The 55651-nt window shown below is 62.1% G+C and carries 54 protein-coding genes and 2 pseudogenes (2 of these 56 only partly in view); 27 read left to right on the top strand and 29 right to left on the bottom strand.

The features are described 5' to 3' along the window. The 7 genes in view from hpaH to AC1D3B_RS21710 are tightly spaced (at most 59 nt apart) and all read right to left on the bottom strand, a layout consistent with a single transcriptional unit that may run on beyond the window. On the bottom strand, nt 1–616 hold the 5' portion of the coding sequence (hpaH, locus tag AC1D3B_RS21740; protein WP_478192746.1) for a 2-oxo-hept-4-ene-1,7-dioate hydratase. The gene continues 188 nt to the left of window position 1, outside the view; 616 of the gene's 804 nt are visible here — the first part of the coding sequence; its start codon is at nt 614–616; its stop codon lies off the left edge, out of view. Between the two features lie 59 nt (nt 617–675). After that, a complete protein-coding gene (locus tag AC1D3B_RS21735; RefSeq protein ID WP_478192745.1) occupies nt 676–1494 on the bottom strand; it encodes a DODA-type extradiol aromatic ring-opening family dioxygenase in 819 nt (272 codons plus the stop codon). Beyond that, the gene (locus AC1D3B_RS21730) at nt 1491–1802 is read right to left on the bottom strand and encodes an aromatic ring-opening dioxygenase subunit LigA (protein WP_478192744.1); all 312 of its coding nucleotides are present in this window, start codon (nt 1800–1802) and stop codon (nt 1491–1493) included. Before AC1D3B_RS21730 ends, AC1D3B_RS21735 begins: the two co-directional genes overlap by 4 nt. A gap of 39 nt (nt 1803–1841) precedes the next feature. Next, on the bottom strand, nt 1842–3299 hold the full coding sequence (gene hpaE, locus AC1D3B_RS21725) for a 5-carboxymethyl-2-hydroxymuconate semialdehyde dehydrogenase (RefSeq protein WP_478192743.1): 1458 nt from the start codon (nt 3297–3299) through the stop codon (nt 1842–1844). Nucleotides 3300–3311: 12 nt separating this feature from the next. Continuing rightward, on the bottom strand, nt 3312–4079 hold the full coding sequence (locus AC1D3B_RS21720) for a fumarylacetoacetate hydrolase family protein (RefSeq protein ID WP_478192742.1): 768 nt from the start codon (nt 4077–4079) through the stop codon (nt 3312–3314). Further along, nucleotides 4076–4744: a fumarylacetoacetate hydrolase family protein gene (locus tag AC1D3B_RS21715; protein ID WP_478192741.1), complete on the bottom strand. Its 669-nt coding sequence runs from the start codon at nt 4742–4744 to the stop codon at nt 4076–4078. Before AC1D3B_RS21715 ends, AC1D3B_RS21720 begins: the two co-directional genes overlap by 4 nt. Nucleotides 4745–4793: 49 nt before the next feature. Continuing rightward, complete coding sequence (locus AC1D3B_RS21710; protein WP_478192740.1) at nt 4794–5759, bottom strand: PDR/VanB family oxidoreductase; 966 nt, start codon at nt 5757–5759, stop codon at nt 4794–4796. A gap of 91 nt (nt 5760–5850) precedes the next feature. Here AC1D3B_RS21710 and AC1D3B_RS21705 point away from each other — a divergent pair, with 91 nt between their 5' ends. Then, nucleotides 5851–6795 carry a LysR family transcriptional regulator gene (locus tag AC1D3B_RS21705; RefSeq protein WP_478192739.1) on the top strand — a complete coding sequence of 315 codons (945 nt, stop codon included), beginning with the start codon at nt 5851–5853 and terminating at the stop codon, nt 6793–6795. Between the two features lie 82 nt (nt 6796–6877). On the opposite strand, the gene AC1D3B_RS21700 is transcribed toward AC1D3B_RS21705, so the two are convergent. The 9 genes from AC1D3B_RS21700 to AC1D3B_RS21660 form a co-directional block, all read right to left on the bottom strand. Next, nucleotides 6878–7612, bottom strand: a complete 735-nt coding sequence (locus AC1D3B_RS21700) for an ABC transporter ATP-binding protein (protein WP_478192794.1) — start codon at nt 7610–7612, stop codon at nt 6878–6880. A 5-nt stretch (nt 7613–7617) separates the two neighbouring features. Further along, nucleotides 7618–9465 (bottom strand): branched-chain amino acid ABC transporter ATP-binding protein/permease, encoded by a 1848-nt coding sequence (locus tag AC1D3B_RS21695; protein ID WP_478192738.1) that lies wholly within the window; start codon nt 9463–9465, stop codon nt 7618–7620. Continuing rightward, on the bottom strand, nt 9462–10508 hold the full coding sequence (locus AC1D3B_RS21690; protein WP_478192793.1) for a branched-chain amino acid ABC transporter permease: 1047 nt from the start codon (nt 10506–10508) through the stop codon (nt 9462–9464). The genes AC1D3B_RS21695 and AC1D3B_RS21690 overlap by 4 nt, the downstream gene beginning before the upstream one ends. Nucleotides 10509–11105: 597 nt before the next feature. Then, entirely contained in the window at nt 11106–11948 is an 843-nt protein-coding gene (locus AC1D3B_RS21685; RefSeq protein ID WP_478192737.1) for a Bug family tripartite tricarboxylate transporter substrate binding protein, read from the bottom strand. Between the two features lie 148 nt (nt 11949–12096). Beyond that, nucleotides 12097–12300, bottom strand: coding sequence for a DUF2783 domain-containing protein (locus tag AC1D3B_RS21680; protein ID WP_478192736.1), 204 nt, complete (start codon nt 12298–12300; stop codon nt 12097–12099). An 11-nt stretch (nt 12301–12311) separates the two neighbouring features. Continuing rightward, a complete protein-coding gene (locus AC1D3B_RS21675; RefSeq protein ID WP_478192735.1) occupies nt 12312–13985 on the bottom strand; it encodes an FAD-dependent oxidoreductase in 1674 nt (557 codons plus the stop codon). An 18-nt stretch (nt 13986–14003) separates the two neighbouring features. Then, nucleotides 14004–14957, bottom strand: coding sequence for an MBL fold metallo-hydrolase (locus AC1D3B_RS21670; RefSeq protein ID WP_478192734.1), 954 nt, complete (start codon nt 14955–14957; stop codon nt 14004–14006). Between the two features lie 229 nt (nt 14958–15186). Further along, a complete protein-coding gene (locus tag AC1D3B_RS21665) occupies nt 15187–16131 on the bottom strand; it encodes a PDR/VanB family oxidoreductase (protein ID WP_478192733.1) in 945 nt (314 codons plus the stop codon). Nucleotides 16132–16133: 2 nt separating this feature from the next. Continuing rightward, nucleotides 16134–17213: an aromatic ring-hydroxylating dioxygenase subunit alpha gene (locus tag AC1D3B_RS21660; RefSeq protein ID WP_478192732.1), complete on the bottom strand. Its 1080-nt coding sequence runs from the start codon at nt 17211–17213 to the stop codon at nt 16134–16136. Between the two features lie 76 nt (nt 17214–17289). On the opposite strand from AC1D3B_RS21660, the gene AC1D3B_RS21655 reads away from it, so the two are divergent. After that, nucleotides 17290–18297 (top strand): LysR family transcriptional regulator, encoded by a 1008-nt coding sequence (locus AC1D3B_RS21655; protein ID WP_478192731.1) that lies wholly within the window; start codon nt 17290–17292, stop codon nt 18295–18297. 37 nt (nt 18298–18334) lie between these two features. Here the strand turns inward: AC1D3B_RS21655 and AC1D3B_RS21650 are convergent, their stop codons facing one another. Both AC1D3B_RS21650 and AC1D3B_RS21645 read right to left on the bottom strand, forming a co-directional pair. After that, nucleotides 18335–18802: a PaaI family thioesterase gene (locus AC1D3B_RS21650; protein ID WP_478192730.1), complete on the bottom strand. Its 468-nt coding sequence runs from the start codon at nt 18800–18802 to the stop codon at nt 18335–18337. Nucleotides 18803–18819: 17 nt separating this feature from the next. Continuing rightward, a complete protein-coding gene (locus AC1D3B_RS21645; protein WP_478192729.1) occupies nt 18820–19704 on the bottom strand; it encodes a beta-keto acid cleavage family enzyme in 885 nt (294 codons plus the stop codon). Between the two features lie 228 nt (nt 19705–19932). On the opposite strand from AC1D3B_RS21645, the gene AC1D3B_RS21640 reads away from it, so the two are divergent. The 5 genes from AC1D3B_RS21640 to AC1D3B_RS21620 all read left to right on the top strand — a co-directional run bounded on the left by AC1D3B_RS21640 (nt 19933) and on the right by AC1D3B_RS21620 (nt 24351). Continuing rightward, nucleotides 19933–20931, top strand: coding sequence for a fumarylacetoacetate hydrolase family protein (locus AC1D3B_RS21640; protein WP_478192728.1), 999 nt, complete (start codon nt 19933–19935; stop codon nt 20929–20931). Between the two features lie 82 nt (nt 20932–21013). Beyond that, a complete protein-coding gene (locus tag AC1D3B_RS21635) occupies nt 21014–21949 on the top strand; it encodes a fumarylacetoacetate hydrolase family protein (protein ID WP_478192727.1) in 936 nt (311 codons plus the stop codon). 53 nt (nt 21950–22002) lie between these two features. Next, nucleotides 22003–22578: a cupin domain-containing protein gene (locus tag AC1D3B_RS21630; RefSeq protein ID WP_478192726.1), complete on the top strand. Its 576-nt coding sequence runs from the start codon at nt 22003–22005 to the stop codon at nt 22576–22578. Continuing rightward, complete coding sequence (locus tag AC1D3B_RS21625) at nt 22575–23522, top strand: MBL fold metallo-hydrolase (protein WP_478192725.1); 948 nt, start codon at nt 22575–22577, stop codon at nt 23520–23522. The genes AC1D3B_RS21630 and AC1D3B_RS21625 overlap by 4 nt, the downstream gene beginning before the upstream one ends. A gap of 247 nt (nt 23523–23769) precedes the next feature. Beyond that, nucleotides 23770–24351: a TetR/AcrR family transcriptional regulator gene (locus tag AC1D3B_RS21620; RefSeq protein WP_478192724.1), complete on the top strand. Its 582-nt coding sequence runs from the start codon at nt 23770–23772 to the stop codon at nt 24349–24351. 165 nt (nt 24352–24516) lie between these two features. Here the strand turns inward: AC1D3B_RS21620 and AC1D3B_RS21615 are convergent, their stop codons facing one another. The 7 genes from AC1D3B_RS21615 to AC1D3B_RS21585 form a co-directional block, all read right to left on the bottom strand. After that, the gene (locus AC1D3B_RS21615; RefSeq protein ID WP_478192723.1) at nt 24517–25560 is read right to left on the bottom strand and encodes a Bug family tripartite tricarboxylate transporter substrate binding protein; all 1044 of its coding nucleotides are present in this window, start codon (nt 25558–25560) and stop codon (nt 24517–24519) included. 48 nt (nt 25561–25608) lie between these two features. Beyond that, nucleotides 25609–26766: an alpha/beta hydrolase family protein gene (locus AC1D3B_RS21610; protein WP_478192722.1), complete on the bottom strand. Its 1158-nt coding sequence runs from the start codon at nt 26764–26766 to the stop codon at nt 25609–25611. 18 nt (nt 26767–26784) lie between these two features. Continuing rightward, nucleotides 26785–27786, bottom strand: coding sequence for a Bug family tripartite tricarboxylate transporter substrate binding protein (locus tag AC1D3B_RS21605; protein ID WP_478192721.1), 1002 nt, complete (start codon nt 27784–27786; stop codon nt 26785–26787). A gap of 29 nt (nt 27787–27815) precedes the next feature. Beyond that, the gene (locus AC1D3B_RS21600; protein WP_478192720.1) at nt 27816–29501 is read right to left on the bottom strand and encodes a GMC family oxidoreductase; all 1686 of its coding nucleotides are present in this window, start codon (nt 29499–29501) and stop codon (nt 27816–27818) included. A gap of 127 nt (nt 29502–29628) precedes the next feature. Then, on the bottom strand, nt 29629–30582 hold the full coding sequence (locus tag AC1D3B_RS21595) for a LysR family transcriptional regulator (RefSeq protein ID WP_478192719.1): 954 nt from the start codon (nt 30580–30582) through the stop codon (nt 29629–29631). Nucleotides 30583–30619: 37 nt separating this feature from the next. Further along, nucleotides 30620–31402, bottom strand: coding sequence for an ABC transporter substrate-binding protein (locus AC1D3B_RS21590; protein ID WP_478192718.1), 783 nt, complete (start codon nt 31400–31402; stop codon nt 30620–30622). Between the two features lie 83 nt (nt 31403–31485). Continuing rightward, nucleotides 31486–32466, bottom strand: a complete 981-nt coding sequence (locus tag AC1D3B_RS21585) for a Bug family tripartite tricarboxylate transporter substrate binding protein (RefSeq protein WP_478192717.1) — start codon at nt 32464–32466, stop codon at nt 31486–31488. A gap of 287 nt (nt 32467–32753) precedes the next feature. Here AC1D3B_RS21585 and AC1D3B_RS21580 point away from each other — a divergent pair, with 287 nt between their 5' ends. From AC1D3B_RS21580 to AC1D3B_RS21535, 10 genes are all read left to right on the top strand, one after another. Then, nucleotides 32754–33701, top strand: coding sequence for a VOC family protein (locus AC1D3B_RS21580; RefSeq protein ID WP_478192716.1), 948 nt, complete (start codon nt 32754–32756; stop codon nt 33699–33701). A gap of 10 nt (nt 33702–33711) precedes the next feature. Next, a complete protein-coding gene (locus AC1D3B_RS21575; protein ID WP_478192715.1) occupies nt 33712–34089 on the top strand; it encodes a Rieske (2Fe-2S) protein in 378 nt (125 codons plus the stop codon). Next, a complete protein-coding gene (locus AC1D3B_RS21570) occupies nt 34086–35267 on the top strand; it encodes an MFS transporter (protein ID WP_478192714.1) in 1182 nt (393 codons plus the stop codon). Before AC1D3B_RS21575 ends, AC1D3B_RS21570 begins: the two co-directional genes overlap by 4 nt. 14 nt (nt 35268–35281) lie before the next feature. Beyond that, nucleotides 35282–36394 (top strand): FAD-dependent monooxygenase, encoded by a 1113-nt coding sequence (locus AC1D3B_RS21565; protein ID WP_478192713.1) that lies wholly within the window; start codon nt 35282–35284, stop codon nt 36392–36394. A gap of 74 nt (nt 36395–36468) precedes the next feature. After that, nucleotides 36469–37380, top strand: coding sequence for a LysR family transcriptional regulator (locus AC1D3B_RS21560; RefSeq protein WP_478192712.1), 912 nt, complete (start codon nt 36469–36471; stop codon nt 37378–37380). Between the two features lie 132 nt (nt 37381–37512). Then, nucleotides 37513–38532 carry a dihydrodipicolinate synthase family protein gene (locus AC1D3B_RS21555; RefSeq protein ID WP_478192711.1) on the top strand — a complete coding sequence of 340 codons (1020 nt, stop codon included), beginning with the start codon at nt 37513–37515 and terminating at the stop codon, nt 38530–38532. Between the two features lie 11 nt (nt 38533–38543). Next, entirely contained in the window at nt 38544–39491 is a 948-nt protein-coding gene (locus AC1D3B_RS21550) for a Bug family tripartite tricarboxylate transporter substrate binding protein (protein ID WP_478192710.1), read from the top strand. Continuing rightward, nucleotides 39488–40525: an ornithine cyclodeaminase family protein gene (locus AC1D3B_RS21545; RefSeq protein ID WP_478192709.1), complete on the top strand. Its 1038-nt coding sequence runs from the start codon at nt 39488–39490 to the stop codon at nt 40523–40525. Before AC1D3B_RS21550 ends, AC1D3B_RS21545 begins: the two co-directional genes overlap by 4 nt. A gap of 11 nt (nt 40526–40536) precedes the next feature. After that, entirely contained in the window at nt 40537–42012 is a 1476-nt protein-coding gene (locus tag AC1D3B_RS21540; RefSeq protein ID WP_478192708.1) for an NAD-dependent succinate-semialdehyde dehydrogenase, read from the top strand. A 46-nt stretch (nt 42013–42058) separates the two neighbouring features. Next, nucleotides 42059–42955: a LysR family transcriptional regulator gene (locus tag AC1D3B_RS21535; protein WP_478192707.1), complete on the top strand. Its 897-nt coding sequence runs from the start codon at nt 42059–42061 to the stop codon at nt 42953–42955. A gap of 101 nt (nt 42956–43056) precedes the next feature. On the opposite strand, the gene AC1D3B_RS21530 is transcribed toward AC1D3B_RS21535, so the two are convergent. The 3 genes and pseudogenes from AC1D3B_RS21530 to AC1D3B_RS21520 form a co-directional block, all read right to left on the bottom strand. Further along, nucleotides 43057–43431 (bottom strand): NAD-binding protein, encoded by a 375-nt coding sequence (locus tag AC1D3B_RS21530; protein ID WP_478192792.1) that lies wholly within the window; start codon nt 43429–43431, stop codon nt 43057–43059. Nucleotides 43432–43452: 21 nt separating this feature from the next. After that, nucleotides 43453–44582 (bottom strand): annotated as a pseudogene (locus AC1D3B_RS21525) (CaiB/BaiF CoA transferase family protein); the annotation flags it as partial. Nucleotides 44583–44602: 20 nt separating this feature from the next. Beyond that, nucleotides 44603–45445: pseudogene (locus AC1D3B_RS21520) on the bottom strand (hydroxymethylglutaryl-CoA lyase). A gap of 190 nt (nt 45446–45635) precedes the next feature. Here AC1D3B_RS21520 and AC1D3B_RS21515 point away from each other — a divergent pair. The 9 genes from AC1D3B_RS21515 to AC1D3B_RS21475 are packed head-to-tail and all read left to right on the top strand — an operon-like array spanning nt 45636 to nt 53738. After that, entirely contained in the window at nt 45636–46613 is a 978-nt protein-coding gene (locus AC1D3B_RS21515) for a Bug family tripartite tricarboxylate transporter substrate binding protein (RefSeq protein ID WP_478192706.1), read from the top strand. Nucleotides 46614–46622: 9 nt separating this feature from the next. Further along, on the top strand, nt 46623–47123 hold the full coding sequence (locus AC1D3B_RS21510) for a MaoC family dehydratase (protein WP_478192705.1): 501 nt from the start codon (nt 46623–46625) through the stop codon (nt 47121–47123). A gap of 12 nt (nt 47124–47135) precedes the next feature. After that, nucleotides 47136–48296: an acyl-CoA dehydrogenase family protein gene (locus tag AC1D3B_RS21505; protein WP_478192791.1), complete on the top strand. Its 1161-nt coding sequence runs from the start codon at nt 47136–47138 to the stop codon at nt 48294–48296. After that, nucleotides 48293–48781 (top strand): MaoC family dehydratase, encoded by a 489-nt coding sequence (locus AC1D3B_RS21500; protein ID WP_478192704.1) that lies wholly within the window; start codon nt 48293–48295, stop codon nt 48779–48781. The genes AC1D3B_RS21505 and AC1D3B_RS21500 overlap by 4 nt, the downstream gene beginning before the upstream one ends. Next, on the top strand, nt 48778–49995 hold the full coding sequence (locus AC1D3B_RS21495) for a CaiB/BaiF CoA transferase family protein (RefSeq protein ID WP_478192703.1): 1218 nt from the start codon (nt 48778–48780) through the stop codon (nt 49993–49995). The genes AC1D3B_RS21500 and AC1D3B_RS21495 overlap by 4 nt, the downstream gene beginning before the upstream one ends. After that, entirely contained in the window at nt 49992–50900 is a 909-nt protein-coding gene (locus AC1D3B_RS21490) for an HpcH/HpaI aldolase/citrate lyase family protein (protein ID WP_478192702.1), read from the top strand. The genes AC1D3B_RS21495 and AC1D3B_RS21490 overlap by 4 nt, the downstream gene beginning before the upstream one ends. A gap of 21 nt (nt 50901–50921) precedes the next feature. Further along, the gene (locus tag AC1D3B_RS21485) at nt 50922–51914 is read left to right on the top strand and encodes a D-2-hydroxyacid dehydrogenase family protein (RefSeq protein ID WP_478192701.1); all 993 of its coding nucleotides are present in this window, start codon (nt 50922–50924) and stop codon (nt 51912–51914) included. 12 nt (nt 51915–51926) lie between these two features. Then, a complete protein-coding gene (locus AC1D3B_RS21480) occupies nt 51927–53297 on the top strand; it encodes an MmgE/PrpD family protein (RefSeq protein ID WP_478192700.1) in 1371 nt (456 codons plus the stop codon). Between the two features lie 15 nt (nt 53298–53312). Continuing rightward, nucleotides 53313–53738, top strand: coding sequence for a PaaI family thioesterase (locus tag AC1D3B_RS21475; protein ID WP_478192699.1), 426 nt, complete (start codon nt 53313–53315; stop codon nt 53736–53738). On the opposite strand, the gene AC1D3B_RS21470 is transcribed toward AC1D3B_RS21475, so the two are convergent. After that, a complete protein-coding gene (locus AC1D3B_RS21470) occupies nt 53713–54699 on the bottom strand; it encodes a Bug family tripartite tricarboxylate transporter substrate binding protein (protein ID WP_478192698.1) in 987 nt (328 codons plus the stop codon). The genes AC1D3B_RS21475 and AC1D3B_RS21470 overlap by 26 nt on opposite strands. A gap of 421 nt (nt 54700–55120) precedes the next feature. On the opposite strand from AC1D3B_RS21470, the gene AC1D3B_RS21465 reads away from it, so the two are divergent. Then, nucleotides 55121–55651: the 5' portion of a LysR family transcriptional regulator gene (locus tag AC1D3B_RS21465; protein ID WP_478192697.1), read on the top strand. The gene runs 399 nt beyond the window's last position; 531 of the gene's 930 nt are visible here — the first part of the coding sequence; the start codon lies at nt 55121–55123; its stop codon lies off the right edge, out of view.

Raw genomic sequence — 55651 nt, 5'->3', positions numbered from 1 at the left:
CTGCCGCCAGGCCGGTTTCCTCGATGACGCCGTTCTTGAACAACATGGCGCCAACCCAACGCAGATCCACCGCGTCAGGGCGCACCGGACGGCCGCCCAGCATGATGCCCGCGTTGGCGGCGAAGTCCGAGATGGTGTCGAAGACCTTGCGCATGCCTTTGTCCTCGCGATCGAACTGCTCGATGCGGGCATCGATGATCTCGAGTGCAGGCGACACGTATTCCGTCGCAGCGAGGACGTCAAAAATGCTGACAAGGGGCCCCCTTAGGGGCCTGCCGAGGATGAATGCGAGTTCGACCTCGATGCGGGGTGCGATGAAGCGCGCGATCGGAACATCTGTCCCTTGCGTGAAGAACATGTCGTCCATCAGTGGCGCATAGTCGGGCTCGTCGATCTGGCTCGACTGCTGCATGGCACGCGACGTGAGGCCGATCTTTCGTCCCCTGACGACGCGCCCGTCGGCCTCTTCGAGTCTGACCCATTCGCGCTGTATGGCGTATCCGTCCTCGATCGTCATTTCGGGATATCGACGCGAGAAGTGACGGACCTGTACGCGCCTCTTGCGGGCATCATAGAGTTCGCGGGCAAGGGTCAGGGTTGTGTCGCTGGGCAGCATATCGGTGAAGGTTTGATGAACAAGTGGTTCGTCTAGGGGCTAAAGCCCTGGTGATGGCATCAAGCAATCTCCATCACGGCGATGGTCGCGCTGACCGAGAAGATGGGGATCGGTTGCAGGTGGCGCACCGTGCCGCGACCGCCTGCCGCAGCTGCCAAGGCGATGAAGGTCCGAATTTCGAAGCCCCCCTGGCCCGCTTCACGATAGATGTCGGCATCTTTGTAGGCGAGCAGTTCCTGCTTGTCGTTGCGGCACCACTTGGCCATGAAGTCGCGATCCCAGGCCTCATTGATTTTCCCGGAATCTGGCGTTGCCGGCCAATGGCTGATTCCACCCGTGGCAACGATCGCGATTCGTTCCGGCACCTTCTCGACCGCGCGGCGCAGCGCCTCGCCAAAGGCCCAGGCGCGGTGCAGGGGAGTCAGTGGTGGCCCCTGGCAGTTGATGTTCACCGGGATGACATCGAGATCAAATCTCGGCGTCAGAAAATGCAGCGGGACGATCAAGCCGTGATCAAACTTCCATTCCTCGGCGAACGCGACGTCGACCGTTTGCATCGTCTCCGCGACGATACGCTTGCCCAAATCCGCATTGCCAGGAATCTTGGTTCTCTCGATTCCCAGCCAGTTCGGATCCTCGATGGGGCCCTCATATTCATCACCCATGCCAATGGCATACGCAGGCATGTTGTTCATGAAGAAGTTGGCGAAGTGCTCGGCACCGACGAGAATGACCGCATCGGGACGCGTGGCCCGCATCTCCTCGCCCATCGCATAGAACGCGGCATGGAAGGGGTCGCGCAGCGCCGGATCGGCCAGATGGGCCCGGCCGGTAATCCCCGGCGCATGGCTGCATACGCCTGCAAAAACGAGGCTCATACGCCGGCCACCCTCTCATCCATCGACGTGGTCATTGCGTAAACGCCTTCGCGGACTGGTCCATGCGTTGCGACCCCATCGCGCATGGCCTGGATATAGTCGGCCCAGGGCATCCCGAGATATGCCGCGAAGTGCATCAGGAGCTGCCCGTTCGTACCAAGCACGTACATCAGACCCAGGTCGCCGCGTGCGATGGCCCCGCGCTCTTCGTCATTGAGCGGATAGTCATCCAGAAGCGATCGTTGGTCATCGCGAAAGCGGCGTTGCACCCCCGGGTCGCGGTTCAGCTGGTAGAGAAACTTTTGCATGCCATACAAGCTCATGTTGCATCCCTTTCGGTGGTCGCCTCAAGCGCCCCAATGTGGAATGTGATGGCTTCCCAGAGATACCGCCACGTTCTTGGGTTCCAGGAACACCTCATAGCTCCAAGTGCCGCCTTCGCGTCCGGTGCCGCTCGCCTTCATTCCCCCGAAGGGCTGGCGCAGGTCTCGGACGTTCTGACTGTTGACGAAGCACATGCCGGCTTCGATCCCGGCAGCGACGCGATGCGCCCGACCGATGTTTTCGGTCCAGACGTAGCTGGACAAGCCATACTGGATATCGTTGCTCTGACGAATGGCATCCGCCTCGTCTGTAAACGGAATCAGGCAGGCGACGGGTCCGAAGATCTCTTCTTGCGCGATCCGCATCTTGTTGTCCACATCCGCAAACACGGTCGGGCGAACGAAATTGCCCTTCGCGACCTCCGCGGGCAGATCCGGCGCGTCGAGGCCGCCGCACAGCAGCGTCGCGCCTTCTTTGCGACCAAGCTCGATGTAGCCGCGCACCTTGGCCAGATGCGCCTGGCTGATCATCGGTCCGATGATGGTCTTCTCGTCGAGCGGATCTCCTACGACAAGGCGTTTGGCTCGCTCGGCGAACTTCGCGGCAAACGCAGGGTAGGACTTCTGCTGGATAAGGATGCGGCTGCCGGCGGTGCAGCGCTCGCCGTTGTTGCTGAAGATCATGAAGATCGCGGCGTCCAGCGCGCGGTCCATGTCGGCGTCGTCGAAGATCACGAAGGGACTTTTGCCGCCGAGCTCCATGCTGAACTTCCTGAGGCCCGCCGCCTGCACGATTCGGTTGCCCGTCACGGTAGAGCCCGTGAAAGAGATGGCGGCCACATCCGGGTGGCGGCAGAGAGGCTCGCCGGCATCCTTGCCGAAGCCGTGCACAACGTTCAGGACGCCCGCGGGAATGCCCGCCTCGAGTGCCAGCTCGCCGAGGCGCGCTGCCGTCAATGGAGACAGCTCGCTCATCTTGAGGACCACCGTGTTGCCGAAGGCGAGCGCAGGGGCTGTCTTCCAGGTCGCGGTCATGAACGGCACATTCCAGGGACTGATGAGCGCGCACACGCCGACCGGGTGGTAGAGCGTGTAGTTCAGATGCGTCGGCGTCGGATACGTGTGGCCATCCACGCGCGTGCACATCTCGGCGAAGTAGTAGAAATTGTCCGCGGCGCGGGGCACGAGCTGCTTGCCGGTTTGAGTAATGGTCTGTCCGCAGTCCATCGTCTCCGTGCGGGCAAGGTCGGGAACATGCTTGGCGATGAGGTCGCCCAGCTTGCGCATTAGCTTTGCTCTTTCGGTCGCAGGCAAACCAGCCCATTTCGGAAAAGCCGCCTTCGCGGCATCCACGGCGGTGTCGACTTCAAGCTGACCGCCAGCGGCCACTTCTGCAAGGACCTCCTGGGTGGCAGGATTGATCGTTTCGAAGTAGCTGTTGCTTTCAACGGATTTCCCGTCGATCAGGTGTTGAATACGCATGTTGTCGTTCTCCTAGCGTCCGAAGGCGTCGTCGCCCACGATGGTATTGATGAGGCGGCCGATGCCGTCGATCTCCGTGATGACCTGGTCGCCGACGTCGACATTGACCACGCCGTCGGGCGTGCCTGTGAGGATCACGTCACCCGCACGCAGCGTCATGAAGCCGCTGAGGTACTCGATCAACGATGGAATGTCATTGATCATGTCGGCAGTGGAACCTTGCTGAGTCACCTTTCCATTGACGATGGTCCGCAACTGGAGTGCATGGGGATCGGGTACATCGGCAGCCTCGACGAACCACGGTCCGAGGACGGTGCACGTGTCGCGGTTCTTAACTCGGAGATTCGGTCGATACCAGTTCTCGAGGTAGTCGCGAATCGCGTAGTCGTTGCATACGGTGTAGCCCGCAACGTGGTTCATGGCGGCTGCACGGCTGACGTTCCGAGCCGTTTTGCCGATCACGACCGCCAACTCGCACTCGTAGTGCATGAAGGTCGCTTCCTTCGGTCGGCGGGTCAGCCCACGATGCCCGATCAGCGCGCCGATCGTCTTCAAGAACGCCAGCGGCTCGTCCTTGGAGGTCACCGTAAGCTCCTTCGACAGTTCCTTCACGTGGTCCGCGTAGTTAAGGCCCAGCGCGATCACAGTTCCGACATCGAGGGGCGGTAGCCAGACCACTTGGTCTTCTTCGAGAATTCGACCGTCTTCCAGTTGGATGCCGTTCGCGTGCGGTCTGGCTTGGTGCAGTGCGCCGGCATAGGCGACGTTGGCGGTTCTCATGCCTTGAACTCCGATTCTTCGATCTCTAGCCGTCCGCTCAGACGGCCGATGGGCTCACATTCGATGACAAATGCCTGCCCCGCACGCGCGCGCGGTGCACCGTGGGCGATCCCGAGCATCAGGATGTCTCCGGGGCGAAGGGTCATGAAGTCGCTGACATCTGCGATGAGTCGAGCCGCGGTCCGGACCATGCCCGACGTGCTCGCGGTGTGGACATGCTCGCCGTCTATGGATACGCGGATCGTGAGCTCGTCCGGATTCATGACCTCTGCGCTTGGCGTGACGCGGGGCCCGACGAGGCAAGATCCATCGAGAACCTTGAATCGGAGCGACGGGCGATAGAAGCTGTCGTGCGGTGCGCTGAGGTCTGCGACGAGCGTATAACCGGCAATGTGGCTCATAGCGTCACGCTCGTCGACACCGCACGCCGTCCGCCCGATCACGAGACCCAATGAGGCACCGATTTCCAGGGCGGCGTGCGCCTTAGGCACAGGAACCGCAGATTCCGAAGGCGAAAGCGTATTGCGTGGCTTGACGTAGAGCACTGGGCCCTTGGGCGGCGCCTTGTAGGGGTTCTCCCTCACCGAGGTACCGAGTGCCGCCAGAGCGGCCGCATGGTTCAGCAGCGTGCCAACGACGATGCCGGAGAGGCGATAGGGGGCCACGTCGAATTCGACAGGGAATCCAACGGTCGTGGATGTTTGCATGGTCTGTCTATATGTCGAGGACAAGTTGGCGCGTTTTCGATCGGGAACAACAGGGAGTGAACTGATCGTTCAGGGCTTGCTCCTCAGGTGTCATGAATAGATCCTTGTGATCGGGAACGCCCTCGAGGACGCGCGTGAGACAGGTGCCGCATACGCCCTGCTCACATGAGGTGGGTACCTCGATGCCAGCGGCAGCCAGCGCCTGGACGACCGTCTGGTCCTGCGCCACTACCACGATTCGACCGGAACTCGCGAGCTTCACCTCGAAGCTCTCGTCGGAGTCGCTGGGGGCAACGTCAGACGCAAAGAATTCATAGTGCAATTGATCGGCCGACCAGCCGGCGTTTCTCGCTGCGGCCAGGGTTGCATCCATGAATCCCTTGGGGCCGCACACGTACAGATGCGTCCCGGGTTGGGGGTTGGCCAGGACGGAAGGAAGATCAATGCGTTGCGATGCTTCCTCGTCGTCGAAGTGGAACTGGACTTTCGGAGCGAATGAAGACGAGGCAATACGATCTTGAAATGGAGTCCGTGAGCGCGATCGCGTGCAGTAATGCATCTCGAACTCGGCTCCGATGCTCGCCAGGCGTTCGGCCATGCAGAGAATCGGGGTGACGCCGATGCCGCCGGCCATGAGCAAGCTGCGCGTGGCTGCGTGGGCGAGCGCAAAGTGGTTCTTCGGTTCGCTGATCTCCATCAGGTCGCCGACTTGAACCTTCTCGTGCATTGCGACCGAGCCGCCGCGAGACTCGGCGTCACGCAACACACCGATCAGATAGCGATGACTCTCTGCGGGATCGTTGCACAGCGAATACTGGCGAACGATGTCGCCGGCAACGCGAACGTCGATATGTGAGCCGGCAGAGAAGCGCGGGAGCGATTTACCTTCCGGGTCTACCAATTCGAAAGTGGCGATGTCGGTGGCGGCTGCTTCCTTCGCCGCTACACGCACTCGCAGGGTTGCGCTGGTCATTTTGTCTCCTGGGCCAAGTACATGCCCGACTGTTGGCACAAGGTTACGGTCGGAGTTACCATTACTCAACCACATAGGAGACATAACTAACATGAAGGACACTCATCAGATTGTCGGGAAGCTAGACCTCAACCTGCTGATCGTTTTCGATGCATTGCTCCGTGAACTCAGCGTGACCCGCGCCGGCAAGACGCTGGGCCTGACGCAAAGCGCGGTGAGCCACTCCCTGACGCGTCTTCGCACGTATTTTGACGATCCCCTGTTCGTCAAGTCGGGCCGCGGCATCGTTCCGACGGCGAAGGCCGAGGGGCTTTCATCAGTGATCCTCGATGTGATGGGAACGATTCGTGATCAGGTGCTTTCCGAGTCGAAATTCGACCCGGTGCATGTAAAGCGGACGTTCAATTTTTGCTTGAGCGACATGGGCGAACTGGTGTTTCTCCCCACGCTTGTCTCCATGCTGAAGAAGGTCGCGCCACAGTGCCGAATCAATACCCTGCAGGTCGTGCCGGAACAGCTTACGTCCGTGCTTGGCTCGGGCGAGGGTGACCTTGCGCTTGGCTCAGTCCTCAACGCCACGGAAGGTCTCTATCAGGAGGACCTGTTCTCCCACACTTTCGTCTGCATCGTGAGCGTGAAAAACAAGAAGGTGGGCAAGACAATCTCTCAAGAGGAATACAGCGCCATGCCGCACGTAGCGGTGACGCTGACCGGACAACCCACGACACCCTATGACCGCGCAGTGGACGATGCCGGGATCAAGCGAGAGCTGCGAATCCTTACACCGCATTTCCTTGTGATCCCTTTGCTGCTGGACCAGCACCCTGAGTTCATTGCGACGGTTCCGCGGGAGCTCGGATCGGTCTTCTCACACCACGGCGTGGTCAGGATGGTCGAGCCGCCGGTCTCGTTGCCGACATTCATGCTCAAGCAGTACTGGCACCCGCGCTTCCATCACGACCGCGCGAACCGTTGGCTTCGCGAGTTGACACGCAGGACGTTCCATCAACTGCCGGTGCCGCACGGGCGTCGATGAGTGGCCCCCATGGACTTGAAACCTCGAGGCGTCGCGCCACTGGCAGATGGGACTGTTACGCGGCGCCCGCTTCGATGCGCGGTTAGCCCGCCAGACCGAGGTAGCTGGATATGACAGTCGGGTCCTCGAGAAGTGCTTGAGCAGGTCCCTCCTTGGCCAGCCGCCCGTTCTCGAGGACATACCCGTACGAGGCGCACTGGAGTGCGGCGCGGGCGTTCTGCTCGACGAGCAGGATGCCGACCCCTCGGTTCTTGAGGTCGGTGATGATCGTGAAAATCTCTCTGACCACCAGCGGCGCAAGGCCCAGGCTCGGCTCGTCCAGCATGAGAACTGATGGCTTTGCCATCAGAGCTCTTCCGATCGCCAGCATTTGTCGCTCGCCTCCTGACAATGTCCCGGCCAACTGGTCTCGTCGTTCGAGAAGCCGAGGAAACAGCCCGTAGACCTCGTCAAGAGTGTGCTTCCACGTCCGGTCTCGGCTGCGATGCCGGAGGTAGGCGCCCAGTATCAGGTTGTCCGAAATGCTCATGTTCGAGAAAAGCTCTCGCTTCTCGGGCACCAGGCAGAGAGATTGTCCGACACGCTCCTCGACTGGCCCGGTCATCACGGTCCCGGCCATTCGCGTCGTTCCGCTGACTGAGTCCAGAACGCCCATGATCGAGTTGAGGAGCGTGGTCTTTCCTGCTCCGTTGGGACCGATGACTGTCACGATCTGGCCGGCATCAACCTTGAGGGTGACGGACTGGAGTGCCTCGACCTTTCCATACCGGGCGCCCAACGCATCGACTTCAAGCAAGGCCTCATTGGATTTCTGCATGCTCGTCATACCACCGCTCCCAGATAGGCCTCGATCACGGCAGGATTGGTTCGGATCGCTTCGGGCGTTCCTTGCGCAATGAGGGTTCCGAACTCCATCACGATGATTCGGTCGGCCAGGCCCATCACGAAGTCCATGTCGTGCTCGACGAGCAGGACCGTGACACCTTCATGGCGCAACTGCCGCAGCAGAACTGCCAGGGCCTGCTTCTCGAGGTGCCGAAGGCCTGCTGCAGGTTCGTCGAGGAGCAACAGGACAGGATCGCAGCACAGCGCCCGTGCGATCTCGACGATGCGCTGCTGTCCCAAGGCCAGGCTGGCGGCCTCAAGATGAGCGAAGGGACCCAGACCGACACGCTCGATCTGGCGCAACGCCTCGGCTCGCAGCCCTGCTTCCTCCGCACCGTTCAGCTTTAGGACGCTTCTCAGCGTTCCCGCCTGGCCGCGTGTGTATGCACCAATCAGCACGCTGTCCAGGAGCGTCATGCCGGGAAGCAGACGAACGTGCTGGAATGTTCTGGCCATTCCCCGCCGCGCGACCGCCCGTGCGCCTAGGTGTTGGACGGGGGCAGGCGCTTCGTCCGTGGCGGCGAAGGAGATCTCCCCAGATGTCAAGTCGAGCACGCGCGAGATGAGATTGAACGACGTGCTCTTGCCCGCACCATTGGGCCCGATCAGCGCCACGACCTCTCCCGCCATGACCTGGAAGCTGAGATCGTTGACTGCCACCAAACCACCGAAGGTACGCCGGACCTTGTTCAGTTCGAGCAACAGGCTGCCCCGCGCAGGCATGGCGCGGTGGGGGAGCTGGGGCTGGGGCGATGCCACGGGCAACTCGATCGGCTGCGAAGCCGAGTAACTTGCGAACGCGCTCCGGAATGGTCTGGTCAGTAGCGGCCAGATCCCTTGCGGCGCGCGGTGCAGGAGCACGATAAGAAGCGCGCCGAACACGACGATCTCGGCATTTCCGGCTTGTCCGAGCAGCTTTGGAAGTGCACGCTGCAAGACATCCTTCAACTCCGTAAGCGCAATCGCGCCCGCGATCGCCCCCCAGACGTAGCCCGCGCCACCGATCACTGCCATGAAGAGAAATTCGATGCCGGCGTTCAAGTTGAATGGAGTGGGGTTTACGCCTCGCTGCTGAAGGGCGTAGAGCCATCCGGCGACCGCAGCGAACATCGAAGCGGTGAGGAACGCCACCATCTTGTAGCGCGCTGTGTTGATGCCGCATGATTCCGCCATGACGACACCGCCGTTCAACGATCGTAGCGCGCGTCCGGGCCGAGAATCGAGGAGGTTCAGAGTGGCGGCGATGGCGAGAGCAAGGAAGATCCAAATCAGGAAGAACATGGATCGCGAACTTTCGAACACGAAGCCGAACGCTGCGAGCGCCGGCATGCCGATGATGCCGTCCGATCTGCCCAGGGCCTCGATGTTGCCAAAGAGATAGTAGAGCGACAGCGCCCAAGCGATGGTTGCGAGTGGGAGATAGTGTCCGGACAGGCGAAGCGTGATCGCGCCGATCAGGGCGGCCGCAGTCATCGTCACGGCAATGGCCGCGAGCAAGGCGAGCCAAGGAGAAACCTGCCAATGGACCGTCAGAATCGCGGAGGTGTAGGCGCCGATTCCGACGAAAGCTGCCTGGCCGAAGGATGTGAGGCCGGCCACCCCAGTCAGCAAGGTAAGGCCGAGAGTGGCCAGTGCAGCGATGCCGATGTAATTGGCCTGAGTGAACCAGAAGCTTTGCAGTGGCAGCACACCCCAGAGCAGAATGGCAGCAGCGAAGATCAGAATGCCGGCATGCTTGCCCAGCGAAGGGACCGAGCGCCGTTGCACCGCGTAGATGGTGCTCATGCTTCCTCCTCGATGTGACCACTCAGCGATCTCCACAGCAAAACCGGAACGATGAGGGTGAATACGATCACTTCCTTGTATTCGCTTGCCACGAACGAGCCCCATGCTTCGACCAGGCCGACAAAGACCGCACCGGCCGCCGCGAGTGGGTAGCTCGCCAGCGCCCCTACGATCGCGCCGACGAAGCCCTTCAAGCCGATGAGAAAGCCGGAGTCGTAGTAGATGGTCGTCAGCGGGGCGATCAGCGTTCCGGACAGGGCTCCGATCCCGGCAGCCATGGCAAATGCCGTCTTCCCGGCCTGCGTCGGACTGATACCCACGAGACGCGATCCAAGGCGATTGAATGCCGCAGCACGAAGAGCCTTGCCTTGCATGGTGAAGCTAAAGAACACCCACAACAGCCCAATCAACAGGGCGCATACGGCCATCGCGAGCAAACTCTGGGCCGAGACCGTCAGTGTGCCGAGCTGCCAGCGTGCGTCCAGCAGGGGCGTTGTGCGAATTCCTTCGGGTCCGAACATCTGCAGGCCAAGGCCGAGCAGGCAGAAATGAATAGCAACGGCGCCGATAAGCAACGTCAGAACGGATGCGTTGGCAATCGGAGCGACCGCGAGCCGATAGATCCACGGACCCATCGGTGTCACGATCGCGAGCGTCAACGCCATCTGAACGACAGTCGGTGCTTTCGCCCAAGGAACGCTTGACGCGACGATGAGAAGAACTACCGGAAGCCCGACCGTCATGGCACAACGGGAGGCGAACTGCTTCCAGCGCCGATTGACCGGCGCACTTCGCAGCAACTCGAAGGCGTCAAGTGCGAAGACTGAGAGGCCGAGGCCTACGAGCAACAGTGTGGTCGCCGGGACAGCGCCCGATTGAAGCGCCGCGAGCGTGAAGGCACCGAACGCAACGAATTCACCCTGCGGGATCAGGATCACGCGTGTGACCGAGAAGACCAGTACGACTGCCAGTGCAAGCAGCGCATACACGGCGCCGCTGGTGAGGCCATCCTGAAACAGGACGAGAGCAATGGAGGTATCCATGTCAGACCGCGCCCGTTGCCGCAACGTCGTGGCGTGGAGAGTCCGATGCAGCGGATGGCCTACACGGCCGGAACCAGAATTTGCGGTCGAATCGCGATCGGTGGTCGCTTCGCTCAGCCGGCAATGAGCCGGCTCTAGCTGACTCGCTTGATGATTTCATCGTTTTGTCTCCTAGGTTGACCGTTTTCTGCCGGCCTGTGGCCTAGCTTAGGAGCGGAGTTGATATGGATCAACGGCATGGACCACATGTTGAAGATGAGCGCGGCGCATGAGAAGCAGGCCGCCTCTGCTGCTTAAGGCCATTTACGTTGCACAACAAGACGTCGTGCGTCCTTGAGGGATGTGGATCGAGATCGACGACTGAATTGAGCATCGTCAAGCAAGTGCGCGCGATTGGGCAGGGTTAAACGGAACTGATTTTCTGACTGTTGCAGCCATGTTTCGGTCCCCCGCGTTCAGCAAGCCGCCTAGGCCTCGCCAAGCCCTATCGCCACGCGCAGCCCAATCTGTTCACGCAGAAAGCGACAGCCCTGAATCCTTCATTCGCATGCGATCGTGGCGAGGGGCCTCCGAATAGAAGCGGCAAGTACGTCAGGGTCAGACATCCATCTTGATCCCGGCCCTGGCTGCAACGGCGCGGTAGCGGGGAATCTCTTCCGAGACCAGCCGGTCGAAGTCCAGTGCCTGAATGCCGCGGACATCGAGCCCGAACTGCCGCAGATCCTTGATCTGGTCCGGAAGAGCCATCGCCTCGCGGAACGCGCTTTTGAGGCGTGAGATCGCATTTGAAGGTGCATCCCTGCGGGTGACCAGTGCGACCCAGGTCACGAAGTTGAATCCTGGAACCGCTGATTCGGCGATCGTGGGCACCTCGGGCAGGCTCTCATCCCGCGTCGAAGACGTTACTGCGAGACATCGGATGGTTCCGGAGCGGAGCTGGGGAAGCGCCGCGGCGATAGTGTCGAATGCGACGCCGACCTGACCTCCGAGTAGTGCTTGCATGGCGGGTGCACTGCCACGATATGGGACATGAAGCATGTCCACCTTTGCATCGTGTTTGAAAAGCTCGCCAGCGAAATGGGAAACGCTACCTTGACCGAAAGAGGCATACGCGAGATCACCTGGACGTCGTGCCGCTTCGGTCACCAGGTCGCTCATGGACCGAATGGGAGACGTCGACTTGACCAAGATCGCGAGCGGCGAGGTCCCCAGGATGCCCAGGCCAGCAAAGCTGGATGCGGGATCATAGGGCAGCGACGCGCGCAGGGCCGGATTGATGGTGAAGACGCTGTTGGAACTGAGGAGAAGCGTTTGCCCGTCTGGGGGGGCTTGAAGGAGCGTGGAGGTTCCAATGAGCCCTGCCGCGCCGCCTCTGTTGTCAATGACTACGGGTGCGCCCAGCTTGTCGCCAAGATGACGCCCGACTGAGCGAGCGATCATGTCCGTGCCGCCGCCCGCGGGAAACGGAACAACGATGGTGTAAGGCTTGGCTTGGGCATTTACGAACCTGGAAAGTGCCGAAGAGGCGACCGCTACCAGGACTTGACGCCGAGAAGCCGCGGCGAACGGGAGTGCGGATACGTCTAGCCTATTCATCGCGTGTACCAGCCTTGCGCGCGGCGCTCAGTGCCATCTGTAGTAGAGCCAATGAGCCAATCTGGTTGGCAAGGAGCAGAACAAGACGTGCGTTCATTGCGTGGCTTTGCTCGGTGCTCAAACCGCGATGCGCGTCGATTAGCCCTTCGTAGAATTCGTCGGGGGACTCGAGATTCAGTTCGGAGGTCAGTTTCATCTTTGGATGCTTCAGGGATGGACTGCCAGCGCGCGGAGCATCGCTTCCCGGACTGCTCTCGCGTCAGGCGAACGCCAGCGAGCGCATACATGTTGATCTGGGCGTAACAAATAAGCGGTGTCAGGCTCCCCGTCGAAGCGTCGTGAGAGGTGACCTTCAGCATCTTGGAGTGTCAGGGCACCGTCAAATTGGCGGGTCCCAACTAACAAGACCAGCAAAGGGGCAAGTCCCTCCGATGTCGCCTGCGCCTCACGTATCAATTTCAAAACCGCCGGCCCATCGAACAGAAGTAGGGTGAACGAGGTGGAGGCCAGCAGCCGTAAGAACCAGGTTGGGCGCCCGTTCAAGAGGACTGGCGCATCTGCGGCCGCTGCTCCCGGCCGCATGACTGGTGGAAAAGCATCACGATCTGTGGTGTTAAGTTCGGATTTGTCGACGATGCAGGGGACGGAGAGCCGTCCGCTATTGACGAGGCGCCTTGCAAAAGCATGATCGCGCGCCAGCAATAGTGTGGAGTCGCGAAACAATCGACTGATCTCGCTCTTCGGCGTGATGAAATCCGTCGCGCGCGTGGAGTTGGATATATTCTCATCGGCTGCTTGGACGCGTTCGGTGTCATAGCTGCCAAGTACCTCGGGCGACGCCTTGCCGTGCAGGACGTACGCCAGCTTCCACGCCAGGTTCTCAGCGTCCTGGACTCCGGAATTGGCGCCTCGCGCACCAAAGGGCGAAACGCCGTGCGCTGAATCGCCCGCGAAGAATACCCGTCCTTGCCGGAATCGCTCCATGCGCATGCAGGAGAATGTGTAGACGCTCGCCCATTCAAGTTCGAAGTCGGCATCCTTCATGGCCGTGTGTGCCAAGAGGGCACGCACTCGCGGCAGGATGTTCTCCGGACGCTTCTCGATCTCGGGATCTGCATCCCATCCCAACTGAAAGTCAATTCGCCAGACATCGTCGGGCTGCTTGTGAAGCAGCACACTCTGATTGGGATGAAAGGGGGGATCGAACCAGAACCACCGCTCGGCCGGGAAATCGGCCTTCATCTTCACATCAGCGATGAGGAAGCGGTCTTTGAAGGTTTGGCCATGACTTTCTTGGCCGCACAATCGGCGCATCGTTGAACGCGAGCCGTCGCACGCGGCAACGTACATCGCCTCAAGAGCGTAACTTCCGTCTGGGGTTTCTACAGTCAGTTCAACGTGATCATCGTGCTGCACAAGCCCCGTGACAGCGCTCTTCCATCGCAGGTCAATCAGCGGCAATTCGTGTGCTCGCTCAGCCAGGAAGCCTTCCACGTAGTATTGCTGCAAATTAATAAACGCAGGTCGCTCATGTCCTGTTTCTGGGAGCAGGTCAAATCGATAGACCATCTCGTCTTGGAGGAACACTTTCCCGACGCTCCAAGAAACACCCTTATCGACCATGCGGTCGCCACACCCGAGGCGATCAAAAATCTCCAAGGTCCTCTTTGCGAAACAGATCGCTCGCGAGCCCGTGGAAAGCCTGTCATCGTTGTCGAGAAGGACGACGGCCACGCCTTGCTGCGCCAAGTCAATCGCGAGCGAGAGGCCGATCGGGCCGGCACCGACCAATACCACGGGATAGCGCACGGGCAGGGGTGCGTCGTGGTCGGCGCTCCGACGATAGGCGAAGACCGTGTTTTGGTAGTCGGTAGTGATCATGGAGATGTCTCTGCTGATTCAGCCCTCAAGCGCAGCCCACATTTCGCGGTCGCGTTCGGCGGTCCAGATGCGCGGATCTCGGTGCTGCGTAACTTCGTCGAAGGCACGCGTCACGTCGAAGGGCAGGCAGTGATCGAAGATGACCCAGTGCCCGTACTTGGGCTTAAGCGTCGAGTAAGCATCTTTGTAGATCGCGTTCAAGTCCTTGCCCGCTGTCACGCCGACCTTTACCGCGTTGTGCAAGTCAGAGATGAAGCTCCTCGTGCCGGCCAACCCCTGCATCACTAGATCGGGCGTCGTGAGGGCCGCGCCGCGTCCGGGCACCAGCGCGACAGGCTTCAGGGCGGAGATGTTGTCTAGCGTGTGAGGCCAGTCTTCAAAGTAGGCGTCGCCTGCGTACGGGGTGGCATCAAACTCCACCAGGTCGCCTGAGAAAAGGATCTTCTGTTGCGGCAGCCAGGCAACCGTGTCGCCCTTGGTGTGGCCGCGTCCCAGTTGGATAAGCTGCACTTCCAGCTTGCCTAGCCAGATCGACATCCTTCCCTCAAATGTCATCGTGGGCCAAGTGAGGCCTGCGGGAACGGATTCAACAGACTGGAACAATCGAGGGAAGCGACCGATCTCGCTCGCCTTGTCCTGCTCACCACGCTCTACGATCAATTCATAGGTGTCGCGGCTCGCGACGATGTGCTCAGGCTTGTAGCCCGAGGCGCCTAGCACGCGCACTGCGTGGTAGTGACTGAGCACCACGTACTTGATGGGCTTGTCAGTCACCTCGCGGATGCGGCGGATCACGTCTTGCGCCATCACGGGGGTGGCCTGAGTGTCAATGACCATTACCGCGTCGTCGCCAATGATGATGCCAGTATTGGGGTCGCCCTCGGCCGTGTAGGCGTACGCGTTATCCGAAAGTTTGGTGAAGCTGACCGGCTTCTCTTCGAGGTCAGCGTGGGAGGCGAAAACTTTGTTCATGATCGTGTGTGGATGTTCATTAGGGCTACTGGAACTCGAAACTTCTCTGAGGCGTTGAGTGAGGACCTTTACTTCTAGTGCGCCGCCCCGGCGGTCGTGAGATGGGGACTCGTCGCTAGAAGGAGGGCGAGCGATTGAGTTGATGGGGGCGCAGTCCCATTGCGAAGGATGAGCGTCTGCATGCGGAAAGCTCACAGTCGAAAGGTCTCCTCGTTGTTCTGGTTTTAGATCAGAGATCCAACACCAACTCGTCGTCTAGCGCGCGAGAGACGCAAAGGATGATGGACCTGTTTGCCTTGCGTTCGTCTTCGCTCAATACGAAATCGCGATGATCGGCCTTGCCTGCCAGCAACGGGGTCTCACAGGTGCGGCACAGCCCTTCGCGGCACGAGCAGGGCAACTCAATCCCGTGTTCTTCGAGCGTCTGAAGAATCGAGGAGCCAGCGGGCACTGTCAGGGTGGTTCCTTGGCGGCTGAGCTTTACGCGGAACGAGCCGTCTGCAGCTGCGTTGGCTGGAGCGCCATCGGCCGTGAATCGCTCGAAATGCACGGAGTTTGAAGGACGGTCTGCGGTCGCAAGTCCCACCGCATCCATCAACGGGGCAGGGCCGCAACAATAGATGTGCGCGCGATGTGGCACGGAGCGCAGGAAGAGGGCAAGATCAGCAGGCCCTCCCTGCTCCTCGTCGACGTGCAGGTGCACTTTGTCGTAATGCGGCGCCAAGCGCCAAAGGTAGGCTGCCCGGGAGCGCGTGCGTGTGCAGTAGAGAAGGCGCCAGCGCTGACCGGCGGCCTTGCATGCTTCAATCATGCTCATGATCGGCGTGATGCCGATGCCCCCAGCGATGAAGACATGCTCCTCCGCTTGGGGGTGGAGCCCGAACAGGGACCTCGGCAGACTGATCTGTAGCTCGTCACCTGCGCGAAGACGTCCGTGCACGTGCCTGGAGCCCCCACGAGAATCGGGTGCCAAGCCTACCCCAAGGCAATATCTTTCTGGTTCGAGGGGGCCATTGGTGAGGGAGTACTGTCGGCATAGTCCCCCTGGTAGATGCACATCTACATGGGAGCCTGCAGCGAAGGCGGGAAGAGGGCCGCCGCCGGCGGCATGCAGTTCAATGCCCAGCACCCCGTCCGCCTCATGAGTGAGCCGTGAGACAACTACGTTGAGCATAATCAGGAGGGCTGGCGATGCAGTGTGATGGGCTGCACGGTGCCCGCCGCTGCAGAGGCTTCGGCGGCTTCCTGCTCGAGGCGACGTGCCACGACCCACCGGAACTGTGACAGAGCCGCATCCATTGCGAACGGCATCATCTTGAAATCAGGGTCCAGAGCGAGATTCTTCTGTTGGCCCGTGATGATTGCCCGGTCTTCTTCGAAGGCTGTCACGACGTTCTGGTGTATCGACTTCGTCACTTCCGGCTTGTCGATGGAGAAGTTGTGCGGATGCGAGAAGAAATAGTGCGTGGAGTTCTCGGTTTCGGGCGTTATTGCTTGGCACCCCCGAAACTCGACTGCATCGATTCGGCGACCTTCCGGCGCGCCAGTGCCGGCTGGCGCGTTGCCTGAGTCCATGAGGAGGACGGCGGGGATCGTGAAGTTGTAGATGTTCCAGCGGTCTACTTTTCCTGTCCAATCCTTCACGGCCTTTACGAACGGGGGCGGTTCAGTATTCAACGCCCAGCGCGTAATACGGACACCGTTCTCAAGCCGTTCGACCTTGGGAGGATGCTCGGCGTAGTCCACCCCGCCACCGAGAGTAGTTGGATGTACGAACGGGAGATGCGAGAAATCCAGTAGGTTGTCGCAGATGAGGAGATAGTTGACGTCGTAATGGATGTAGCCATCCAGTCCTCGCCAGTCTGGATGGTCAAGCCAAGGCGTCTCAGGAATCAGATCAGGATCAGCCTTTGAAGGGTCGCCCATCCATATCCAAACCCAACGGTGCTGCTGTACGACAGGAAACGTCCGAACCTTGGCTTGAGGCGGGATTCGGGCTTGCGCAGGCGCCTCGATGCATTGCCCGGTCGAATCGAATTTAAGGCCGTGGTACATGCAACGCACGCAATCGCCCTCGCGCTTGCCCGCAGAGAGCGGTGCTCCTCGATGGCAGCAACGATCTTCCAAGGCAACCAACTTGCCGTCGGAGGTGCGGTACATGAGGACAGGGACGCCGATGATCGTGCGTGCGAATAGCCCGTCGGTCTGGACTTCGTTGTCCCATGCCGCGACGTACCAAGTGTTCTTTATAAACATTGCTTGTCTCCTGTAAAAGCCCGACTTGCGCGGTCGAGCAATAACGATACGATTGGACTCGAAATGAGTCAACCTCATGGCGCTCATATCAAAAATGAACAGAGTTCATTCTTCGCGCACCAAAAACTTTAGCGCCTCTATGCCGACAATCGATACACGCCTCAAGCACCTGGACCTCAATCTCCTGACGATCTTTGACGCGCTGTTGCGCGAGCAGAGCGTCACTCGCGCTGCCGAGGGCGTGGGAGTCACTCAAAGTGCCATCAGTCACGCGTTGAACAGGTTGCGGGATTTTTTCGACGACCCGTTGTTTGTGAAGGCGCCCGAGGGCATGGTTCCTACCCGAAAGGCGGAAGCCTTGAAACCCGCCGTAGTAGACGTTGTCGCGGCCATCAGGCAGCGCATCCTGTCTGAGGCGGCCTTCGATCCGGGTACCTCGCGCAGAACCTTTACGCTTTGCATGACGGACATGGGAGAGCTCGTATTCCTCCCCCCGTTGCTCAACCAGTTTCGAGTTCTCGCCCCCAACTGTCGCCTTCGAACTTTGCAGGTTCCATCGGAGCAAATTGAAGGACTGCTTTCCTCGGGAGAGGCAGATCTCGCGCTCGGCTCGATCCGAACAGCGCCCGAAGGACTGTATCGGCAGCGTTTGTTTATGCACTCGTTGGTGACGATCGTGAGTGCCCGCAACAGAAGTGTTGGGCAGCGGCTGACGCTGAAGCAATTTGAGCAGATGCCACATGTGGTCGTATCGCTCGCCGGGAGGCCTGGCGATCCCTATGACCGTGCGCTTGAGGAGCAGGGCATCAAGCGAACGATTTTCCTGGCGACGCCTCACTTTTTGACCGTGCCGTTGCTGTTGGAGCAGGAGCCCGACCTGATTGCCACCGTTCCCCTCGAGTTGGCCAACGTCTTTCAACGCTACGGCACTGTCCGTGTCGTTCAGCCGCCCGTGGAGCTGGCGCCCTACGCTCTTAATCAGCATTGGCATCCTCGCTTTCACCACGATCCTGCAGTTGTCTGGGTTCGGGAACTGGTGAAGCGAACTTTTGAACACTACCCCGACCACCGCCGCAACCGATGAATCTCGAAAAGTTGCCGCTCCGGTGCACTGCTGCCTGTCACGGCCGCATGGGAATTACAGCAAGGGCGGAGGTCGCGTTCGCGATGAGGCGCGAGCGCTCAGCGTCGAAAAGCCGGGCCTCTGCGAAAGCAATCTGCCGCCCGACCCTGTCGACTCGCGCGACGGCGAAAAAATGACCCTGCTGGCCCGCGCTCTGCATGTTCACCGTCAAGCTGATGGTCGAGCATGTGTGGCCCGGTTTCAGTCGTGCCAGCACCGCCATGGCCATCGCCAAGTCCAGCATGTTGGCCAGGGTTCCGCCGCCGACCACACCATTGCCCTGAGTGGAGCCTTGCGGAGCAGTGAATCTGAAGACGAGTTCGCCACCTTCACTTTCCACCAGCAGGGCCGACATACTGGCCAGTGCGGGATTGATGTCCAGGGGAACGTTCCTGCCTCCCGCTGCCGTCGCGTCTGCCATGAAGGCACGCGTGGGATTGTCTAAAGCCAAATTGGTCTGCGACATCGCGCTGCAATCCAGACTTAACCCAACAGGGTCGTGCGTGCGTTGTCGGGCGTGGCGACTTGATACCCGAGGTCTTCGATGATCCGAGCGGCCTTGGCAACGAGCTCCGCGTTGTCGCGCGCGAGCTTCCCCGGGGATACGTACAGGTTGTCCTCGAGGCCCACTCGTACGTGGCCTCCGAGGATGGAAGCCAGCGCGACCATTGGAAACTGGTCTGGGCCGACGCCAAAGGCACTCCAATGAGCGGCTGGCGGTAGCAGCCGCTGCATTTCGGCCAAGACCGTTGGCGTGGCAGGTGCGCCCCAGGGGACGGACATGCACAGCTGGAAGTAGGCGCTCTTCGGAATAGCGCCGGTTGCGATCAGGTGACTTGCCAGACGGGCATGGCCGAAGTCGAACACTTCTAGCTCCATGGTGACACCGGATGCGTGAATCTCCGCCGCCATTTCGCGCAGGTGGTTGGATGGATTGACGAAGACCGCATCGCCAAAGCTCATGGTGGCAACGTCCAAACTGCAGATGTCCGGCTTGAGGCCGACCACGTGCGCAACCCGTTCGCTCGGCGTCATCAATTCGGCGTTGGGGATTGGCTCCACTCGAAACGGTGCATCGGTGGGTACCGTCAGCATCGTTCCTGGCCCCGTCGTCAGGTTGATCAGTACGTCGCAGCGGGAGGCGCGAATGCGCTGGACAGCTTCCTCGTAGTAGGCGAACTTGGTGGATGCCTTCCCGGTCGCTGGGTCTCTCACGTGGATATGGACGATGGACGCACCGGCGTGCGCGGCGTCGATGGCCTGGTCCGCAATTTCCTGAGGCGACGCGGGAACGGCGGGATTCTTCGCCCGGGTGTCCGCGGCACCGGTCAAGGCGCAGGAGATGATGACGGGAAGACGCTTGCTCATGTGATGACTGCCAGGGGTTGAGAGGTAGGGGTGGGCCCGAGCAGTGGAGGACTGCGCGTAGCTGGTAGATGTGAGACGAGTCGTATCGAATAAACTATAAGGGCCATCCGCAGGCGAGTCAATTGTCGAAGTCTGCGAATCTCTCCTAATCGCCATAGGGTAAACACCGAACCGTCCGACTAGAAACGAGACGTACAGTATCGCAATTGTTCACCCCTAGGAGTCGAAGTGAAACTCGGAAGATTTGTGTTGCAGGGGCTCGACGGCCCGGTTCAACGTATCTGTTTGGTGCAGCCAGAGCAATCTCGCGTTGTCGACCTGCGTGCTGCAGAGGTCTTGAGGCAGCAGTCGCGCGGAGCGAGTCGCGAAGCCGCGCTGCGGTACGCTTCAGCCGTGTTCCCCCAAAGCATGTCCGCCGCGATTGCTCTTGGAGAGGAGTTCCTTGAGACAGCCCACGAAGCGACCACCCGGCACGGGGACGATGCCTCCATGCCAATCGAAGGACTGCAGTGGGCTGCCGCGTGCGACCCCTCCGTCGTGCGCGACGGCCTCACCTTCGTGAAGCACATTCGGCAGTTTCATGAGCGAATGAAGCTGACGCCTGCGCCGGCGTTGCTGCAGGTACCCGGGTACTTCAAGGGCTCACCGTGGACAGTGATCGGCCACGAAGCCGAGGTGCCGTGGCCGGCTCGCGCCGAGAACATGGATTACGAGTTGGAGATTGGGTGGGTCATGGGTCGCGCCGCCCACAACATCACCCCTGACACAGCTCGCTCGCACCTGTTCGGCGTAACGATCTTCAATGACTTCTCGGCCCGCGATCTACAGGCCAACGAGTTCGCGATTGGCATGGGCCCGACCAAGAGCAAGGACTTTGCATATGGCATCGGCCCGTGGATCACCACGATTGATGAATTCTCTGACCTCAACCGGATCCGTATGTCCGTTCGTGTGAACGGCGAGACATGGGGCGAGGGTGACAGTTCGGAGATGCTCTGGAGCGTCGAGGAACTGATCGCCTACGTGTCGCTGGGCGACCATGTGCAGCCGGGCGACGTGATCGGTTCTGGGACGATGGGCAACGGCTCGGCGCTCGAACTCGGCCGCAGCCTCAACCCTGGCGATGTCGTTGAATTGGATGTGGCAGGCGTGGGCGTGCTGCGCAATCGCATGGGCCCGCGCGAGAAGGACACTTGGTGGCCGACTCCGCGCAAGCCATTCATGTAAGTAGCGCGTGATGACGTTCTCCCTCGGGACCTTTTCGAGCGCTGGTGGCGAACGCTTTGCCGCCATGTGCATCGACAATCGCGTGCTGCCCTTGCATGCCCTGCATGCGATGGCGGTCGACGTCGGAGCCAAATGGTCTGCAAAGGCTTCGGTGCTGGAACTGCTCCAGGACTGGGACCCCAACCTGGTTGCGCTGCGCGCGCTGAGGGAGGGTTTGCCCGCGCAGCATCCTTGCGAGGTGCCCATGTCGGAACTGCGGGTTCATCCCCCGGTGGATCTGCCCCGGCAGGTGCTTTGCACTGGCGCCAACTACCGCAAGCATGTGGTCGACCTCACGCTGGACATGGGCGTGGGACCGCCGGGGCTCGAGGGGCCGGCGCTGCGCAAGTGGGCCGAAGACATGATGGACGAGCGGGCGGCACACGGCGAGCCCTACGTCTTCCCAAAGTTGCCTTCGGCCATCACGGGAGCCTTCGATCCCGTTGTGATTCCTGCAACCACACTCAAGCCCGATTGGGAATTGGAACTTGCGGTCATCATTGGCCGCCCGGCTCGAAACGTGGGCCGCGAGCGGGCGCTGGACTACGTCGCCGGCTATGCGATCGTGAACGACGTGTCTGCGCGTGACCTTATCGCGCGCACGGACTACAAGATGCTGGGGACCGATTGGCTGAGGTCTAAGTCTGCCCCAACCTTCATGCCGTTCGGCCCTGTCCTCGTACCTAGCTGCTTCGTGCACAACGCGCAGGATCTGCGCATCACACTGAAGCTGAATGGCGAGACCATGCAGGACGAGTCCACCGCCGACATGCTGTTTGACGTGGCGCAGCAGATTGAATACATCACCGCGCATGTTCAGCTTTGGCCGGGCGACGTCATTGCAACCGGGTCGCCCGCCGGCAACGGCACTCACTACGACCGCTTCCTCCGGGACGGAGACGTGATGGAGTCGTCCATCCAAGGTCTTGGCATCCAGCGTAACTTGTGCGTTGGGCCTCTGAAGCTGAAGCCGGACTAGTCGCGCGGATCGCGCAAGTCACCCGAACAATCGCCAAAAAAAGGAACCTGGGCGTGAACACTGAAGCAATGATCGAGAAACAACGAGAAAAGTCCTCCGTGCACGTGCGGCCGGTCCGGCGCATCGTCACAGGTGAGAACGAGCAGGGAAGATCCCTCTTCGTATCGGATGGACCGGCCCCAAACCACACCACGAATCCGAACACACCGCTCGCGCACGTGTTGTGGGCGACGGGCGAAGCCGCGGCGGAAGGATCGGATCCGGCTCCCGCCGGACAAGCGTTCGCCTTCCACTCCAAGGGGGGATCTCTCCTACGCGTCGTCGACTTCCCCCCCGACGAAGCCTACGAGCCGGCGAAACTGGCGCAGTTCCTCGACGAGCACGGGGTTCGGGACAAGGGCGACGCCCGCCACTTCTGGTTCCACAAGACGCATTCGCTGGACTATGCGATCGTCCTCGAAGGGGAGATCCACGCCCTCATGGACGAGGGAGAGACGCTCATGCGTGCCGGGGATATCCTGATCCAGAGAGCTACCAACCACAGTTGGGCGAACCGATCCGGCAAGACCTGCCGGATGGCCTTCGTCTTGCTCGACCTGGATCTCGGCGCCGAAACCGGTTCTAAATGAAGACAAAACGATTTCGCTCGTCTCTCGCGGCGGCGCTCCTGGCTGTGGTGAGCGTCGCCGCAATCGCACAGACCCGTGTTGTCACGCTCGGCACTGTGGGCGGGCCCGTGCTGTCGCTTGAGCGCGCGCAGCCTGCCAATGCCGTTGTCGTCGCGGACCGAATCTACCTTGTCGATGCAGGAAATGGCGTTGGTCGCCAACTGCTGGCGGCTGGTCTGGATGTGAGAAAGGTGGACAACATCTTCATCACCCACAACCATGATGATCACAATGCCGACTGGGGAACGCTCATGGGGCTCGCTTGGAGCACCGGGCGTCGGGCGGACATTCATGTGTGGGGACCGGCGGGTACGGAACTGATGCTCGACGGATTTCTCCAGTACTTCGCGCCCAACGCACGCATTCGCCTCGCTGACTCAAAGGGTCTTCGTCCGCCCGCGGAGATGTTCAAGGCCCACGACATTCGAGGCTCTGGACCCGTGTTTAAGGACGACGTGGTTGCCGTCACTGCCGTAGAAAACTGCCACTTCCATCCTGATCCGGCAGGCGGCCAGCGTAGCGAGGACAAGTCCTATGCCTATCGCTTTCAGACCCGGGACAGGGTCATCGTCTTTAGTGGTGACACCGGCAAATGCCCTGCCATGACGGACTTTGCGCGCGGCGCGGACATCCTGTTCCATGAAGTCGTGGACCTACCGGCCATCGAACAAAGGTTGCAGGAGGAGCTTCCCCCGGTATTGGCACAGGGTCTGTATCGGCATATGGTGCAGGACCACACCACGGCGGAAGACGTCGGCCGATTGGCGCATGACGCCGGCGTCAAGGAGGTGGTGCTGACCCACCTGGTTCCCGGCCGAAGTGAGCCGGATTCGCGCTATATCGAGGGCGTGCGAAAGCACTTCCAGGGCCCGGTGAGGGTGGCTCGCGACCTAATGATCTTTTAGCGCAGGTTTTCCAAGCTTACATGGGAACTTGTGGCGTCTCGTTTGAAACGACCATGCTTTAGCATGGTGGTCGGATAATAAGGTCTACGAAATTGAGATTGTGAACTCCTTGCCTACCAAAACCACTTCCCAGCGAACAGCACCCAAGGCTCGCGGCCGCTCCTCCGAAGCAATGCTGGCCGCGGCGCCGGGTCTCGCTACGCCTCGCGCACGCTCGCCCGGGCGCGTTCGAAGTGACGCATCGCGCATGGCCATCCTTGAGGCCACGTTGAAGCTTCTGGAAACAACCCCGGTGCAGCAGATCTCGATCGAATCGATAGCGCGCGAGGCAGGGGTGGGCAAAGCGACGATCTACCGGTGGTGGAACTCGAAAGCCGCGGTGGTCATAGAGGCATTCCTCCATACCCATTTGAGTCACACCCCCATGCCGAAGGTGGAGAGCCCGCGGGAAGCTCTTACGCGCCATGTCCATCTGTTGATCGAAGAATACAACGGCTGGTCTGGGCGCATCGTCTCTCAAATCATGGCCGAGGGGCAGAGCGATCCGGATGTGCTCCGCGAGTTCCGCGAGCGATTCTGGTACGGGCGTCGGGCCGTTGTTCGCGAAGTGCTCGAAGAAGCGCGCCGGCGAGGTGAAATCCGAGACGACCAGGAGCCGGAGTTGCAAATGGACATTCTCTATGCGCCCATTTATTTTCGACTGCTCATGAGGCACCTGCCTTTGGACAAGAAGTTTGCGGACCAGCATTGCGCAGCAATCATGCAAATGCTGACGCCCGAACAGAAGGATGCCGCTGCAACGCCGGCCAGGAAGCGCAGGCTTGCGTGAGCTGCCGTGGTGGTTTCGGAACAGAGGTCAATCGATGGCAGCCGAAAGCACGAGCTGGTCGATCAACCCCCGCTTCGACTATGTCGTGTCCTCGACAAGAGACTCTGTTCGAACGATTGAGTTGATCATTCAACGATAGATGAGTGGCAAGGACGCTCAGGTTCTTCATTCGGCACGGATGTTCTTGGTACGGATCACTTCGGCCCACCGTCGCTGTTCCATTACCCAGAGGTCCCGCAGTTCTATTGGGTCGGTGGCCGAGGGTTCGGCGCCGCTCTTAGCGAAGAATTCGCGCATGTCCGGGTGGTCGAGAACTCTTCCGAGCGCTGCGTGAAGTTGGGCGACGACGGCGGACGGCATGCCGGCAGGGCCAGCCAGGCCGGCCCAGAAATCAGCCGGTGCATCGAGCACGCCTTCTTCAAGAAGCGTCGGAACATCCGGGAGCAACGGGGACCTTTGGGCCGATAAGACGGCCAGCGGCTTCACCTTCCCGGCCTTGATCCAGGCCATCGAAGTCGTCAGATCTCCGACTGCCAACTGCACCTCATCACTCACCAGTGCTTGCAACATGGGGGCCCCGCCCTTGTAGGCTACATGGGTGATCTGAATGCCGGTGCGATCCTTGATCATTTCTGTCACGAGATGGGGAGCGCTTCCGATGCCCGGTGTGCCGTAGTTCAGCTGGTCCGGGCGTTGCTTGGTATACGCCACGAACTCCTTGAAGTTGCCCGCTGGAACACGCTGACTTGCAAGCAGAACGACCGTCATGCGCATGAAGCCGCCGATTGCCGTGAAGTCCTTAACGCCGTCAAACGACGGCTTGGGTACGAGGAGTGGCCCGGTGATTTGGGTCGAGAGCGTCGACATAACGAGTGAATAGCCATCTGGTGGCGCTTTCTGAACCAGTGCTGTCCCCAACGTTCCGGCCGCGCCAGGGCGGTTCTCGACGACAACTGGTTGCCCGAGTTCGCGGGTGAGGCTGTTGGCCAGCGCCCGCGCGGCAAAGTCCGTCGGGCCACCTGGCGGAATCGGAGCGATCAGGCGGATGGGGCGCACGGGATACGAGCTCTCCCGTAGTGTCTGCGCGCGGCCCACAGTCGCAGTCAAGCAGACGGCGGCCAGCAGGACCGAACGGCGGGAAGGAACAGGTGCCTGATCGCGGGTGGCTTCGCGGATGAGGTTTGCTACGCGACCGGGCGAAGTCGTCATGAGATCTGTCTCCTTAATGAATTTGGTTGTGCTCGGCAAGGCGTGGCCTCATATCTCGGCAAACGTCTCGCGGAGCCAGTCCGCGATGTAGTCCCGGGCGACCGTTCCGTTGTCGGCTCCGAAGTGCTCCACTTCGAGGTCGTCCCTTGTCGTGATGAACAGCTCCCGCTTGGGACTGTTAGATGCAGCGTTGTACGACTGGCGTGCATAGTCGACCGGGATTTGTCGGTCCCCGTCGGCGTGCGTGATTAGAAAGGGAACGCGGATCTTCTCGATGACGCCGTCTAAATTCATGTTGGGCGCCCATGCCATGAACTCCTCGATCGTCGGCTTGCCAAAGGCCCACATCACGTGCTCCCAGTAGTGGGGAACCGGTCGATCACCTTCCCGCGCCAGACGGCGCTTCTGCATCTCCCCCCAGTGGCTGTTCGCACCTAGCACTGCACACAGCTTGTAGCGCGGATCCATTGCCACAGCGCGCGGGGCGAAATAGCCTCCAAGCGAACCACCAACCATGCCGATACGCCCATGGTCGACATCGCTGCGCGTGAGAAGGTGGTCGTATGCTGGCGTCGCCCAGGCCTCCGCGTCGTGGCGTCCCGGCAGTTGGAACTTTCGCAGGGCTTCGCCAGATCCTGGTTGGTCAATGAGCAGCGTCGAGATCCCGCGGCGTGCGAACGCTTGTGCCAAGCCGACCAGCCAGGCTTGCTCCTTCATCGAATCGAGTCCATTGCAGCAGACAACGCAGGGGCTTGGGCGTCCATCGGCTCTGCGCGGCGCCTTCACGAACAACCCCGGGAACTGTCGCCCCTCATACGGGACGGTGACGAACTCGGTGTCGTCCTGCTGCAGCTCGAGCGCGAGCCGGAAATACTTCAGGCCGTCGTCATAAGCCTTGCGGCGCGGCTCATAGTCCCGGCTTTGCATCCGCTCGGCCGCCAGCAGGTAGCCCGAGGCCCGCTGGAGTTTGATGCCCGCCGAAAGACGGCGTCCCTTCATGAGGTCGCGATCCGCCATCGCGATCACCTTGTTGGCAATGGCGAGAAGCGCGTCGAAGAGGAGGGCGGCGTCGGCGTCCTGGTTGCGGCTTGCCACTTCGCGTACGACGCGACAGGCTTCGTCCAGTTCGCCATGGTTGCCACCCGCCATCAGCGCGAGGTTGATAGACAGGTTCCAGACGTAGTTCCCGGGAAAAGGCTCGAGCATGTCGGGGGGTGTCCTCTGTCAGCCATCCATGCGGATACCGGCTGCGCGAAACATGACTCCGTCGATGTCCGCGGCGTCTCGTGCCAGGCGCGCGAACTGCCTCTGATCCATCGCGGCTGAGACGTTGAACGCTTGCCGCAGCCGTGCCTGCAGCGCCGGTGTCAGGGCGCACTCGCGCAAGGCAGTTGCCATTGCGGCCACGGCTTCGGGCGGCGTCCCACGCGCGGCGAACACTCCACACCACACCGGATTCTTGAAACCAGCGACACCGAGTTCGGTAAGGGTCGGCACGTTAGGGTAGAACGGCGAGCGGGGGTGTCCGCGCACCGCAAGAGGTACCAATGCCCCGCTGTCGATGAACTGTTTGCAGATGGCGGCCGGCCCCATAGTGAACGTTGTCTGGCCAGAGACAACGGCCTGGACGGATGGCAGCCCTCCCGGGTACGGCACGTGCAAGAGGTTCGCGCCCCATTCTTTGGCGAGGTGGACAGCCAGAAGATGCGCGTCTGTCCCGACCCCGTAGGAGGCAAAGGAATATTGAGAGGGGTCAGCCTGAACGCGCTTGCGCATGTCCTCAAAGCTGGCGATACCCGACTTTGCGCTTGCAACCAGAACGAGTTGCTCGAAGGTGAGCGGGCCGACGGGCACGAGGTCCTCTTGAGGGTCGAACGGCACTTTCGCGAGGAGCACTGGCAGGTACATCGTCAAGGGAATGCTCACGAGGAATGTGTAGCCATCGCGCGGTCCGGAGAGGACCGATTGCGTGCCTACGATGGTGGATCCGCCGGGACGGTTTTCCACAATCACCGGCACCCGCAGAAGCTCGCGCAGTCGGTCTGCAAAAATGCGAGTCGAATTGTCGACGCTGCCCCCAGCCGGGAATACAACGACGAGCCGCACCGGCCTCGAAGGCCATTCAGCCGCAGACACGCCAACTCCGGTGGCGCCTAGCGCGGCAGCCGAAGCAGCCAGCATGAGGAATTTGCGCCGGGCTTGCCGGCGCAAGGTAGAGCTGTGCATGGTGTCTCCAATGGTTCGAAATTTGGGAGTCAGGCGGTGAACGCTGGATCGCGCTGTGCGGGCGCGTATGTCTCGGCTAAGGTGCCTGTCCGGACGGGCATACGGGTCGGTGCGGTACCGCCGAGGATGAGGTCAGCAGCTTTCTCGGCGATCATCATCACGGACGCGTTCGTATTGCCGCTGATCAGCGTTGGATAGATCGACGCATCCGCAATGCGCAGACGCTCCACGCCTCTCACCCGTAACTGGGGATCGACGACCGCCTGCGCGTCGGCTCCCATGCGGCAGGAACCTCCAGGGTGGTACACCGAGAACGCATTGCGCCGCGCGTATTCGCCCCAGTCGCCGTCCGTCCGCACGTCCGGGCCGGGATCCGTCTCGCTGTGCTGCAGGTCGGAAAAAGCCGCTGAGTTCAGGATGCTGCGGGCGGTTTTCAGGCCCCTCACGATGGTTTGCAGGTCGCGCTCGTCCTGCAGGAATCCGGGGTCGATGAGCGGCGCTGCGTGGGGATCCGGTCCGCCGAGCGTAACGCTTCCCTCGCTGAAAGGCCGGAGGACGGTGGCCAAGACCGCGCAACCGTGCCCCGTAGGTAGGATGCGGCCGGCCCGTGGTCGGCGGAAAGCATTCAAGACGATGTGGACGTCCGGAACCGACGTGCCCTGTTGGCTGCGAACGAAACCGGCCGCTTCGAACAAGTTGCTGGCCAGGGGCCCCCGGCGCCATAGCGCGTACTCGAGCAAGTTCCACGCGCAGCGCGGCAGCGCACGCAGCGATAAAGCATAGGACAACGTTGCGGGGCTGCGCACCTGGACAAAGGCGGACACGTGGTCGCGCAGATGCTTCCCGACATCGGCAGAGTGCGCAACGGGTGCGATGCCCAACGCCTGCAGCTCCTCGCCCGGGCCGACGCCCGAGCGCAGCAAGACCTGTGGGGTGTTGTATGCGCCGGCGCATAGCACCACCTCGCGCCGTGCGCGCAGGATCTTCGCGGCACCCCCACATTCGGCTTCCACGCCGACCGCGCGGCGCGACTCGAACACGATCCGGTGGGTCAACGCGCCGGTGACGATAGCGAGGTTGTTGCGACCACGCACCGGATCGAGGAATGCGGTGGATGCCGTCTCGCGGCGGCCGGCACGGATGGTGAGTTGCCGTGCCCCGAAACCTTCGGGTGCAGCGACATTGAAGTCGTTGCATCGCGGGTAGCCCAGCGACTCCGCGGCGTGGAGGAATCGCGGTACCAGCGGATTGAGCTGCGCAAGCGAACTGATTGCCACCGGCCCGCCCTTGTGATGCAAGCGACTCTCGGGCCAGTCAAAGTTGTTCTCGGATCGCAGGAAGTATGGCAAAACGTCTTCGTACCCCCAGCCTTCGTTGCCGAGGCGGCGCCATTCGTCGTAGTCCGTCGCTGGCCCGCGGAAGTAGACCATGCCGTTGATTGCGCTCGTTCCGCCAAGCACGCGACCGCGCGCCAGATTGATGCGCCGACCGTTCAGGCCAGGCTGCGGGACTGACGAATATCGCCAGCCGAGGTCGGGCGCCATATGCGCGAAACCTACGGCCCCGGGAACTTGAATGCGCAGTGCATCGCCTCGACCGCCGGCTTCGAGCAGGCAGACCGTAATTGTCGGGTCTTCTGAAAGGCGCGAAGCCAGCGTGCAGCCCGCCGTTCCGCCTCCGACGATGATGTAGTCGAACTCACCATCGAGCGGCATCGCTGAGGCAAGGCCAGATACAACTGGTTGATTGGCACTAGTGCGCAATGCGGAACCTCCGTTTAAAGATGCGCCACTCTAGGGAGGCAGTGCACGCGCGCCAAATCATCTTTTGATGCGATCAAGATCATGAAATCGAATGAGCTGTTTCAGGCAGCGGCATGAGCGAGGAGAGTTGCGAGTGCTGCACCCGTGCTTCGACCAGCATGAGGTCAAGGAATGCCTTCGCCTGGGGTGACAAAGAGCCTCTCATGGGCTGCAGGCAAGCTACCTCGAAGTCGAAGCCCTCGGGTCCGATCAGGCTCGCGGCAAATTCCTGGCGCATCAAACCCGGTAACAGCACGATGCCTGGCAGGATGCTCATCCAGTGAGTCCGCGCAACGACGCCGAGCGTCGCGGAGAAGCAATCGACGTCGAGCCACTGCTCGCCTCTGACACCCTGCCGGGCGAGGTAGACCGACAGGCGTATGCGCGCCGCGTTCGGTGGCGGAGGGGCGATCAAGCGTAGCGGAGAGATCTCGCGCAGGTCAACCCCTGCGAGGTGCGGCAACGGACCGTTCCAACGGGACGTCAGAAGGCACGGCGAAGAAAACAGGCGCTCGCTCCGCACGCCGGTGTCCTCCACGCCCGCTACCGCGATTGCTAAGTGCAGTTCGCCCGATCGGACCTTGCTGGCCAGAGGCGCGGTGTTGTCTTCGGCAATTCGTAGGACCACGTTTGGGTGCATCGCGAGGAACTGCGTGTACACCGGCGCGAGCAGCGATCGGGCCATGACCGGGACGAGGCCGATGCGCAACTCGCCTTGAAGCCCATCGGTGCTCGCCTTTATCGCTGCCACTGCGGCCGCGTGCGTGCGCAGCACATCCGTTGCCCCGGTGTAAAACAGGTCCGCGGCAGGCGTGGGGATCACGCGTTGTCCTGTGCCGCGCAAGAACAGGCGGGTGCCTAACTGCGCCTCCAGCCTGCGCACGTGCTGCGAAACGCCGGGTTGGGTCGCGTGCTCGCGCTGTGCGGCCCCCGTGAACGATCGCTCTTCGTACACGGCGACGAAGTGACGAAGGTCCAGCAGGGAATCGGCCATGAGAGAAGCCGTTTCGATCCGCCACAAGTGGGCCGCGTCAGCGCCCGTGCAACGAGTTTTCCACGAGGCCTTCGTAGGTCGTGGCGGCCCCAGGCAGGCCTGCGCGCCGGCGTTGCTCGATGAGAAGTTCGATGCCGGCCCGGTTCGGAACAAGAGACGGCTGCGTTACGCCAAGAATGGCGTCCAACGCTGGTGGCGTGAAGCCTGCTAGCACCAGCGCTCTTCGTGCAACCTCAGGTTCCTTCTCCATGCTCTCGCGAGCGTTCTCAAGGCTTTGGAGCCAAAGGGAAAGAGCGGGACGCAGCCTCTCCAGGGCGGCCGCGCTAGCCACGAGGCCCTGCCCTGGAAATGTGGGGTAGCGATCCTGCACTGTCGCGAGCCGGGTAAGGCCCGCCGCAAGCGCTATGGCGTCGAATGGTGGGCCCAGCAGTGTGGCGTCGCCACGCCCGGCGAGGATGGCATCGTGTCTTTCCTTTACGCCACCCACCGGTTCCAGGGCATAAGTCTCCGAACCAATGCCGGCATCGGCCATCATGGCGCGCAATGCGACGATGAATCCATTGCGGGGTGAATCAACCAGGATGGTGCCGCCCCGCAAGTCCTCGAGAGACGTGTGAGCTGGTTGTCCAACAACGGTCAAGGGGGTAGTGCGCTCGAGTTGCGCCAAAACGCGAAAGTCTCGCGGGCCCTCGCGCAGGTTCCAGTCCATCACGTTGTCCATCGCCGTGACAACGACATCCGCGTGCCCTGACGCCAATGCCTCGAATTGGGCATCGGACGACGGGTTGCGCGCGGCCTGAATGGTCACTTCTGTCGCCATCGACCTAGATTCGGCTACGACGGCCACTGGCGGAGGTACGAACCAAAGAACTCGCAGGGTATGTGGCATATGACTGGCTTGCTTCAACCCAATTCGAGCTTGATTCCGGAGCGCTTCACGACCGGAATCCACTTCGCTCGTTCAGCGCGGATGTACGCGGAGAACTCTGGTGGCGTGCTCCCGACCGGTTCGCCACCGTACTCGTGATACCTCTGGATGACCTCCGGCTTGCGCGCCAGGGTGGCGCATGCGGAAGCCAGCATGTCCAGTATGGGCTTTGGGGTGCCTGCGGGGGCAAGAAGGCCGAACCAAGTCGATGCGTCGTATTCCTTGAAGCCCAGCTCCTCAAACGTTGGCACCGTCGGAAGCAGCGGATGCCGGCCCTTACCGGTGACGGCCAACGCCTTCAGCCTGCCCGCTTGGATATTGCTCATCGAGGCAGCAAGAGCGTCGAACATCACCTGGGTCTCGCCTCCGAGCAGTGCCGTATAGGGACTGGTAGTGTTGTAGGGGACAAACTGATAGCTCGTTCCCGTGATCGTCCCAAACCACTCGCCCAAAAGATGCTGGAACGTCCCAATGCCGACCGTTCCAACGGGTATGGACCCGGGCTTAGCCTTTGCCAGCTGTACGAGATCGGATGCCGTCGAAACAGGTAGGCTGGGGTGGGCAACGATCACGCTGCGCAAGGTGGTGAGCTGGCTGATGGCTTCAAAGTCCTCGGGCTTGTAGGGAAGCTTCGTATACAGCTCGGACATGTAGCACAGCGAGCTCGGGATCCCGACGAGAAGGGTGTAGCCATCTGGGGGCGACTTAGCGACCAGCGCGGTACCGATCGTCGTGGCCCCGCCCGGGCGGTTGTCGACGAGCACCGACTGTCCTAGCAACGACGTCAGACCTGCGGCCCAGAATCGCGAATCAGCGTCTAGCCCCGATCCTGGTGGGTTCGCGACGATGATGCGCACGGGCTTGTTGGGGTAGTCCTGCGCCGCCGACTGGCCAGCAAACGTTGTCATCAGCATCGCGGCGCCGGTCCCTAGCACCTGCCGTCTCGAGATCGTCATGGGTTTTCTCCGAAGTTAGGGCGCCCTGATCGATTCGCGCCCGGTAAGCGCCGCAATTATTGCAAGACGAGCCGTATTGCAATGATCGGGAAACCACCTAGACCAGCTCCCCAGGTACAAGTCCGCGGCGAGCGCGACTGAGACGAAACCCTACTGCATCGGCTTCGCATTCCTATTCAAGGGTTTGTCCCTAAACGATTGCGAAACGATGCGTCTAGTATTGATGCGTTTTCGGCCTTCGACTCTGGCCGACATGCCTTCTAACTTTCGAACAAAAGGAATCAAGGATGAACATCCTCGGACCTGACTCCCTGGTCTTCGGCGTCGATGATGTCCCGGCCTGCATTCAGTTCTTCACCGACTATGGGCTGACTCCGGTTGGCGTTAGCGATTCCGGTGGGCGATTCGAGGCCGTCGACGGCACCTCGATCGTCATCGCGCGCCGGGACGATGCATCCTTGCCCCCGCAGATGGAGACTGGAACGATGCTGCGAAAGACGATCTACGGCGTCGCGGATCGTCAGACTTTGGACGCCATCGCCGAGGAGCTTGGTCGCGACCGGGAAGTGAAGCGCTTGCACGACGGGTCCATTGAAGCCTGTGACGATATGGGCTTCGTGCTCGGATTCCAGATTTCGGTGCGGGGCAAGATCGACGCGCCCGGAGAAGCATCGAACTCGCCCGGGAGCAAGCCCGCCCGTGGGCCGAATGTCCTGGGTGCGAACGCCGATGCCGAGCACCGGCCCCTGACACTTTCGCACGTGGTGTATTTCGTGCCTGACCAGGCCAAGGCCGCCAAGTTCTACGTGGACCGACTCGGCTTCCGCTGCACCGATCGATTCACGGATGCCGGCTGTTTCCTGCAGCCGGCAGGCACGCTGGACCACCATACGCTGTTCCTGATCCAGACTCCGGCCTTTATGAAGGGCGTCGAGCACTTCACGTTCCACCTCTCTGGTCCGACGGCGGTTCTTCAGTGCGGGTCCCGTTTTGTCGCAAAGGGCTACCAGAGCTTCTGGGGTCCTGGGCGCCACAAGTTCGGGTCCAACTGGTTCTGGTACTTCAATAGCCCAGTCGGCTGCCATGTTGAGTATGACGCGGACATGGACCTGCACGACGACACCTGGGTCGCGCGTGAAGCACCCATGCAGGTAGACGAATCGCAGATCTTCCTGTTCCAGCATCGCGAGAAATGGGCGCCGGGCGGGCCTCCTCCTCCGGGCGAGTCGCATTGAAAGCGCTTGCATGCGAACGTACTTGTGCACGCTCGAAGAGCTAGCTGACGGCACCGCGCGCGGGTTCGAGGCTTCTGGTCCCTCGAGAGGTCCCATGTTCGTGGTCCGGAGCGGCGCCCAGGTACGTGGATGGCTGGACGCTTGCCCCCATGTCGACGGTGCGCCGCTGGCCTGGCGCAAGGACGCATACCTGAGCGCCGATGGAAGCTCGATCGTTTGCTATGGGCACGGCGCCGTGTTCGACATCGATACCGGCGTCTGCACAAAGGGGCCTTGTGTGGGCCAGGCGCTAAGGCCAGTGGAGGTGCATAGCGACGAGGAAGGAGTGCTGTGGCTCGACTCGCCACGCGTTGCCAGTGACAACCTGATCAAGGGAGGCGCAATATGAATGCTGCAGACAAACCGCGCGCGCGAATCGCGCTGATGACCGCGCATTGCGCGGGAATGGTGGACATCGTCGCGCTGCCCGTATGGGTCGGCACGCTCATCGCTCGCTTTGGCTTTGATCCTCAGCAGGCTGGAGCGCTTGCGACCTTGTTTCTCGCGGGTGGAGTGGTAGCGAGCTTGTTCCTTGCTCCGCGCTTTAATCGTTTGCGCGGCCGGTGGATTGTTCCTGTCGCCTACGCCATTTCGGGGGCCGCGTTCCTCGCGTGTATGCGCACCGGTCAGTTCGAGACCCTCGCCTTGCTTCATGCGCTGGGTGGGCTGGCCACCGGCACAGGGTTGAGCATCACTCACGGCACGGTTGCCCTCACGCGCAATCCGCATCGGATGTTCGGCTTCATGCAGGTAGGTGTGGGTGTGTTCGGCGTTGTCTATATGGCTGCCGCGCCCCAGATTATCGCGGCGGTTGGAGGTTCGGGGCTTTTCGCCATCTTTGGCGGCATCATGCTCGTGGCATGCGTCATTACAGCGGTGGCCTTTCCGAATGTGCCGCCTACTATCAGCCGAAGCACGTTGCACGATCTGCGACCAGCTGCGTTGCCCAAGGCTGCATGGTGCGCCATGATCGGCATCGGTCTGATGAATGTGACGCAGGCCATGGTGTTCAGTTTCCTTGAACGGATGGGCGCGGACCGCGGATTCACGCCCTCTAACCTGCAGCTCGTGCTAATTGCCGTCGGGATCGTGAATCTCGCGCCGGGTGCGGTTGCTGCCCTTCTGCAGCACAAGCTGGATGCGCAAAAGGTCGTGCTCGGGGGCGCGATGGCGCAGGCTGCGCTGGCGGTGGCGCTGGTTTCGAGTACGACATTTCCTGTGTACGCGGCGGCTGGTGCCTTCTTCGTGTCCGCGGTGATCTTTACCCACATCTTCACGTTCGGCGTGTTGGCCAAGCTGGATCCGTCAGGCCGGGCCGTTTCTGCTACGCCCGCAATGCTGATGATCGGCTCCGCCATCGGCCCCGTTCTTGGCGGCACTCTGGTCAAGTTCTTCGGCTACGGCGCCATTGGCTGGGCTGCCGTAGCCATTGACGCTCTGGCCTTCTGCTTTTATCTGCAACTGCGTGGCCGTGCACCGCAGCTTGAAACTGAAACCGCACGAGCGCAAGCACCAACGAGTCATTGAAAAGGAGACAACTTATGAACAAACTGAAGAGAGTGCTTGTGGTCGGCAGCGGCATCGGCGGCGCTACGTCAGCGTACACGCTCGCCCGCGCGGGCGTCGAGACGCATTGCATCGACATCCAACCGAACAGGTCGACGATCGGCTCAGGAATTTGCCTGCTCCACAACACAATGCGCGCACTTTCCGAGATCGGGCTGGCCGAGCCTTGCCTGGACAGTGGGCTGAAGTTCGAGGTATTCAAGCAGCACGACGCCGCGGGCAACCTGCTCATGTCGAATCCGACCCCCCCAGGGATTGGCATACGCCGACCGGAGCTTGCCCGCATCCTCGAGACCGCGGCCAGCGAGGCGGGAGCGAGGATGGAGCGCGGCATTACTGCCGACTCAGTGACGGATCGCGGCGGCCATGTGGAAGTCGTGTTTTCTAATGGTCGCGAAGCTGAGTACGACCTTGTGGTGGCCGCAGACGGCGCGTACTCGAAGCTGAGGGACAAATTTTTCGGGCCCGAGCATCGGGTTTGGTTCGCAGGTCAAAGTGTCTGGCGTTTCAATGCGCCTCGGCCGCCCGAGGTCGATGGTTTCTGCCTTTACCGCTCGGCCGACGGCAAGCGCGCCGTAGGCGCGCTGCCGACTTCCAAGGAAACGTGCTACCTGTTCTTCCTCGAGAACAGCGCCGAGCACCTGCATTGGCCGGATGACCAACTGGACGTCCTCGTGCGCGAGCGCCTGGCAGGCTTCACGGCTTCGGTGATTCAGGACGCACTGGCACAGGTCACCAAGCCCCAGCAGGTCCTGGTCCGCCCCTACGACATCACGCTCTTGCCAAAACCGTGGCACCGCGGCCGGATCGTGTTGCTAGGCGACTCAGCGCATTCGCCAACCCCGCAGATGACTTCCGGCGGCGGCATGGCGATCGAGGATGCCGTGATCCTCGCACAATACGTCAAGGAGCTCCCCGACCTTGAGGAGGCGCTGGTTGCCTATTCAGAGCGACGGTTCGAGCGTGTGTCGACCGTTTGGAACGCGTCTTTGCAACTGTGCAAGTACGAGCAGGAGCCCGTGCCGAATCCACAGAGATCGGCCGCCCTCCTGCTGCAGACCTACCAGTACTTGGGCCAGCCCATGTGACAACCGGGCCGGGCGAGGCCCGGGTGCACCCGCCGGGCCACAGTGCTCCTGTGGGAGCGGCGAAAATCGGTGGCATGAAGTCCATCATCGACGCCGGCTGGCACCACTTCGTCAAGGTCGCGGAGCTGGGCTCGATCTCGCGCGCAGCCGTGGCGGCAGACGTTCCGCAATCCGTCGTCAGCCGGCATATCGCTCACCTCGAGCGTGACGCCGGTTCTAGCCTGTTCCGCCGGACGGGACGCGGCGTAGTCCTGACGGAGCTCGGCCAGCACCTGTATCCCCGCATCAAGTTACTGATTGCGGAATCCGAGAGTTTTGCCGACGAGGTACGTGCGAGCCGGGGCGTGCCCGTCGGCGACGTGCGCCTTGGCCTGCTTCCTTCCACGGTGCCGGCACTCGCGGGTCCGCTGTATCAACGGGTATTGAGCAAATTTCCGCAGGTGCGCCTGCACCTGACGGAAGGCTCGAGCTCGCAACTTCAGGAAATGCTGGACCAGGGACGGCTGGATCTTTCGCTGCTGCTGCGCGATGGTGGGGAGGCCAGCGTGGATGAGCCTGTCCTTTTGGAAGGTGCCCTCTGCCTCGTTGTCGCCAGCAGCGATGCGCTTGCTGGCCGACAGCAAATCAGCTTCGAGGAAGTTGCGAAGCTGCCGCTGGTACTCCCTGGCGAGCCCCACCCCTTGCGTGAGAGGCTGGCTCTGTTGGCGCGCAAACTCGGTTTGACCCTTCGGATTGCTGCAGAGGCGAACTCGATCCGGCTGCAGCATGAGATCGCAGCTTCTGCTGCTGGCTATGCGATCACTGCTCCTTCGATTGCACCGCACGACCGGACACGCTTGGTGGCACTAAGAATCGTAGAGCCCGTGCTCGAACGTGCGGTGGTGCTCGCGGTCGCGCGTCACCGTCCGCACACACTGGCAACCCGCGAGATCCAAGGCCTGTTACGGTCCATGGCGCCCCAAATTTTGTCGGAAGCCGACGCCTGAGGTTTCGCCTGAGTGCATAGCTGCTATCGCGCATGCCCCGTGGCTCATTGAGCGCCACCAATCTAAAGTTTCGTTGCGTTCCGTGGCGCGGCTTTCGCGAACACGGCTGCTATCACTCACAAGCGAGACATCATGCTTCCTTACAAGCGCGCAGACGCCCGGGCCTGGGCCCGGGGAAACCTGATCGGCTGCTCGGCCGTCACCATCCCCAGCTATTCGGCCGACCTCAAGAGCCTGAACGAAAAGGGGATCCGCCATGACGTCGCCCTGGCCAAGGAGTTCGGTTTCAAGCACACGCTGCTGTGTGCCGAAGTCGCCATCACTCCGGAAGAGAACGCCAAGTTCACCGCGTGGGCGGCGGAGACCGCTGGACCCGACTTTGGCCTGTTCTTCCACGCAGCTTTCAGCTCGCTTGCGGAAAACATCGAGGCGGTCAAGCTGGCCGAAGCGGCTGGAGCCACCATGGTTCTGCTCTCGTATCCGACAACGTTTTGGCCCACCACGGAGCAAGAGGTCTACGACTACACCAAGAGCTTGTGCGACGCGACCAAACTTGCCGTGATGCTATTCCCACTGCCGGCATGGGGCTTCGAGCGCATCCATCCGGCGGGCATGTCGGTGGAGTTCGTCCGGCGGCTGCTCAAGGACTGCCCGAACATCGTCGCTATCAAGTCTGAGCAGGGCTTTCCGCTGCCTGCCGGTATCTGCGAGATGTACCACCACTTCCGCGACGAGGTGGTCATCAGCTGCCCGATCGAGGGTGATGCCATCCCCCTCATGAGCCTGATGAAGATGCAGTTCTCGGGTACCAGCAACACGCAGTGGATGAGCAACTATTACCCGCGCGCATTCGAACTGGCCCGGACGGGCGAATGGGAGAAGGCGATGGAGTTGTACTGGAAGGTCAACCCTGCTCGTAGTGCGAACGGTGCTGCCACGCAGGCCTACATTGGAGGCACTTCGGTTCTGAACAGGACCATGTGGAAGTACCAGGACTGGCTCGCTGGCTTCAACGGTGGCCCATTGCGCGCGCCGGCCATGCGTATCCCAGATCGTTTCTTGAAGCCACTTCGCCAGGGCTTGGTAGCTTCCGGTCTGCCGGTGACTTCTGACCCCGACAGCGAGTTCATGGTCGGGCGTCATCCTTGCTGAGGCGAAAGACCATGAGGCTTGCACGTCGTGCATTTCTGGGCGGCATCGGCTGTTTCGTGCTCTCGTCTGCCGGCGCGGCCGAAGTTCTCCGCGTGGTCGTTCCGTATGCAGCCGGCGGCATCACCGACATCGGGGCCCGGGTCATTTGCGAGCAACTGGGGCAGGTTCTGGGACGAGCGGTGATCGTGGAGAACCGACCAGGTGGGGGTACCCGGATCGGAACGTCTGCGGTGTTGGCGGCGAAGCCGGATGGAAATACGCTGCTGCTCACCAACATCGCCTATGGCATCCTGCCGCTGGTCGACTCCTCCGTGAAGTACGACGCCGTGACCGCAGCTGCGCCAGTCGGAATTGCTTCGGCCTATCCGATTGCGCTGGTAGTGAATTCGGAACTGCCAGTGAGAACCCTGCAGCAGTTCATCGACTACGCCCGAAAGAATCCTGGCAAGCTTACCTACGGCAGTGCCGGTCCTGGTAGCGGGGCACATCTGGGTGGCGAACTGTTCCAGTCTCTGACCGGCACGCAGCTTGTCCATGTACCCTACAGATCTACCTCCAGCGCGTTGACCGAAGTGGCCTCAGGCCGGGTGGACCTCACCTTTGACGCCACGGCCACCGAACTTGCCAAGACAGGGAAGGTGAGGATCCTGGCCGTGTCGGGTACGGAGCGCGACCCGCGCATGCCGGAGGTACCCACCGTGGCAGAAGCGGGGCTGAAGGGGATGGAGACAGCCTCTTGGCTCGGGCTGTTCGCTCCACTCGGCACACCGCAGGCAGCGATCGACCGGCTGAACAAAGCGCTGAATCTCGCGGTCCAGAACGATGGGTTGAAGGCGCGCTTTCGCGACCTCGGCATGGTTCCTCGATCGGGACCGCCCAGCCTGCTGACAGATCAAGTGCGCCACGACACCCAGCTTTACCAACGCGTCATCCATGACGCTAAGTTGAAATTCGAATGAAAACTTCAGAAGTGAATCCCGCCGTGAGTGGCGAGACCGGTACGCCCGTGTTCGTGTCTTCCGAAACCGCAGCCGCCGTCTTCCAGTGGCTGCCTGCCGTACGTGCTCTACAGGATACCTACGCGCGTCCCTTAGGAGCAAACGCGGTTCCGCGTCGCACCATTGCTGCAGGAGCGGCCGAGCGCGCTTCGCTGCGAACCATGACGGCGGTGCCACCAGGTTCCCGCTACTACGGCGCCAAGCTGATGGGCATGGCCTTCGGTCCGGCCGGCCGCCAGCTCGAGTACGTGGTGGTCCTCTTCGACGCGACTACTGGCTCGGTTGCCGCGATGGTGGACGGCAACCTGGTCACCGCGTATCGCACTGCAGCCACCTCCGCCGCCGCACTGGATCGCCTGGCGCCGAAGAGGCCCGCCCGCCTGGCGGTCCTGGGTAGCGGTCTGGAAGCACGCATGCACACGCTCGCCATTGCCGCGGTTCGGGAGTTGAGCGAGATCAGGGTTTTCAGCCCAACACCGGAGAAGCGCGAGGCGTTCGCGAACGGCATGACGGCCGATCTGGGTGTTCGTTCACACGCCGTCGACTCGCCGGCGGAGGCCGTTGGTGGCGCCGACATCGTGCTCGCAGCGGCCCGTTCGTACGGCGAGAAGCCGATCCTGCAGGGCGCCTGGCTGGCGCCCCACGCGACGGTCGTCTCCATCGGATCTACGCTTCCCGATCAGCGGGAAGTCGATAGCAGCGTCATTGCGCGGGCTGATCTTATCGTGTGCGACAACGTCGAGGAGGTCCTAGAGGAATCCGGCGACATGCTGGCCTCGCGGCAAGACGGGGTCGAACCTGATGCGAAGTGCATCAGCTTAAATGCACTGATGTCAGGCAACGCAGAGCGGCCCTTGGGCGGAATCGCTATGTACAAGTCTGTCGGCTCGGGCCTCCAGGACGTGGTGGTCGCCGGCATGATCCTCGACCTCGCCCGGTCAGCGGGCCTCGCCACGCCCCTTCCTATCCAATTCGAAACCAAGCGCATCGGCTGATGCGGAGCCCTATGAAGAACCTGCTGAAAGACACCGACCTGTTCCGCTCCGCCGCTTTCGTCGGTGGCGAGTGGATTGAAGCGACGCCCCATGGCAAGTACACCCTGCGCAATCCCGCGACAGACGAGCCGCTCGTCGAGTTGCCTCGATTCAAGCAGGACGAGACGGCGAATGCAATCGAAGTGGCGCACCACGCCTTTCTCGGCTGGCGTCGGACGACGGCGAAGCATCGGTCCGAAGTGCTGCGTCGCTGGTATGACTTGATGATCCTTCACGGCGACGACCTCGCTACCTTGATCACACTGGAAGAGGGCAAGCCGCTGGCCGAAGCGAAGACCGAGGTTCTATACGCGGCGTCGTTTTTGCAGTGGTTTTCCGAGGAGGCCAAGCGGGTGCGCGGTGATGTGATCCCTGCTCCCAAGGACAGCCAACGCATCATTGCGCTGAAGGAGCCGATTGGCGTCTGTGCAGCCATTACGCCCTGGAACTTTCCCGCGGCGATGATTACCCGCAAGGCGGGTCCCGCGCTGGCCGCAGGTTGCAGCATGGTCGTCAAACCCGCGAGCCAAACGCCTCTCACAGCCTTGGCGTTGGCGGAATTGGCCCGGCGTGCCGGTGTCCCCGCCGGCGTATTCAATGTGCTCACAGGTAACGACACACGCGACATCGGAAATCAGCTCACGTCGCATCCACTCGTGCGCAAGATTACGTTCACTGGCTCGACCGAGGTTGGGCGAGTCTTGCTCGCGCAAGCGGCTGGCACAATCAAGAAGTGCTCGATGGAGTTGGGCGGGAACGCGCCGTTCATCATCTTTGATGATGCTGACCTCGACGCTGCAGCAGACGGCGTTGTTGCGGCCAAGTTCCGCAACACCGGACAGGCCTGCATTAGTGCCAACAGGGTGCTCGTCCAGGCGGGCGCGTATGAGGCGTTTGCCGCCAAACTGGTCGAACGTGTCGGGAAGTTGCGCGTGGGCAATGGGCTCGAGTCCGATGTGCAACTTGGTCCGTTGATTGACGATGCGGCAGTGCAGAAAGTGGAGGAACACATCGCGGACGCCGTTGCGCAAGGTGCGACAGTGCTGCATGGTGGTAAGCGCCATTCCTTGGGCGGCCGGTTCTTCGAGCCGACAGTCGTTGGCGGTGCCACTTCTAAGATGGCGCTGGCTAGCGAAGAAACCTTCGGACCTCTTGCCCCACTGTTTCGCTTCGAGAGTGACGAGGAAGCGTTCGAGATCGCCAACGCGACCGAGTTCGGGCTCGCCGCCTATCTCTACAGTCGTGACGCAGCCCGTATTTGGCGCGCTTCGGCCGCGATCGAGTCCGGGATGATCGGTATCAACTGCGGATTGATCTCGAACGAAGTGGCGCCGTTCGGCGGAGTCAAGCAGAGCGGTTTGGGGCGCGAGGGTTCCCACCACGGCATCGAGGAATTTCTCGAGGTCAAGTATCTGTGCTGGGATGGCCTCGCGCCGATGTTCAGCTGAACCCGGACTGAAACCAGCCCGCGGGGAGCGACAATGCCCCCGACCTATGGACGGCCTCGATCTCATCAAGACCTTTCGCGAGGTAGCCCTTCGGCGCAGCTTCTCCCGCGCGGCGACGTCGCTCGGCATTTCGAAGGCAACCGTCAGTCGCTACGTGGTCGAGCTCGAGGAGCGCACTGGGGTGCGCTTGCTCAATCGGTCGACACGTTCGCTGAGCCTGACGGATGCCGGCGAAGTGCTGTTGGAGCGCAGTGCGCAGCTGGTTGAGATTGCGGAGAGCACCCTCAGCGACCTGCAGGCCCATGGTGCGAGTCCGCGCGGGCGCCTGCGCATGAGCGCGCCGCACGGCATGATCGCCGGATGGCTGTCCGACGTGATTGCTGGGTTCATGCAGCGGTACCCCGATGCCTACGTGAGCCTACAGTTCACCAACGAAAATATCGACTTGGTCGAGCAAGGCATCGACATACACCTCACCGGCGGACGCATAATTGACGTAAACCTCATCGTGCGGCGGCTGGTGCAGTTCAACATGGTGGTCTGCGCTTCACCTAGCTATTGGGCCAAACGCGGCATTCCTTTGAAGCCCGATGGTTTGGCGCGACACGATGTGCTGACCTTCTCCGCCACACCCTCGGCTGAATTGCCCTTCGAGACTGAGGGCCGGCAGTACGGGGTCGCAGTACACAGCCGCATGGAAAGCAATGACCCGCTGGCGCTCATCGAACTGGCATTGCGAGGAGCGGGCGTGGCCTACGTTCCAGAGCCGCTCGCACAATCGCACCTGGAGCGCGGAGCGTTGGTACCAGTTCTGCGCGAGCACATGCGTCACGATAACTGGCTCTACGCTGCATATTCGCAGCGTCGTCACAATAGCGCGGTGATGCGCGCCATGCTCGACTTCTTGACGGAATCGATGGGTTCTTCCGGTGGCAATCCTTAGTTGTTCAGCTAGGGCCCAATGGCGCACTTATTCAGGGCGCCGAGACAGATGCATACCGAGCCGGCGGGGCCTGTGATCCGCGAGTTTGTGCGCGCGGCGGTCTATGGCGATTTGGCGATGAGTTCATAGTGCGTCGTCACGGCGGCATCGTCCTGTGCCCCCAGTCCGCGTGCTGAGGTTCCGAGGAAGGCGAGATAGGCGGCATGCGCGAGTGCCGCCGGAAATCGCGCCTCACGGGTTGCATCGAGCACCAGCGACATGTCCTTCACGAAGATGTCAACCGCCGACGTGACGTTGTCGAACTGACCCGCGATCATCCGCGGCCCCCGGTCGGCCAGCATCCAGGAGCCTGCCGCCCCGCTGCAGAGTATCTCCAGCGTCAGGTCGAGCGGCAGGCCCTGGCGCCTTGCGAGCGCCAGCGCTTCGCCCGCAGCAGCCAGATGGACACCGCACAACAGTTGGTTGAGGACCTTCATCTGCGCATCGGAGCCGGCTGGGCCGGCGAGAATCTCTTCGGTGTGTTGACCGACGCTCGGGTAGGGCATGCCGCACTCCGGGACGGCGGCCGCCCATCATCAGCGGTAGCAGCACGACGTCGGTGGTCTCGCCGTCCTCGCATTCCATCGGCACCAGGCCGCCGCTGGCCTTCAGATGGGGGTCGTCGACCAGCCGGTCGGGTCGCACGATCGGCGCGCAGGGGATGCCGGCGGCCTCGAGCTTCGGCGAAAGCTCTCCCACGCGGTGGTGCTGGAGGATGTCACCGAGCTTCGCCAGCAGGGCAGGACGTACCGCCACTCGCAGCGCGTTGTTGGCCAGCGCTGGATCGGCCGCCAGGTCCGGCGCCTCGATCACGCGGCACAGCGTCAGAAACTGCTTGTCGCTGACCGCGCCGATGAAGAGCTGCTCCCCCTCGGCCAACGTGAAGACGTCGTACACGCTCCAGGCCGACACGCGCGAGGGCATCGGCGGCGGCGGCTCGCCGGTCATCGCGAACTGCTGCATGTGCTGCGACGACAGGAACACGCAGTTCTCGAACAGCGCGCTCTGCACTTCCTGGCCCTTGCCGGTCATGGCGCGCTCGCGAAGCGCGGCCAGCACGCCGATGGCACCGAACATGCCGCCCATGATGTCGTTGACCGAGGTGCCGGCGCGCAGCGGACGTCCGACCGGGCCGGTCATGTACGAGAGGTCACCCATCATCTGCACCACTTCGTCGAGTGCTCGCCGGTTCTCGTACGGGCCGGGCAGGAAGCCTTGTGCGTGACGTAGGTCAGGCGCGGGTATTTCGTTGAGAGGGTTTCGTAGTCCCGGCCGAAGCTGGCCATCAGACCGGGGCGGAAGTTCTCCAGCACTACGTCGCACTGGCCTGCGAGTTCAGCGGCGGTAGCGCGACCCTCGTCGGTGCCGATGTCATCACCACGCTCTTCTTGTTGCGGTTGAAGGAGCGGAAGAAGCCGATGCCCAGACCGGGGAGCTTGCGGGTCTTGTCGCCGCCCGGAGGCTCGACTTTGATGACTTCGGCGCCGAGGTCGGCCAGGATCATCCCGCAGGTCGGGCCCATCACCATGTGGGTGAACTCGAGCACGCGGACGCCGGCCAGCGGCAGGGGAGAGGAGGCGGTGGTCATGTGGGGAGGTCTCTGATTGATCAGGCTGAAACGGCTTGGGCGGTGAGGCCAAAGGCCTTGGGAAGGCCGGCCTGCCAGAGCGAGCCGTGCAGCGTCTCTCCGGCGAGCCATTCGGCGACGCGGGCGCGCAACGCGAGCAGTCGATCAATGTCGATGCCCGTCTTGATGCCCATGCTGCCGAGCATGTAGGCCAGGTCCTCGGTCGAGACGTTGCCACTCGCGCCCGGCGCGTGCGGGCAGCCGCCGATGCCCGCCAGGCAGGCATCGAAGCGAGCCACGCCGACTTCGAGCGCTGCATAGACGTTCGCGAGACCCAGGCCGCTCGTGTCGTGGAAATGCCCGCACCAGAAGCGGTCACCGGCGATCTTCACGGCGTCCTCGAACAGGTCGCGGACCATGCCCGGGTCGGCGTAGCCGACGGTGAGCAAGGCCTGCATCAGACGCAGTACCTCGCTCTTGTCGACCAGTCCTTGCAAAGTGCAGCCGAAGGCGGTGCCGACCCCGCCCTCGATCAGGATTCGCGATCCCGAGGCGTCGCGCGCCGCGCGCCGCGCGGATCTTGGCGACTTCGGCCACCACGTCGTCCGGTGTCTTGCGCAGATTGGCCAGGCTGTGCGCATGGCTGGCGGACAGCGGAACGATCATCAGGTCGGCCTTGGCGTCGATGGCGCTCTCGGCGCCGCGCAGATTCGGCACCAGCACGGAGGTGAAAAGGCCGGCAGCGTCTTGGCGAAGGCGACCAGTTCGGCCGTGTCCGCCAGCTGCGGCAGCAGGCGCGCCGGCGCGAAGGAGCCGACCTCGATCTCGCGCTGGCCGGCTTCATAGGCGGCGCGGATCCATTCGATCTTGTGCGCGGTCGGGATCGCCGGTCGACAGAGAAGGTGCCCTGGTTTTCGAGGTGTGCAAGCCCGCGCCGAAGATTCTTCCGATTGCCGCAAGTATCAATTGCCACGAGGTCATTGGTCCCTCGAACTGCGGCCTCTAACCTACACGGCATGAACTCTCAAGCGCTCTGTGGCGTGAAGTTCGAACAATCAGACCCTGGAGACAAACATGCTTGCACTCCGCCGTTATCTAGCATTGGGCTCTGCGCTCTGCGCCTTCGCCTTGACAGGTTTTCACGGTTCCGCATCCGCGCAATGGAAGCCTGATCGAATGGTCACCATAGTGGTTCCTTTCAACGCGGGAGGTGGTGCGGATGCCGGCGTCCGGCCCGTGGCCACCGAGTTGGCCCGAATCTGGGGGCAACCGGTAATCGTAGAGAACCGCCCCGGCGCCGACACCGCGATCGGCACGAGAAGGGTCCTCGACGCAAAGCCGGACGGCTACACGCTACTACTGCAGGTTCCGGGGGTCACGCTGTTCAAGTACGTCCCGTCCGCGTCGGGCTTTGATCCCTTGCCAGGCCTGGTTCCGGTCACCGCGATCTCGGTCCAGCCGCCGGGCCTCATTGTCAATGCCGCCATTCCAGGAAAGACCATGCCTGAGGTGGTCCGCTACTGCAAAACGGCCAAGCAACCCTGTTCGCTTGGCACGCTGGAGAACGTCAGCCGCCTGCAGGCGAAGGCGATAGCTGCCGACGCCGGCCTCAACAACCTGATCGTAGTTCGCTACCGGGGAAGCGGCCAGATGATCACTGACCTCGTGGCCAACAACGTAAACATGGCCATCATGGGTCTCGCCACGGTCATGCCTTACCTCCACGCCGGCACACTGAAGGTCGTCGCCGTCGACAGCAAGTCCCGCGTGTCACTCGTGCCGGACGTGCCCACGGGTGCCGAGCTCGGACTTCCAATCTTCAGCTCCGACGTCTGGTACGGCCTCTTCGCTCCCAAAGGCACGCCCCCAGACGTCCTCCAAGGGCTGGCCGCAGGAGTGCGGGAGGCGCTTTCGGTCGAGTCTGTGAGGAAAGGGCTGTCTGCGATGGGCGCCGAACCGGTGGGCAGTCTCCCGACGGATTTTGCGACGACCGTCCATACATCTGAGAGGACTCTCTCCGAGTTGGCCCGCCGATTCCCTTTGGAAGACTGAGGACACACCATGTCGGACACGAGCGAACCTAACAGCTTCCTTCAGCGAGCGAAGCCCCGGCCCAAAGGCATTTCCTATGAGGCCTTTGAGATCGGAAGCGTAATTGAGCACCACTGGGGTCGAACGATCGGCGAAGCCGAAAACAGCTGGTTCTCGACGATGACGATGAATGCCAACCCGACGTACTTCAACGCCGAGTACGCCAGGGGCCTGGGCCATCCCCGCGTGCCACTTCACCCCTATCTGATTTACCTCACCGTCTTCGGGATGAGCGTGGAGGATTTGACCGAAGGCGGCACCCGGGGCGCGCTGGTGGGTATGGAGCAGCTGAGATTCCACGCTCCCGGCTACCCAGGGGACACCTTCGTAGCCCGGAGCACAGTGCTCGAGAAGCGCGTGTCGGGCAAGCGCCCGGACATGGGCCTGGTCACCTGGCGCACGGAAGGCTTGAACCAGGACGGAGCGCTAGTCGTGGATTACGTGCGAACCAACATGATGAACAGGAGCTGACCCTTGAACTACATGACCGACGAACGACGCCAGATGCAGGAAGGCGCCAGGCGCTTCACCATGAACGAAGTCCTGCCGGTGGCCAACAAGCTGGACCAGATCCGGGGGGAGATTCCCATGGAACTGCGCGAGAAGCTGGCTGACATGGGCTACTTCGGCATCAACATCCCGGAGGAATACGGTGGTCTCGGCCTGGGGGCCTTCGAATACTGCCTGGTCACCGAAGAACTCGCGCGTGGTTGGATGAGCGTGGCCAGCATCATCCGGAACTCCACTGCGGGCACTTTGTTCCCCGTGGACATGCTGACGCCGCACCAGCGCGACAAGTATGTGCGCCGAATGGCCGCGGGGCAGTGCCTGCTGGCGTTCGCGATGTCGGAGCCAGGTACAGGATCGGACGTGTCGGGCATCTCGTGTCGCGCCGTGCGCGATGGCGACTCCTGGCTGCTGTCGGGCAACAAGTACTGGTGCACATTCGCCGATGGCGCGGACGGCATCGTCGTGATCGCGCGGACCGAAAAGAACGTCGATCCCAAGCGGCGCTTCAAGGGGCTCAGCGCCTTCATCGTCGACAAGAAGCGCGGTGAGTTTCCCGAGGGCATGCGGGGCCAGGCGATCCCTAAGATCGGCTACCACGGCTGGAAGACGTTCGAGCTATCGCTGGACAACGTGCGGGTCCCGGCCGAGAACATGGTCGGAGAGGAAGGCGAGGCCTTCTACATGATCGGCAAGGGCATGGAAAAGGCGCGCGCCCAGACCGCGGCGCGCGCCATCGGCCTGGCTCGCGGCGCACTGGAGGATTCGATCACCTTCGCGGGGGAACGCCGGCAGTTCGACCGGGCGATCGCCGAGTTCCAGGCGATCCGCTTCAAGATTGGCCACATGGCCGCGGAGATCGAAGCGTGCCGCCAGTTGATGTACCACGTGGCCACACAGATCGACGAGGGCAAGCGTTGCGACAAGGAGGCCGCGATGGCCAAGTACCTCGCTACCGAGATGGCGGAGCGCGTGACGAGTGACGGCATCCAGATCCATGGCGGCGGCGGCTACACGACGATGTTCGCGGTCGAACGCTACTGGCGCGATGCGCGGGTCACCAAGATCTTCGAAGGCACGTCCGAGATCCAACTGCGCATCATCTCGGATCACCTGCTCGGCAAGGCACGGCAATGAAGCTGGCCTCGCTCACAGGACCGCGAAGCTATTTCGAGGACTTCACGCCGGGAGACGTCATTCGCCACGCGCGTGGCAAGACCGTGGAGGCGCTCGAGAACGTTATGTTCAGCCACCTCGTAATGAACACGTCGCAAGGCCATTTCAACGAGCACTTCTCTTCGCGCATGCCGCCGCCGTTCGGCCAACGCCTGGTCTTCGGCGGCATCACTTTCGCCATCACGGTAGGCCTGGCCTCGCAGGACACGTCCGAAAACGCGTTGGCGGAGCCGAGCGTGGAGCGGATCGCGCTTCCCGCGCCGGTCAAGCACGGGGACACGCTCTACGCCTACACCGAGGTACTCGAAGCGAAGGATGATCCGGCCCGCCCTGACGGTGGCGTGGTTCGCTTCCGGCACTGGGGCGTCAACGAGCGCGAACAGGTCGTCTGCGAAGTAGAACGCACGGTAGTAGTGAAGCGGCGAAGCCATTGGGGTGACCGATGACTGCGGCACCGCGGCGGGGCTCGCTCCAGGGCCTGCGCGTCCTTGACCTCACGCAGATGCTTGCAGGGCCGTACTGCACACAGATGCTGGCGGACCACGGCGCCGATGTCGTCAAGATCGAGCCGACTGGCGGCGACCCTTCGCGCCATGTCGGTCCGTTCCACGCCGACGACGAGCTTCGCGCCTTCGGGGGCTACTTCGCGAGCGTGAACCGGAACAAGCGCAGCATCGTCCTCGACCTCAAGGAGGCGACCGGTCGCGAAACCTTCCTGGAACTCGTGCGAACCGCCGATGCGGTGATTGAGAACTACCGCGTCGGTGTCATGGAACGACTGGGCTTGTCCTACGAGACGTTGCGCGAGATCAACCCGCGGCTCGTCTATGCGGCGATTCGCGGCTTCGGCGACTCGCGGACCGGGGAGAGTCCCTATGCCGCGTGGCCGGCCTATGACATCGTGGCGCAGGCGATGGGTGGCATCATCAGCATCACGGGCGAGGATGCGTCCTCCCCGGTCAAGGTCGGCCCTGGCGTAGGTGATCTCGTGCCGGGGCTGATGATGGCCTTCGGCATGGTCGCCGCGGTGCGGCACGCCGAACGCACCGGCGAGGGACAGTTCCTCGACATCGGCATGGTGGACGGCGTGCTGTCGCTGTGCGAGCGGATCGTGCATCAGTACTCGTTCACCGGACGCGTTCCGAAACCGGAAGGAAACCGTCATCCGATCCTGTCGCCGTTCGGTCTTGTCCCAGCGAAGGATGGCCGCGTCGCGATTGGCATCGCGGATTCAGCGATCTGGTGGCGCCAGCTCTGTGAGCTGATGGCACGACCGGACCTGATCGAGGATGTACGAACCGCGACCCAGGACGCGAGGATCGCGCACCAGGACCTGGTCTACGACACCATCGGCGACTTCACGTCGAAGTTCACCAAAGCCGAGCTGGCCGGAAAGTTCGGCGGCGTCTTTCCGTTCGCGCCTGTCTACGACGCCGCCGACATCGCCCGCGATCCACACTTCGCCAGCCGCGGCATGGTCGTCGAGGTCGACCATCCGGGGCTGAAGACTCCCGTCCGGGTGGCCGGCGTGCCGGTGCACATGACAGCGACCCCGGGTTCCGTCCGGCATCGAGCGCCGCTGCTGGGCGAGCACACCACCGAGATCGTTGCCGAACTCCACCGTGGCGTCGCCACGACGACCCCTCCGAAAGCACAATGATGAGCACCAAAACGAAACCCCGTCGCGTCCAACTGGCCGTGCCTGCTTCGAGCGAGAAGCTGATCGCCAAGTCCGCAGGCACCGCGGCAGATCACGTATTCCTCGACCTCGAAGACGCCGTCGCCCCTAACGCCAAGGACGCTGCACGCGAATTGGTGATTGCCGGACTGAATACTCATGACTGGGGCCGCAAGGTTCGTTGTGTCCGGATCAACGAGCTCGCGAGCGAGCATTGTTATAGGGACATCGTCGACATTGTGAGGAATGCCGGCCGAAACTTGGATACGGTAATGGTTCCGAAGGTGCGCTCGGCAGCGGACATCCATTTTGTTGACACGCTGCTCGGACAGGTCGAGAAGGCGGCGCGACTGGAGCGGAAGATCGGTATCGAGGTCCTCATCGAGGAGGTCGAGGCGGTCATGAATGTCATGTCCATCTCGCGCGCTAGCGATCGGATCGAGTCCCTCATCTTCGGCATCGGCGATTTCTCCGCCTCGATGGGCATCGATATCGACCGTGCCCACCGCGGGGAATTCCCTGGAGATGTCTGGCATGTCCCGCGCTTCCAGATGGTCATGGCCGCGCGCGCGGCAGGCGTGGACGCCATCGACGGCCCGACGCTCGACGTGAAGGACACCTCGGCATACGCGGCCGATGCTCGCCGCGGCGCCATCATGGGCTTCAGCGGGAAGTGGGCCATCCATCCCCTGCAGATCGCACCGGCGTTGGAGGTCTTCACGCCCGACGCCGCTGCAGTGGCGCGGTCGCGCCGGCTGCTGGCTGCGTACGCGCAGGCGGAGGCGGAAGGCACTGGCAGCATCACATTCGAAGGCGAGATGGTGGACGCTGCGGTGGCTCGCAACCATCGCCTGCTGGCCGAGCGCGCAACAGCCATGGGGGCCTGAATGGCGCAGGAAGCTTGTGACATGACGAAGCTCGCCATCCTTGACGACGTGCTGCGCATTTCCCCAAGGCTTGCAGACTGGAGCAAGGTCAAGCGCACGTTCTCCATCGATATCTTCGATCGCAACCTTGTAGTACCGCAGGAAGCTGCGCACAGCCTTCAGCCTTACGATGCCATCTGCCTATTGCGCGAGCGCATGGCGGTACCGCGGTCCCTGCTAGAGGCGCTGCCGAACTTGAAATTCATCGCCGTTACCGGCCCATACCACCGCACCATGGATCTGGCGGCCGCGACCGAGCTTGGCATCGTTGTTTCGTGCACCGTGATGCGCGGACCGGTGACGGCCACGTCAGAGCTTGCCTGGGCCCACATCCTTGCGCTTTCCAAGAAGCTGGCCGTGGAAGACAGGCGCATGCGCAGCGGCGGCTGGCAGAGCACGGTCGGCACGATCCTGGAAGGCAAGACCCTCGGCCTAGTGGGTTTCGGTCGCGTCGGTCGTCAGATGACCGCAGTGGCGCGCGCCTTCGGCATGCAGGTGTTGGCCTGGAGCCCAAATCTGACACGCGAAGATGCGGAGAGCGGCGGTGCGACCTGCGTGTCAAAGGAAGAACTGTTTCGCCGTAGCGATTTTCTCAGCATCCACGTGGTCCTAAGCGAGCGCAGCCGGGGGCTCGTCGGTGCACCCGAGCTCGCACTCATGAAGCCGTCCGCCTGCCTGGTCAACACGGCGCGGGGGCCGATCATCGACGAAGCGGCCTTGGTGAAGGCCTTGCAGGAAGGCCGCATCGCCGGCGCCGGCCTGGATGTGTTCGAACTAGAGCCCCTCGATCCGAAGCACCCCCTGCGCGGTCTCGACAACGTCGTGCTGACGCCGCACCTCGGGTTCTCGACCGAGGAGGTATATCGCGTCTTCTATGAGGATACCGTCGAGAACCTCGAAGCCTACATTGCCGGCGCGCCGATCCGACTGTTGAACCCAGAGGTGCTCGACTCCCACCAATTGCGCCGTCTTTGAAGGGCACGAACAATGTCTGATATTGACCGCCAAGCCGTGCCAGTGCCGGCTGCGGACCCGCATGTGGAGATGGCGCGCATCGCCGCGGCTGCCAGCGGGCTGACGTACGAGCTGCTGCCCGGAGATGTCGTGCGGCTGGCGAAGCTCTGCCTGTTGGACTGGTTCGGCGTCGCCATCGCGGCGAGCCGGGATCCGATTATCGATGCACTGGTTGCGATGTCCGCACGCGGGTCGCCCGCCACCACAGTGCTAGCGCGGCGTGAGGAATGCAGCGTGCCGGACGCCTTGTTGATCAACGGCACCGCCGGCCACCTGCTCGACTACGACGATGTCCACACCTGCATTCCCGGCCACGTGACCGTTGCGATCGCGCCGTCCGTGGTCTCGGTCGGCGAAATATTGGGCGCCAGCGGTACGCAGATGCTCGCCGCTTTTGTCGCGGGTTTCGAGGCGATGTGCGGTATCGCCCAGCTGCTCGGCGACGGCCATGCGAGGGCCGGCTTCCACCCGACCGCAACCCTGGGTGCCTTCGGCGCCGCCGTCTCAGTCTGCCATCTGCACCGGGCGACTGTAGAGCAGTTTCAATACGCGATCGCGAACGTCTCGACCCAGGCGGCGGGCCTGCGCTCGGCCTTCGGGTCGCCGTGCAAGTCGATCCAAGTCGGCCGCGCGTCCGTCAACGGCCATCTCTCGGCTCAGCTCGCGTTGCGCGGCATCTCGGCCGGCGCGAATGCCTTTGGCGGACGCGATGGCTTCATCGCGACCCATGCCGGCACGCCCTTGGTGCAGTTGACTGCGCCGCGCAGCTATTTCATCCGGGACGTGATCTTCAAGTTCGACGCTTCCTGTTTCGTGACGCATGCGCCCATCGCGTGCATCCGGAGCCTGCGCACGACTCATGACCTGCGGCTGGATACCGTGCGGCGGATCGTCGTCCACCTGAATCCAGCGGCCCGGGACATCTGCGCGATTCCACATCCGAGCACATCGCTGGAGGCGAAGTTCAGCATCGCGCATGCGGTCGCCATGACCCTGAGTGGGTTGAGCACGCAGGATATCGGTACGTTCGAGGACCAGGCGTCGCTGGCGGCGCTGCGCCCCTGGCGCGAGAAGGTGGTGCTGGCCTACGATGACGCGATGCCCACGCCCAGCTGCACGGTCCTGATCGAGTCCGAGAACGGCGCGGTGGCGAGTGCTTCGCACAACAGCGAGAAGACCGACATCGACCTCGAGGGTCGCGCGCAATTGCTCGCGGGCAAGTTCCAGTCGCTGGTGGCGCCCGTGCTTGGCTTGGAGCGTGCGCAGGCGTTGCAGGCCTGCCTGCTTGATCTCGAAACGGCCGGAAGCTCCCACGGGTTGATGTCGGCATGCCGCGCCCTCTGATACTGCTGGCCTTGCATGAATCTCGATTTCTTTGCCCGGCCATTGCTGGATGCGATCGGCTTTTCCGAAGTGCTCGAAGCCGACGGGGAAGGGGGTCTCGTGCGCGTGCGCTATATCACGCGCCCAGAGCTGACGCACAGCGGTGGACGCGTACTGCAAGGCGGCATCGTGACCGCCTGGCTGGACAGCGCGATGGCGATAGCGGTCGCCGCGCGAGAAGACGCCACCATCGTTTCGTCGCTGGAACTCAAGGTCTCGTTCCTCGCCCCCGTGGGCCCCGGAGCCTTCGACGTGGAGGCGAAGATCCTGCGCTGGGGACGCAGCATCGTGTTCCTGGAAGCGGATGTCTGGTCCGGTGAACGGAGGCTGCTCGCCCGTGCCTCGTCCACCGGCAAGCTCCTTCGCGCCGACACGACTACTCCGGAATATCGACCGGTTTGAGGCCGATCGCCTTAGTGATCTCGCCGGCCTGCACGAATTCCTGCTCGCGCGCGCGGTTGATCTCGTCGATAGTCGAGGGCTGCACGACGAACATGAGCCCGGCCATGCTCGCCTGCACGTCCGCCTCGTTGAGGGCGGCACCGAACGCCGCATTGAGCTGTTGGAGGACTGGCGCTGGCGTGCCATTGGGTGCATACAGGCCGAAGTAAGCCTTGATGCCGGCGTCGGCATGGGCTTCGGCCAGGGTCGGGACATCGGGCAGCTGCGCGTGCCGTTTCTCATCGACCACAGCCAGGATGCGTATCTTCCCGCTCTTCACATACGGCAGGGCTTGTGCCAGCGAGAGGTACGACACCTGCGCTTCGTTGGTGATCAATGCCGGAATGATCGGGCCGGCGCCACGATACGGCACGTGCGTCATCTCTGCCTTGAATTGCCTGCGGAAGTACTCGACGTAGAGGTGGCCGACGGTGCCCGCGCCGAAGGTCGCAAAATTAAGCTTGCCCGGGTTCGCCTGGGCGTAGCCGATGAGCTCCTGTACGGTCTTGAACGGCATCTGCGTGCTGACGAAGATGCCGTTTGGGGAGTGGGCGATCCGGGTGACGCCGGTGAGGTCGGTCTGCGGGTTGTAGGGAATCCTGTTGAAGATGTACGGGCCGAACGCGAGCACGTCCGCGTTGGTCACGCAGACCGTGTAGCCATCCGGCGGCGCCTTCGCACAGGCCGACATGCCGATGAAGGTGTTGCCGCCCGGCCGATTCTCGACCACCACCGGCTGCCCCAGGATTGCCGCCGCCGCCGTGGCTATCGGGCGAATGACGGTATCGGTGCCACCGCCGGCCGCGTAGGGCACGATCACCTTGACGGGGCGGTTGGGAAATGGCTGGCTGTACGACCCTACGCTCGCTGCAGCCAGTGAAAGCGCTCCGAGCAGTCGAGCGAAGTTTGCGGGCCTGTGCATGGTGTCTCCTTATGTCTTTCGATTGGTTCAAACTTCAGCGTGCAGACCAGTGGTGATCTGCATGCCGATCCGGTTGGCTGGCCGCGCTGCAGCTGTGTCCCCTGCGAGCGCACACGTGCTGCAGGCCGCGGGCGGCTATGAGCAGGCGTGTGCTGTGGCACTAGCGGCTGCTGGCTTGCGTGTTTCGGTGCTCTGACAGCCTGGACCAAGGCTCCTTGGGGCAGCGATTGCGCTTGGGCTTGATATCAAGGTTTTCAAGATGGTTGGTGGCGCAAATATGCTGGGACTGCGGCGAGATTAGGCCATCCGACGGCGTCTGAAAAATGCGGTGCAGGGAAAAGGTTCTTGCACTTCGCGCAAGAATAGGGGCGCCGAGGGTATTGCACGGCGTGCGTCATACTGGTTCCCTCGAAGGAATCCTATGGACCGGCTGACCCAGATCGAACTTTTCGTGCAGACCGTCGAACTCGGCAGCATCACCCGTGCCGCGGAGAAGTTGGTCATGTCGGACGCCGCGGCGAGCCGCAGCCTCAGCGCCCTGGAGGAGCGGCTAGGCGCACGTCTGCTAGAGCGCACGACACGTCGCCTGTGGCTCACGGAGGCCGGCCGCGAGTATCACGCTCGATGCCTGCAGCTGCTGGCGGGGATTGCCGAGGCGGATGCCAAAGTCAGCGAGCACAGCCTCAATCCTGCCGGCGTCCTGTCGCTGACGAGCTCGCCTTCTTTCGCGATGATGCATATCGCCCCCCTTCTCCCCGAGTTCAGACGGCAATACCCCGGCATTTCAGTCCGACTTCTTGCAGCGAATCACTATGAGGATGCGATCGACGCCGGCGTGGACATCGCGATCCGGGCGCGTCCTTTCGAACCTGATTCGAGCATCACCGTGCGAAAACTCGCGAACGCCCGGTACGTGACGGTCGCGTCGCCCAGCTATGTCTCCGAGCACGGT

This window comes from Variovorax sp. P5_A3 (assembly GCF_056400665.1).
This window is presented reverse-complemented; position numbering and strand designations above follow the sequence as displayed.

Bases quoted from the DNA above. Each gene is read 5' to 3' on its own strand.
- AC1D3B_RS21735 (WP_478192745.1), bottom strand. From the start codon at position 1,494: ATGAGCCTCGTTTTTGCAGGCGTATGCAGCCATGCGCCGGGGATTACC.
- AC1D3B_RS21730 (WP_478192744.1), bottom strand. From the start codon at position 1,802: ATGCAAAAGTTTCTCTACCAGCTGAACCGCGACCCGGGGGTGCAACGC.
- hpaE (WP_478192743.1), bottom strand. From the start codon at position 3,299: ATGCGTATTCAACACCTGATCGACGGGAAATCCGTTGAAAGCAACAGC.
- AC1D3B_RS21720 (WP_478192742.1), bottom strand. From the start codon at position 4,079: ATGAGAACCGCCAACGTCGCCTATGCCGGCGCACTGCACCAAGCCAGA.
- AC1D3B_RS21710 (WP_478192740.1), bottom strand. From the start codon at position 5,759: ATGACCAGCGCAACCCTGCGAGTGCGTGTAGCGGCGAAGGAAGCAGCC.
- AC1D3B_RS21705 (WP_478192739.1), top strand. From the start codon at position 5,851: ATGAAGGACACTCATCAGATTGTCGGGAAGCTAGACCTCAACCTGCTG.
- AC1D3B_RS21700 (WP_478192794.1), bottom strand. From the start codon at position 7,612: ATGCAGAAATCCAATGAGGCCTTGCTTGAAGTCGATGCGTTGGGCGCC.
- AC1D3B_RS21695 (WP_478192738.1), bottom strand. From the start codon at position 9,465: ATGAGCACCATCTACGCGGTGCAACGGCGCTCGGTCCCTTCGCTGGGC.
- AC1D3B_RS21690 (WP_478192793.1), bottom strand. From the start codon at position 10,508: ATGGATACCTCCATTGCTCTCGTCCTGTTTCAGGATGGCCTCACCAGC.
- AC1D3B_RS21685 (WP_478192737.1), bottom strand. From the start codon at position 11,948: ATGATCGCTCGCTCAGTCGGGCGTCATCTTGGCGACAAGCTGGGCGCA.
- AC1D3B_RS21680 (WP_478192736.1), bottom strand. From the start codon at position 12,300: ATGAAACTGACCTCCGAACTGAATCTCGAGTCCCCCGACGAATTCTAC.
- AC1D3B_RS21675 (WP_478192735.1), bottom strand. From the start codon at position 13,985: ATGATCACTACCGACTACCAAAACACGGTCTTCGCCTATCGTCGGAGC.
- AC1D3B_RS21670 (WP_478192734.1), bottom strand. From the start codon at position 14,957: ATGAACAAAGTTTTCGCCTCCCACGCTGACCTCGAAGAGAAGCCGGTC.
- AC1D3B_RS21665 (WP_478192733.1), bottom strand. From the start codon at position 16,131: ATGCTCAACGTAGTTGTCTCACGGCTCACTCATGAGGCGGACGGGGTG.
- AC1D3B_RS21660 (WP_478192732.1), bottom strand. From the start codon at position 17,213: ATGTTTATAAAGAACACTTGGTACGTCGCGGCATGGGACAACGAAGTC.
- AC1D3B_RS21655 (WP_478192731.1), top strand. From the start codon at position 17,290: ATGGCGCTCATATCAAAAATGAACAGAGTTCATTCTTCGCGCACCAAA.
- AC1D3B_RS21650 (WP_478192730.1), bottom strand. From the start codon at position 18,802: ATGTCGCAGACCAATTTGGCTTTAGACAATCCCACGCGTGCCTTCATG.
- AC1D3B_RS21645 (WP_478192729.1), bottom strand. From the start codon at position 19,704: ATGAGCAAGCGTCTTCCCGTCATCATCTCCTGCGCCTTGACCGGTGCC.
- AC1D3B_RS21625 (WP_478192725.1), top strand. From the start codon at position 22,575: ATGAAGACAAAACGATTTCGCTCGTCTCTCGCGGCGGCGCTCCTGGCT.
- AC1D3B_RS21620 (WP_478192724.1), top strand. From the start codon at position 23,770: ATGGCCATCCTTGAGGCCACGTTGAAGCTTCTGGAAACAACCCCGGTG.
- AC1D3B_RS21615 (WP_478192723.1), bottom strand. From the start codon at position 25,560: ATGACGACTTCGCCCGGTCGCGTAGCAAACCTCATCCGCGAAGCCACC.
- AC1D3B_RS21610 (WP_478192722.1), bottom strand. From the start codon at position 26,766: ATGCTCGAGCCTTTTCCCGGGAACTACGTCTGGAACCTGTCTATCAAC.
- AC1D3B_RS21605 (WP_478192721.1), bottom strand. From the start codon at position 27,786: ATGCACAGCTCTACCTTGCGCCGGCAAGCCCGGCGCAAATTCCTCATG.
- AC1D3B_RS21600 (WP_478192720.1), bottom strand. From the start codon at position 29,501: ATGCCGCTCGATGGTGAGTTCGACTACATCATCGTCGGAGGCGGAACG.
- AC1D3B_RS21595 (WP_478192719.1), bottom strand. From the start codon at position 30,582: ATGGCCGATTCCCTGCTGGACCTTCGTCACTTCGTCGCCGTGTACGAA.
- AC1D3B_RS21590 (WP_478192718.1), bottom strand. From the start codon at position 31,402: ATGGCGACAGAAGTGACCATTCAGGCCGCGCGCAACCCGTCGTCCGAT.
- AC1D3B_RS21585 (WP_478192717.1), bottom strand. From the start codon at position 32,466: ATGACGATCTCGAGACGGCAGGTGCTAGGGACCGGCGCCGCGATGCTG.
- AC1D3B_RS21580 (WP_478192716.1), top strand. From the start codon at position 32,754: ATGAACATCCTCGGACCTGACTCCCTGGTCTTCGGCGTCGATGATGTC.
- AC1D3B_RS21575 (WP_478192715.1), top strand. From the start codon at position 33,712: ATGCGAACGTACTTGTGCACGCTCGAAGAGCTAGCTGACGGCACCGCG.
- AC1D3B_RS21570 (WP_478192714.1), top strand. From the start codon at position 34,086: ATGAATGCTGCAGACAAACCGCGCGCGCGAATCGCGCTGATGACCGCG.
- AC1D3B_RS21565 (WP_478192713.1), top strand. From the start codon at position 35,282: ATGAACAAACTGAAGAGAGTGCTTGTGGTCGGCAGCGGCATCGGCGGC.
- AC1D3B_RS21560 (WP_478192712.1), top strand. From the start codon at position 36,469: ATGAAGTCCATCATCGACGCCGGCTGGCACCACTTCGTCAAGGTCGCG.
- AC1D3B_RS21555 (WP_478192711.1), top strand. From the start codon at position 37,513: ATGCTTCCTTACAAGCGCGCAGACGCCCGGGCCTGGGCCCGGGGAAAC.
- AC1D3B_RS21550 (WP_478192710.1), top strand. From the start codon at position 38,544: ATGAGGCTTGCACGTCGTGCATTTCTGGGCGGCATCGGCTGTTTCGTG.
- AC1D3B_RS21545 (WP_478192709.1), top strand. From the start codon at position 39,488: ATGAAAACTTCAGAAGTGAATCCCGCCGTGAGTGGCGAGACCGGTACG.
- AC1D3B_RS21540 (WP_478192708.1), top strand. From the start codon at position 40,537: ATGAAGAACCTGCTGAAAGACACCGACCTGTTCCGCTCCGCCGCTTTC.
- AC1D3B_RS21535 (WP_478192707.1), top strand. From the start codon at position 42,059: ATGGACGGCCTCGATCTCATCAAGACCTTTCGCGAGGTAGCCCTTCGG.
- AC1D3B_RS21530 (WP_478192792.1), bottom strand. From the start codon at position 43,431: ATGAAGGTCCTCAACCAACTGTTGTGCGGTGTCCATCTGGCTGCTGCG.
- AC1D3B_RS21515 (WP_478192706.1), top strand. From the start codon at position 45,636: ATGCTTGCACTCCGCCGTTATCTAGCATTGGGCTCTGCGCTCTGCGCC.
- AC1D3B_RS21510 (WP_478192705.1), top strand. From the start codon at position 46,623: ATGTCGGACACGAGCGAACCTAACAGCTTCCTTCAGCGAGCGAAGCCC.
- AC1D3B_RS21505 (WP_478192791.1), top strand. From the start codon at position 47,136: ATGACCGACGAACGACGCCAGATGCAGGAAGGCGCCAGGCGCTTCACC.
- AC1D3B_RS21500 (WP_478192704.1), top strand. From the start codon at position 48,293: ATGAAGCTGGCCTCGCTCACAGGACCGCGAAGCTATTTCGAGGACTTC.
- AC1D3B_RS21495 (WP_478192703.1), top strand. From the start codon at position 48,778: ATGACTGCGGCACCGCGGCGGGGCTCGCTCCAGGGCCTGCGCGTCCTT.
- AC1D3B_RS21490 (WP_478192702.1), top strand. From the start codon at position 49,992: ATGATGAGCACCAAAACGAAACCCCGTCGCGTCCAACTGGCCGTGCCT.
- AC1D3B_RS21485 (WP_478192701.1), top strand. From the start codon at position 50,922: ATGACGAAGCTCGCCATCCTTGACGACGTGCTGCGCATTTCCCCAAGG.
- AC1D3B_RS21480 (WP_478192700.1), top strand. From the start codon at position 51,927: ATGTCTGATATTGACCGCCAAGCCGTGCCAGTGCCGGCTGCGGACCCG.
- AC1D3B_RS21475 (WP_478192699.1), top strand. From the start codon at position 53,313: ATGAATCTCGATTTCTTTGCCCGGCCATTGCTGGATGCGATCGGCTTT.
- AC1D3B_RS21470 (WP_478192698.1), bottom strand. From the start codon at position 54,699: ATGCACAGGCCCGCAAACTTCGCTCGACTGCTCGGAGCGCTTTCACTG.